Here is a 55,446-nt window from a genome sequence, read left to right on the forward strand (position 1 = left end):
GGATTTCGAACCCGACCGCAAACCCGAAACCGCCCAGTCGCTGTCACCACGCGAGATTGACGCGATCACTTTACTCGCGATGGGCTACAGCCGTGCGCAGGTCGCCGAGACGCTGAACATCTCGGAACATACGCTTCGGGTCTATATCGAATCCGCACGTTTCAAACTGGGGGCCATGAACACCGTGCACGCCGTCGCCCGCGCTCTCAGCCGCGGCCTGATCGTGATCTGATCCCCCGGCCGAACACTCAAAAACCTGCATAACAGAATCGGTAGCCCGACAGGGCCTGCCGGTTTTCAGTTGCCCGAAAGTGTTAACGTATCGCCCGCCCGTCGGATCAGCCGTTAACCAGCTCCCCCCATCTTTGGTGTCGAAAACCAGAAAAGGGGAAGCTCATGCTACGCTACATCTACGGAAACGACCTGCACAAACATCCGCTCCTGTCCGAGACCATGTTCAAGGATCGCGCGGATCAGTTCAAAACCCGGCTGGGTTGGGAGGTCAGCGTGGATGAGAGCGGCTCCGAGCGCGACGAATATGACAGTCTGAACCCGCTCTACGTGATCTGGGAAAACGAAGACGGCACCCACGGCGGGTCGATGCGCCTGCTGCCGACGACCGGCCCCACCATGGTGAACGATCATTTCAACCATATCAACGATGGCGGACATATCGTCAGCCCTCTGATCTGGGAATGCACCCGGTTTTGCCTGTCGCGCGGCGCAAGTTCTCAGGTTGCCGCTGCCCTGATGCTGGCGGGCGGAGAGATCATGCACAACTTTGCCATCAAGCATTACGTCGGCGTTTTTGATGCACGCATGGTGCGGATTTATCGTGCCATCGGCTCCTCGCCCGAGATTGTGGGCGCGCAAGGCGAAGGCCGTGACCGGATCAGTGTTGGCCTTTGGGAATTCACCGATGAGGCGCGGGCAAAGGTCGCGAAACGTGCAGGCATCACGCCCGAGATGTCGGAAGAATGGTTCCAGGCCAGCTTTGGCCCCAATGCCCCGGGTCATCCCTATCGCCAAATGGCGCACGCCCTGGTGACACCGACGATGCCCCTGGGCCGTGCAACCGCCTGATCTTCTTTTCTAGCTCTGGCCTCTGACAAGGCGCGACTGTAGGGTCGCGTCATGTCTCATTCCACCCTCACATTTTCCCATGATCAGGCCGATGCCCATGACCGCATCACCGAGGCACTGCGCAGTGCCGGCATTGATCTGGACGAGGGGCTTTTGACCCCACCACGGGACGGCAAGGACAGCGTCATGGCGGTGGTTGGCAAGGCCGGATCGGGCAAAACCCTTTTGCTGGCCGCGCTTTACCGGGCCTTGGAAGAAACCGGCGTTGACGTGGTTTCCGGCGATTACGAAGGCCGCCGCCGCAAGGACCGCCGCACCCTGGCAATCCTTGCCCCCACCAACAAAGCCGCCAGTGTGCTCAGGATGCGCGGTGTGCCCGCCACCACCATCCACCGCATCCTCTACACGCCCGTCTATGACCCGGAATACGAAAAGATCGCTGAATGGCTGGCAGGCCAGGGCGACCGTCCTGAAATCGATGGTTTGACCGATCTGGCGCTTGACCGGGCGCATGCGTTTTTCCAGACGAACAAATCCATCCCCGGTGCCCTGGCGGCCGCCGGTCTGCGTGGGTCGGATTTCATCACCGGTTGGAAACGCCGCGAAGAGCCGCTGGATGTGGGCTTTGTCGATGAGGCCTCGATGCTGGATGACAAGCAGTTCGAAGATCTCCAGGAAATCTTCCCCACACTCCTGCTTTTTGGCGACCCGGCACAACTGGCCCCGGTGAACCAGTCCGGCTCGATGGTCTTTGACGCCCTGCCTGACACGTCCAAGCTGATCCTCCACCGCGTCCACCGTCAGGATGCCGACAACCCCATTCTCGATCTGGCCCATGCTCTGGCCGATCCGGATGTCGATTTTAACGCCTTTGAGCGCCTGATCGAAGATGCCGCACGCCGCGATGACCGAGTGGTTCTGGCCCAGCGGGTCGAGGTTGACCTGATGGCACGCAGCCCCGTGCTGGTCTGGCGCAACGTCACGCGCATACGCCTGATCAACGCCTTCCGCGCGGTTTATGGCGCGCCAGAGACCGAGCTTCTGGAAGGCGAGCCACTGATTTGCGACGGCATCGAACTGCCCCTGAAGCACCGCAAGAAACGGCTCGACCTCGAAGCCCGCGGGCTGATCAAGGGCGCGCAGGTGATCTATCTCGGCCCCGGTCGCAAACCCGGATTCTCACGCCTGCACGTCATCGGCGCCGAAGATCCGCAGGTCAGCGCTGCCAGCATCGTCAAGATCGAGAAGCCGGATGAGGAAGAACCCTTCATCCCCTTCGCCGCCCGCATGGGCGCCACCTTCCTTCACGGTGCCGCCGTGACCATCCACAAAGCGCAGGGCAGCCAGTGGAAGGATGTACAGGTGTTCGCCCCCGATCTTTACGCCGCCTCACGTATGGGCCGCACAGAAGCCGGACAGCCGCTATGGAAACGTCTTGCCTATGTCGCCATCACCCGCGCCGAAGAGCGATTGCATTGGGTTGTGCGCAACCGCCTGTCGAAACCCAGTCAGGAGCTACGCATTGACGATCTGCGCGTGGCACCGGCACCTTTGGAACTGGAGGCTGAAATATGAAATCCATCCTGATCACCGGGGCAAGCTCTGGCATCGGCGCTGCAACGGCGGCAAAATTCATCGAAGACGGGTGGCTGGTGGGCCTGCTGGCGCGCCGCTCAGATAAACTGAAGGCGTTGACGGAAGGGCATGAAAACGCCATTCCGCTGGTGGCGGATGTGACAGATGCCGATGCGATGCAGGCCGCATTCAATGGCTTCGCTCAGCAAACCGGGCGCCTTGACGTGCTTTTCAACAACGCCGGCATGTTCGGCCCCTCCGGTCCCATCGACGAAATCCCGGTCGACGCGTTTGACGAGGTCATGAACATCAATATCCGCGGGATGTTCATCGCCGCACGCTTCGCTTTTGCGCAGATGCGCGGCCAATCTCCCCAGGGCGGCAGGATCATCAATAACGGGTCACTTTCGGCCCATAATCCCCGCCCCGGATCGGTCTGCTACACCACGTCGAAACACGCCATTACCGGTCTGACCCGTACGCTGTCACTTGATGGCCGCGCCTATGACATCGCCTGCGGCCAGATCGACATCGGCAATGCCCGGACCGAATTGGTAGACGATCTGAACAAACGCGCGCAAGCCGCCAATCCGGATCAACCGCTGATGCCAATGATGAATGTCGATGATGCAGCGCGTTCGGTTCTGCACATGGCCCAGATGCCCGCAAGCGCCAATGTGCAATTCATGACCGTCATGGCAACCAAGATGCCCTATATCGGGCGCGGCTGATCACAACGCCAGCGGTGCATGTCACATCGGCGGCAAGCACCCCGAGAAGGACGGCGAAGCCGGACGACGAGAGATCGGGCGTGCGCGCCAGCGCACTCAATTTGACAACAGAAGACTATCCGCGCCGCAGCATCTGGAAGGCCGCAGCCGCACCCCAGCCCGCGGCGATGGCAATCGCCAGCGACATCAGCCCGTAGATCATCGGCTGTTCGCGCGAAAGATTATACAACCAGCGTTCCAGACCCACCTTGCGCACGTCGATCTTGGTCTCGAATTCCGACACGACATACCCATTGCGCGTCAGGAAAATCCGCGTGGCATAATCCCCCTCGGTCAGGTTTGACGGAAGCTGGATAGAGGTGCGGAAAAGCGTCTGCTGATCCAGCGCCACAGCGCCTTCCAGCAATTGGTAAGACCTGTTTTTCTTGCGTATCCGGATCACCGCCTGGGAAAAGCTCTGAGGGTTCGACACATTGGGCGACGCGCCCACAAGACGGATCGCCTTGGGGATGGAAATCCGGTGCCTCAGATCTTCGATCTGCGCCAGCACCTCTTTCAGCGGTCCGGTGGTGGCCACCGCATAGAAACTGGGGGCCTCTTTCACCTCGACGGAATCGGTATTGACCCAGATGCCCAGCTTCTTTTCCTTGCGGCGCACGGTCAGGGGCGCCGATGGCCCGGCAATGGTCACAATCACCTCAAGAGGTTCATCCAGGATCGGCCCCTCGCGCTTGACCGCCCCAAAAACCAGCAGTTCCGAGCCATCGAAATTGGCGGTGATGGCAACCTCATCCGCGCTCAGTCCCAGCACCACCTCTTCCGCGCGAAGGGGCAGCGCCGCAAGACAGAGAAGGATCAGAAGCCGCAGCATCAATGCCCCCCGCCTGCGCCAATGGAATACAGTTCGGACGGCATGATCAGCAGATCAAGCGCCAGCTTGAAGCAGACCACCAGCACCATCAGGGCCAGCAGGATGCGCAACTGTTCCGCCGGCAGCTTGGTGCCGATCCGCGTGCCCACCTGCGCGCCGATGACACCACCAATCAGCAACAGCACCGCAAGCGCCACGTCGACCGTGTAGTTGGTGGTCGCGTGCAGCATGGTTGTGAAACCGGTCACGAAAATGATCTGGAACAGCGATGTGCCGACAACAACCTTGGTGGGCATGCCCAGAAGATAGATCATCGCGGGCACCATGATGAACCCGCCACCAACCCCCATGATCGCCGCCAGAACACCAACGCAAACACCAACGACCAGCGGCGGTATCACACTGATATAAAGCCCCGATGTCCGGAACCGCATCTTCAGGGGCAGCCCGTGTATCCAGTTGTGCTTCTTGCGCTTGGGGGCTTTGCCGGACCGGGTGTTGCGAATGGCGTTCAGACTTTCAATGAACATCATCCCGCCGATGATGCCCAGAAAGACCACGTAACACAGCTTGACCAGCAGATCGACCTGGCCCAGCGACTTCAGATAGTTGAAGACAACCACCCCCATCGCCGCGCCGATCAGACCCCCGATCAGCAGCACCGTGCCCATCCTCAGGTCCACCGTCTTTCGCCTCAGATGCGCCAGCACGCCGGAAAAGGACGAGGCGACGATCTGGTTCGCCTCGGTCGCCACCGCCACCGCGGGCGGAATACCGATGAAAAACAACAGCGGCGTCATCAGAAAGCCGCCACCAACCCCAAACATGCCCGATAAAACACCGACCAGCCCGCCAAGTCCAAGCAGCAGGAACGCGTTGACCGAAACTTCGGCTATGGGGAGGTAGATTTGCATGGGCTGTCCTAGCGCCATGTGTGCCTTGAATGCAAGATGCCAGACCCGGTGATTCACCGCAGGCCTGATCAATTTTCCGAAACTGGACTTATTTGCGGGTCGATCTGGACCGCAACCATCTCAACCAGCGAGACATCAGATTTTTTCCGTTGCCAGTTTGAACGCAGCAAAGGTGAAAAATACCCCCAGCCCGGCCTCGATCCAGCGGCGCCCAGCGGCATAAGCTCGGCGCACAGGGGCTGCTGACAGGGCCAGGGCCCATGCCCCATGACAGAGGAATGAGATCGCCGCCGCACCAACAACGAACAACGCGATGATGCCCACCCCTGCCCCCTCGACCGCCCCGATCGAAGCAATTGCCAGCCAGAACGCGATCGCCTTGGGATTGCTGACTTGCAACAGGTATCCACGCAGGAAATGGCGCAGTCCCGACCGGCGCTCGGTGATGACCTCCTGAAACGCGGGCGGGTTCAAGGCCCGGCGGAACGCGCCGTAAGCCAGGTAAAGCAGGTAAAGCGCCCCGATCAGCCGCATCAGGCTCATCGCCCAGGCCGCCTGTGACAGGATCAGACCGACCCCCAACATGGTCAGCAGGTTGATCGTCATGCTGCCGACCGCGATCCCCAACGTTGCCATCAGCGCGGGCGCACGCCCCTGTGAGGTGGCAACGCCGATCAGCATCGCGACCGATGGCCCGGGCGAGGATGCTCCGACCAGAAGGATAGCATAGGCGGCGATGAAACCGGGCAGGTACGGGGCAAGATCGACCATGAAAATCTCCGAAACATTCAGCGCCACGGGCGCATTGGGGGCCACCTTAGCGAAACCTGCTGACAAAATGCTTCGGTATCGGTCGAACTATCAAAGAAAGCCGTCACAACGGTGTCTTCTGCAAGATCAGGGCATCTACCTGCCCGCCATCCGGCCTGCGATAGTAACACGCGCGACAGGCGACCTCGGCATAGCCTTCAGCCAGGTAGAGCGCCCGTGCGGCGGCATTGTCGCGCGCCACTTCCAGAAAAGACATGTTGGCACCTTGCGCGCCCGCCGCCGTTTCATACGCCCGCAAACAGGCGCGTCCCAACCCCTGCCGCCGCAGGTCCGGATCGGTGGCAAGGGTCAACAGCTCGACCTCGTCCGCGATCACACGACCCAGCGCAAAGGCGCGCGCATCGCCCACGGTAAAAACGCGGCTGCTGCTCATCAAGTCGGTGAATTCCCGTGCGGACCACGCCCGCCCCTGCCCCTCAAAAGCACGCGCATGCAGGCTGGCCATTTCGTCAGGCGTTATCATTCAGGAAGGATTACCGGGGCCATGTCCCGCGCAGGCGCGGCATCTGCGGGCTTCAGATACATCGGCGCGGGGGGTGTCGTGCTCTGCTGCCACCGTGTTGCCGCCAATCGTGCCACCGCTGATCCAGGCGCATAGCGCGCAGGTGCCGTGTCCGCGTCCAGATGGCTCGCGACCGCCTCGGCGGCAGATCCGACGCAGGTCAGGCCCGGTTGCCGCCAGTCGGCGGGGATCTCGGCGATTTCGGTCAGATGCGGGGTAATGTCGGCCTTGGTCGACCAGCCCTGCACATAGGATTGCTCGCGCGGCGCCGCAAGGCAGCTCAGCACCGGTCCATCCGTGCCCAGTGCGACGGCCTCCAAAAGGCTCACGCCGACCGCCGGGATCTCCAGCGCCAGCGCCAGGCCCCGCACGGCCGAGACAGAAATACGAATGCCGGTGAAATTACCGGGGCCGATGCCCACCCCGATTGCGTCCAGATCGCGCCATGTGGCGCCACCACGCTCCAACATGCTTTCCAAAAGGGGAAACAGGGCCTCGCCCTGCCCACGCGCCATTTCCTCGTAGACATCGGCCAGCACCGTGTCGCCCTGCAACAGCACAGCGCTGATATAGGGGCCCGACGTATCGAACCCCGCAATCAGGGGGGACGTGCCCATTGGTCAGACGCCGACGGGGCGCACTTCGGTGACTTCGGGGATGTAGTGCCGCAGCAGGTTTTCGATCCCCATCTTCAGCGTGATGGTGGATGACGGGCAGCCAGCGCACGCGCCCTGCATATGCAGGTAGACCACGCCGCGCTCGAAGCCGTGAAAGGTGATGTCGCCACCATCCTGCGCAACGGCAGGGCGCACGCGGGTATCCAGCAGTTCTTTGATCTGGCCCACGATCTCGGCATCCTCACCGGTATGCTCGGCATGGCCTGACGGTGCCGCGCTGGCCCCGATCATGATCGGCTTGCCCGATTGGAAGTGCTCCATGATCGCGCCAAGGATGGCGGGTTTGACATGGTCCCACTCGGTTTCGTCCGATTTGGTCACGGTCACGAAGTCATTGCCGAAAAACACGCCGGTCACGCCCTGCACCTTGAAGATGCGCGCCGCCAGCGGCGATTGCTCGGCCCCGTCAGCGGTGGGGAAATCGGCAGTACCTGTTTCCAGCACGGTCTGGCCGGGCAGGAATTTTAGCGTCGCCGGGTTGGGCGTGGATTCGGTTTGAATAAACATGGGGCAGCACCTTTCGCGTCTGCAACCGATATGCGCCTGCGCGGGGCGCAAGTCAAGGTTTGGAACGATTCTAAACTGACAGGAGTTGTCAGGTGATGGCTTCCAGCCGTTCCTTGCTCAGGTCACCGGGCACGATGGTGATCGGAATGGTCAAAGAGCCGGAGTTGCGCGACAATTGCGTCACCAGCGGGCCGGGGCCTTTTTTGTCGGTGCCCGCACCCAGCACCAGAACACCGATTTCGCCGTCTTGCTGCACCTGCGACATGATCTCGGTCACGGGTTCACCCTCGCGGATCACCAGCTCGGGGTCGACGCCCTGCTTGTCACGCATCCACTTGGCAAAGACCTCGAAATGCACCTCGATGCGTTCGCGGGCCTCTTCGCGCATGATGTCTCCGACACCGATCCAGTGGTTGAATTCCTCGGGCGGGATCACCGCCAGCACCGCAACACCACCCCCGGTATGGGCAGCCCGCATCGCGGCAAAACGCATCGCGTTCAGGCATTCACGGCTGTCGTCAAGAACAACTAGAAACTTGCGCATGGTCTGGCCCTCCTACTCAGCGTGCCACTATGACGGGTATTGAGACAGGGGGCAAGATGGCTCAGCGCTATTCCACCTGCACACCGGCCGCCGCCATGCCGTCCATCGCCGCGGCCAGCGATCCATCCAGATCAATCGCCCGGCACAGCCCGTCGCGGACGGTGACCGCATAGCCCAGCCTTGCCGCATCCACGGCCGAGAAATTGACACAGAAATCCGTCGCCAGCCCAACCATCGTCAGCCGATCAATCCCCCGCGTCTGCAAATACCCGTGCAGGCCCGTGGGCGTTTCATGGTCATTCTCGAAAAACGCCGAATAGCTGTCGATCTGCGGATTATAGCCCTTGCGCACGATCATATCCGCCCGGTCGGTGTTGAGCCCGTCGTGAAATGCCGCCCCGGCGCTGCCCTGAATGCAATGGTCGGGCCACAGAACCTGCGTGCCATAGGGCATCTCCACCGTCCCGAAAGGGTCCAGCCCCGCATGCGAGGACGCGAAGGAGGAATGCCCCGCCGGGTGCCAGTCCTGGGTCAGGATCACCGCGTCAAAATCGCCCATCAGCGCATTGATCCCGGGCACGATCTCATCCCCGCCCGCCACCGCCAGCGCCCCACCGGGGCAGAAATCATTTTGCACATCTATCACGATCAACGCATGGGTCATGGGCAGCTCTCCTTTGGCCTCCATGCCTACCTGCGCGCCCCGGCCTGCGTCAATCTCTCCCTCTTGCCGGGGGCAGGTGAAAGGCGTAAATCGCGGCCCCATGTATACCATCGCCGCGCTATATCACTTCACCCGCTTTGACGACCCCGCCAGCCTGCAGGGACCATTGCTGGATCTGTGCAAGGCCGAGGATATCCGCGGCATCCTCCTGATCGCGTCCGAAGGCGTCAACGGCACTATCGCCGGGTCACGCAAGGGCATCGACAAGGTTCTGGCCCATCTGCGCGCCCTGCCCGGCTGCACCGATCTCGAGCACAAGGAAAGCACCGCGGACACGCAACCTTTTGGCCGCCTGCGCGTGCGCCTGAAGAAAGAGATCGTGACCATGGGCCAGCCCGATGTCGATCCGCAGGCAAAGGTCGGCCATTATGTCGACCCCACCGACTGGAACGAACTGATCACCAGCCCCGATGTCGCCGTCATCGACACGCGCAACGATTACGAGGTCGCCATCGGCACGTTCCAGGGCGCCATCGACCCCGAAACCGCCAGCTTTCGCGACTTCCCCGCCTGGTGGGAAGAGAACAAGCACCGCTTCCACAACAAGCGCATCGCCATGTTCTGCACCGGCGGCATCCGGTGTGAGAAATCCACCAACTACCTGCTGGGTCAGGGGGTCGAGGATGTTTATCACCTCAAGGGCGGCATCCTGAAATATCTCGAAGAGGTGCCCGAGGCGCAAAGCACCTGGCAAGGCGATTGCTTTGTTTTCGACGGGCGCGTCTCGGTCGGGCATGGGCTGAAGGAAGGCCCGCACCAGCTCTGCTATGCCTGTCGCCGACCCGTCCTGCCCGCCGACATGACCCGCCCGGAATACGAACACGGCGTCTCATGCCACCACTGCGCGGATGAGACCAGCGAAGACGACAAAAACCGCTTTCGCGAACGCCAGAAACAGATCGCCCTCTCCGAGGCGCGCGGTGAAAAGCACATGCAAAACCTGCCGGGCAACTGACCTTTTTCCCGATCAGGCCGGTGCGGCGACCCGGGTTCTTGTGCGCATCAATATCACCAGCATGATCGCGATATTGAGGACATTCCACAAAATCCCGTTGATGAAGGCCATGCCGTAATCCCCGGTCAGGTCATAGATCCACCCGGACATCCAGCCGCCGATCGCCATACCCAGAATGGTCATCATCAGCACGAAGCCCACGCGCCGCCCGGCCTCTTCGCTGGGCATGTATTCACGCACCACGACCGCATAGCTGGGCACGATACCGCCCTGCGCCAGCCCGAAGATCGCACTGACCAGATAGAGCGAGACCAGCCCCCCCGCCGGCAGGTAGAGAAACAGAGCCAGACATTGCAGCGCCGATCCGATCAGCACCGTCTTCACCCCGCCCAGCCAGTCGGCCAGAAACCCCGAGGCCAGCCGGGAAATCACACCGCAGATCAGCATCAGCGACAGCATTTGTCCGCCAATGCCCGCCGAATACCCCAGATCGACGCAGAAACTGACGATATGGACCTGCGGCATGGACATCGCCACGCAACAGCCGATCCCGGCAAGGCCCAGCAGGATCATCAGCGCGCCGGGCCGAATGCCCGCCGCCCGTGCCCGCGACTGTGAAATCTCATCCGATCTTGCCGCCGCCGCCAGCGGCAGTTTGCGTTTCAGGACCAATGCCAACGGGATCATGCCCAGCACTGTCACCGCCGCCAGCACCCAGTAGACACCGCGCCAGCCGTAATCCTCCAGCACGCCGGATAGGATCAGCGGCCAGATCGCACCTGACAGGTAATTCCCGCTGGCCGTGATCGCCACCGCGATGCCGCGCCGGCGTAAAAACCATTGCGACACATCCGCCATCAGCGGCCCGAATCCCGCTGCCGCGCCAAACCCGATGATCATCTGCATCAGCGACAAGACCCAGACCGACCCGCTATTTGCCGCCAGCACGAACCCGGTGCACAGCACCACGCCCGCACCGATAATCGCCTTGGTCGCGCCCACCGCATCGACCATCCGCCCGATGCCCATATTGCCCAGCGCAAAGCCGATCATTGTCAGCGTGTAGGGCAGGGATACATCGCCCCGGCTCACGCCGAACTCGGCCTGCACCGCAGGCATGATCAACACGATCACCCAGATGCCCGCACTGCATATCACCGCGATCAGCAGCGACACGGTCATGCGCGCCCAGGCATATTGGCTGTCAAGAATATCCGCGCCGTCGGTCATGGACGCGACGTTAGGGGCGAACCGCACGGCTGTACACGCCCATTCGTCAGCCAGGCTATTTCCGTGAAACGCCGCGCCGCCCCAGCACGCGGTTCAGCAACCGCCCGTCGGTGATCATCAAGCCCAGGGCGATCAACCCAAATCCATATACCGCCTCACTGCCCAGCCGCTCGTCAAGAAACGCATAGCCCAGGCCAACCGCAATCGGTGGGATCAACAGGGTCACCAGCATCAGGTTGGCCGATCCCGCCCGGACAAGAATTTCAAAATAAAGCAGATAGGCCACGGCGGTCGATAGAATGGCCACGGCAAACAGGCTGGCCCAGATCTCCGGCGACAAGTTGAAAGATGGCGCGCCGTCCACAACAAAGGCCACCGGCAACATCAGGATGGTGCTGCCGATCAACATCCCGCAGGCATTCATGATCGGCGGATATCCCGACAGGAAACGTTTCCCCCAGACACCTGCGAATGAATAGGACAGCGCCGCCCCCAATATAGCGAGCTGACCAAGATTTCTGGGGTCGAAATTTGTAAGCGCCTCAAGCCCCATGATGACAGCGACGCCCAGCACACCGAACAAGGCCCCGATGATCTTGCGCGCCGTCAGCGGTTCATCGACCAGCAGAATGCCCGCAACAACCGCCCCAAAGACCGCGGTGGTACCATTCAGGATGGATGCCAGACCGCTCCCGATCGTCGTTTGACCCCAAAAGATCAACGAGAACGGGATCGCATTGTTCAGCGCACCCATGACCAGATAGCAGGCCCAGGCGCTGGCAGAGGTCGGGATCTTGATGCCTTTCCACCAGACGACCAGCAAAAGTGCCGGAACCGCCCAGAATACGCGGTGCAGCGTAATCGTAAGCGGCGGCACCTCGCGCAACGCGATCTCTGCAAAAAAGAAGGACCCGCCCCACACCGTTGCCAATCCAAGCAAAAGCGCGCCAGAGGTCAGATCAATCGATGGGGTTTCAACCTGTTTCATTCAGGCGTCGTCGCACAGTCGGCTCAACATCGCGACCCGTTTCTTGCGCAAGATGAGCATCCCTGGACATTTTCGAAGCGATCCTCTCCCACCCGTCACAGGCCAGAAGCGGCGTTCCGGCGCGCGGTCTGTTAATCCGGCAAAACACCGATTTTCATACCGACGTAATACCGACAAAATACCGACGTTATACCGACAAGGGTTTTTGAGGAATTTCAGCGCGTTAACCTGATTCTCCGCACGATTGAAATACGGCCGCGCCGTGGCGGTTAAAACCCCGCCGGTTCTTGCGTCGATTTTCGATCTGGAGGACACCCTTCCGGGGTCACTCCGATCGGTTTACGAACCCCGCCCGCCCGATGCTCTCATAGGCCTCGAAACCTGCCCGTTTGGCATCCTTGGGTGAATAGATATTGCGCAGATCGGCCAGCCGCGGCGCGTTCATCTTTTTCGCGATCCGCTTCAGATCAAGCGCCCGGAACTCGTTCCATTCGGTCAAAATCACCAATAAATCTGCATTATTAGCGCATTTATACGGGTCTTCCTGCCAACTGACACCGGGCAGCAGCGCCTCACCTTCGTGCTTGCCCTGCGGGTCGGTCACCCGCACCCGGGCACCGCCCCCCACAAGCGCCGGAATGATCGTCAGGCTGGGGGCATCGCGCATGTCGTCGGTGTTGGGCTTGAACGTCACGCCCAGCACCCCGATCAGCTTGCCATTGAAGGATCCGTCGCAGAGATCCAGCAACTTGTCGATCATTCGACGCTTGATCTCTTCATTGACGCCGATCACCGTTTCAGTGATCTGCATCGGCAGGCCATGCTCTTGCCCGATCCGGGCCAAAGCCTTGGTATCCTTGGGAAAACAGCTCCCGCCATATCCCGGCCCGGCATGCAGGAATTTGTTGCCGATGCGTCCATCCAACCCCATGCCATGGCTCACCTGCTTCACATCCGCGCCGGTGCGCTCGCACAAAGCGGCGATCTCATTGATGAACGTAATCTTGGTCGCCAGATAGGCATTGGCCGCATATTTGATCATCTCGGCACTTTCCAGACCCGTGGTGATGATCGGAAAATCCCGCAGGTAAAGCGGTCGGTAAATCTCGGCCATCACCTCTGCCGCGCGATCGGTCTGCACTCCCACAACCACCCGGTCGGGCTTCATGAAGTCGTCGATCGCAGCCCCTTCGCGCAGGAATTCAGGGTTGCTGGCCACATCAAAATCCAGGTCCGGATTGGCCTTCTTGATTGCCTGTTTCACCTGCCGGTTGGTCCCCACCGGTACCGTCGACTTCGTAACGATGACAACATAACCTTTTGCGATTACAGCGATTTCTTCGGCAGCGGCCATCACGTATGTCAGATCCGCATGCCCGTCCCCGCGCCGCGTGGGCGTTCCCACAGCGATGAAAACCGCCTCGGCCCCATCAATGGCGCTCACCAAATCGGTGGTGAATGTCAGCCGCCCCGCCTCGACATTCTTGGCCATCAACGCTTCCAGACCCGGCTCATAGATCGGCACCTCGCCGCGCTCCAGCATCTCGATCTTGCTTGGGTCCTTGTCGACACAGGTCACATCGTGCCCGAAATCCGAAAAGCACACGCCCGAAACAAGCCCGACATACCCGGTCCCAATCATCGCGATTTTCATCAGCCGCCCTTATTCCTGCCCCGTCTCTGCTCGGTCGAAGTTGTGCGGCACACCCGGTTTCAAGTCAATCTGCCAGGGCCCAAACGGGCGTTTTCCGGACACCAGCGTCACCCACACATCACGCTAAGGGCTTGGCGGCGCCCGGCGCGCAGGCTATCACCCCCGCGTCACACATGCCGCCGGAGCCCCGAATGACTGCGCCCAAAACCCCGACCCAGATCGCCTATGACGTGCTCAGCATCGAAGGCGACGCGCTGCAGAAAATGCGCGACAGCCTGCCCGATACCTTCGACGCGGTGATCGAAACACTGTTGCAGGTGCGCGGCAGGGTGATCGTATCGGGGATGGGCAAGTCAGGCCATATCGCCGCCAAGATCGCGGCTACCATGGCCAGCACAGGCACGCCCGCGCAGACCGTGCATCCGGGTGAAGCCAGCCACGGTGACCTTGGCATGATCACCTCGGACGATGCGGTCATCCTGATTTCGAACTCTGGCGAAACCCGCGAATTGGCCGACATTATCGCGCATACCCGCCGCTACGCTATCCCCTTGATTGCCATCACGAAAAAAGCTTCCAGCACGCTTGGCACCCAGGCCGATTTCCTGCTGCAGCTCCCCGATGCACCCGAGGCCTGCGGCATTGGCATGGCGCCAACAACATCAACCACTTGTACCATTGCATTGGGCGACGCCCTTGCCGTGGCATTGATGAAACTGCGGGGGTTCGAACGGGAAAACTTCCTGGCTTTCCACCCCGGCGGCACGCTTGGCGCGCAACTTCTCAAGGTCAGCGCCGTCATGCACACCGGGGAAAAATTACCCATCGTGCATGAAGCAACACCGATGAGTGACACCCTGATCGAGATGACGGCCAAGGGCTTCGGCGTCGCCGCCGTCGTGGAAAACGCGCGCCTCACCGGCGTGATCACCGATGGCGACCTTCGGCGCAACATGAGCGGACTGATGGCGCAAACCGCCGGCGAGGTCGCCACGCGCTCCCCCCTTGTCACGACACCTGATGCGTTGCTCGTCGAAGCACTGGGCGTAATGAACGCCAACAAGCGCACCACGCTGCTTGTCACCGACGATGACCATCACCTCGTCGGCCTTGTCCATATCCATGATGCGCTCCGTGCTGGCGTGGCCTAACCTCCAGCACGCGCACCCATCCGAGGAAGCAGCGCGCAGCGCGAATGACGAGATATAAAGCGTGCGCGTCAGCGCACTCATTCAGGTCAACATTCTTTACCGCGCAACTTTATCCAAGGCGGCGCGCAACAATTCCCATTTATCCTCAAGCGGATAGTGATGGTTGCCAATAAACAAACCGTTCCGGTCTATATCGTCCGCATGATGCAATTCGCCGTGGATCACGTGATCCATATGCCGCTTCACCACCTCGTTCTTGGCGAAATTCCCGGCCACGACCGGGCGGCATTCCACCCCACTCTCAGCCAGTGCCCGGATTAACGCCGCGCGGTCAAACCCCGCATCCGGCTCTACCACCATCGAAAACCCGAACCAGCTGCTTTCACCCAGTTCCTGCTGAATGCGGATCTGCGGATAGCCCTGCATCAGCGCCCGGAACCCTTCGGCATTTCGGCGCCGTTCCGACACGATCATGGGCAGTTTCGCAATCTGTTCCTGTCCGATGGCCCCGCTCATCTCAACCGGTCTAAGATTATAACCCGGCAGCACGAACCTGAAGGATTCCTCGAACGGATCATCGCTTTTTTCGCCGGTTACATGGTTGAATTTCGGCAGGTGCCGGGTCCAGCCATGTGATCTGACGCTAAGCATGATGTGGTGTAACTCTTCGTCATCGGTCACCACCAATCCGCCCTCCATCGTGGCGATGTGATGCGAAAAGAACGAAGAATAGCTGCCCGCAATCCCGAATGTCCCAGCCTGACGCCCCTGATACGTGGCCCCAAGGGATTCACAATTATCTTCGATCACCAGAATATCGCGGTCACCGATGATCGTATCAATCCGGTCAAACGCATTGGGATTACCCAAGAGATTCACCACCATGATCGCCCGGGTCTCGGGACCAATCGCTTCAGCCAGCGCATCAAGATCATAGTTCAGCGTGCCCGGGTCGATATCGACAAATTTCATCCGCAACCCGTATTGGTGCAGCGGGTAATAGGTGGTTGACCAGCTCACCGCCGGAACGATGACCTCAGCACCTTCCGGCAGGCCGTGTTTGGAATGATACCGAAGAGCGGCGATGATGATCAGGTTTGCTGACGACCCGGAATTGACCATAACGCAATGTTTGCTGCCCATCGCAGTCGCGAATTGCTCCTCGAAACGAGACACTTCCGGACCCATCGAGAACATGCCCGATTTCACCACCCGATCGATGGCGGCATATTCCTTTTCGTCCCAACTGGTCGTCGCCAGCGGAAACCCCTGCTCACTCATGCACTTGCTCCCTCAAGCTCCAGGAAATGCGCATATGTCTGCGCAATACCGTCCTGCAACGTCGTTGTGGGTGACCAGCCGATGGCCTTCTGACGATCCACCGCCAACAGTTTTTGCTTCATACCGGTCGGGCGGTTTAGGTCATGGGTGAATTTACCGTCCCAGCCAATCACCTTCGCCACTTCGGCATAGTAGTCATTGATCGAATAGTCATGACCCAAGCCGACATTCATGCAACTTGGCAAAGCTTCGAATTGATCAACTGCATGCCAGACTGCCGCCGCCAGATCGCCCGAAAACATGAACTCTCGCCGTGCTGTCCCATCGCCCCAGATCTCCACCGACGCGGCCCCTGATTGCTTGGCCTCATGAACCTTTCGGATGATTGCCGGTAATAAGTGTGAAACCTGTGGGTCGAACTTGTCATGCAGCCCAAAAAGATTGCAGGGGATCAACGTCTTGTAAGAAAAACCCTCGCTGCGAGATACAAAATCGCACAGGCGCGCCACCGCCAGTTTCGCCATCCCGTAACCTTCATTGGTCGGCTCTAGCTCTCCCTTGCCAAGGCTTTCCTCATGCAAAGGGTTTGGGGCGTCATAGGGGTACATGCAACTGGATCCGAGGTTCAGCAACCGGCCAACACCAGCAGTCTGCGCAGCCCTCACCACGTTGAAACCCATATCCATGTTATCGGCCAGAAAAGCTGCCGGATCGGCCATATTGGCCTGAATGCCGCCAACACGACCCGCCGCATGTATTACCATGTCGGGTTTTTCCGTTGCCAGCATCGACATGACCGCCGGGCGGTCAATCAGATTCAACTCGCCGCTCGTGGGCGCCACGATCTTGTGCGCCGACGCGCGCCCGTGTTCCTGAATGGCGCGACCCACCATGCCACGCCCACCGGTCAGGAAAATTTTCATGTCGTCTCGGCGCGTTGTTGCGCCTGTGCCTCGGCCAGATCGGATGTCACCATTTCCTGCACCAGATCGTCAAAGCTGGTTTCCGGTTCCCATCCCAGTTGCTGCCGCGCCTTGCTGGCGTCGCCCAGCAAGGTTTCCACCTCAGCGGGCCGGAAATACTGTGGATCGACCTTCACCACCACGCGGCCCTCTGCATCGCGGGCAATCTCATCCATGCCTTCACCCTCGAATGTGAGGTTCATTTCCAGTGCGTCGGCCGCGCGCGAAACGAAATCGCGCACCGAATATTGCTGCCCCGTGGCGATCACGTAATCCTCGGGCCTGTCCTGTTGCAGCATCAGCCACATCATCTGTACGTAATCGCGGGCGTGGCCCCAATCGCGTTTGGCATCCATATTGCCCAGCAGCAATTCATCCTGCATGCCCAGCTTGATTCGCGCCAATGCCCGGGTGATCTTGCGGGTTACGAATGTTTCACCACGAATGGGGCTTTCGTGGTTAAAAAGAATGCCGTTACAGGCATACATGCCGTATGCCTCGCGATAATTCACCGTGATCCAATAGGCGTACAGCTTGGCCACCGCATAGGGCGAACGCGGATAGAACGGCGTGGTTTCGCGCTGTGGGGTTTCCTGAACAAGGCCGTAAAGCTCTGAAGTCGACGCTTGATAGAAACGTGTGGTTTCACCCATGCCTAGAAACCGGATCGCCTCCAGCAAACGCAACGCACCCATCGCATCAGAGTTGGCGGTATATTCCGGCTCTTCGAAGCTCACCGCGACATGGCTTTGAGCCGCAAGGTTATAGACCTCATCCGGTTTGGTTTTCTGCAGGATATGCGTCAGCGACGAACTATCGGTCATATCCCCGTGATGCAGTTGAAACTGCCCGGTCTTTCCCGGCTCGCCTTCGAACAGGTGGTCGATACGCGCCGTATTGAACAAAGATGTCCGGCGCTTGATGCCATGCACGCGATAGCCCTTTTCCAGCAGGAATTCCGCCAGATAGGCACCGTCCTGTCCGGTCACGCCCGTAATGAGTGCGGTTTTCGCCATCTTTGCCTCGTCGCTGTCTGTGCTTTCGCACTCGGATAATGGTTTCGCGCGCCGATGAACAGGGGTCAGATGCAGCGCCCGCCATCAACTTCAAGGCAGGCACCGGTGATCATGCTGGCCTCGTCGCTGCACAGGAAGGCAGCGGCATTACCCATATCTTCGGGTGTAGAAAACCGACCCAGGGGAATGGTGCTGAGAAATTTTGCCCTGATCTCAGGTGTGTCTTCGCCCATGAAACTGGTCAGAAGCGGTGTTTCACCAGCAACCGGATTCAACGCATTGACGCGGATACCGACCGGCGCAAGTTCCACCGCCATTGCTTTGGTCGCGGTGATCATCCAACCCTTGGACGCATTATACCAGTTCAGCTTTGGCCGGGGACTGACACCCGCTGTTGAGGCCACGTTTAGGATCGCACCACTGCCCCGAGCCTTCATCTCTGGCACAAAGGTCTGGGCCGTTAAGTAGACCGATTTGCAATTCACTGCGAGGACACGGTCAAAATCCGCTTCCGTCACCTCTTCCAACAGGCTCGGAAGATGAGTGACACCGGCATTGTTGACGATGATATCCGGCAATCCGAAAGTGTGTTGTGCTGCAAGTTTCAGCCCGACAACGCTTGCTCTGTCCGACACATCCACCAGACAGGCTGCGCATCCAAGTTCCTCCGCCAGAGTGGACGCCGCATCGCCATTCACGTCGGCGATCATGACTTGCGCCCCCTCAGCCAGGAAGTTGCGCACGATACCTGCGCCAAAGCCGCTGGCACCCCCTGTTACAATCGCGGTTTTTCCTTCAAGCCTCAAAATCGATCCCTTTGTTTTTCGTCATGTTATCGCCTGATCCTGCGCGCGCATATCCCATGAAACATCTTCGATACCGACAAAGCGCGCAAATCGTGAAAGTTCAGCGCCAAGCTTTTCAAATCGCGCCTCTCCCCATTTAACACGTGGTTCGGGCCAAAATCCCGTGACACGCATCCAGCCCTTTGCCCGGTCGGCCTTTAGCTCCAGACGCCCGACAAACCGATCCCCTTCCAAAAGCGGGTACACATAATACCCCCATTTACGCTGCGCAGCCGGTACGAACATCTCATTGCGATATTCAAATCCGAACAGTCGCTCCAAGCGCATACGGTCTCGTATGGTTGGATCGAAAGGATTTAAGATACGTAAGCGTATGGTTGGCGCAGAAACCTTGTTCAACCTTTCTTCGATATTCGGAGCGGCCCAAGACAATGAAAACGTACCGTCAGCACCTTGAACCTCAACCGGAACCAGATCAGAACGACCCGTACACCATGCCCGCACCTCAGATGCGCCCATCGCGCCCCAAAACCTTTGAACTTCGCCACTTGTTCCGAATGTCAATCGATCAAGAGCTTGATTACAAAGCCATTCAATCTGTTCATTGTCACCAGGACTGTCCCGAAGTTGTGCCGGAAATACGCGTTCGCTCAAGTTATAAAACTTGACGAAATTCTTGCGAAAACAGGTCGCAAGTTCACCCGCATACCACATCTGATCCAACGCTTTCTTGTGTGGCGGTCGCGCCCACATCTCCCGTTTACCTTCGATCTTGGTATCAAACGCATGCGTTGAAAGCGCGCCTTCCGCCTCAATACGCTTACGTATGTTTTTGATTTCCTGTTGCCCTAAACCGGATTGATACCAGTCGGCATTTGCGGCCTTCTGACCCAAGCGGCGAAACTGCCTTTGCCAGTAGGGAAGGTATTCCATCGGGATCAACGACGCGTCATGTGTGAAATGTTCGAAAATCGCACGATCGCGCCCCAGTAACGGCCAAAGCATTTTTTCCCGGTAATTCTGGTTACGTGTCCAAAGGATATGATGATGCGCGCGCGTCACGTTGCGGATCGTATCGATCTGGACGAAACCCAGTTGCCGGATCAAAGCAATCAGATCAAGCTTTCCGACCGGTGCGCCAGACAGCCCGGTGGTCCATAACCATAAGCGTCTTGCATCCCTGTTGAAAATCTTCAAAGCCGCCAAAGAAACCTCCTAAGGCGTGCTCAACAGGATCAGGGCATGATGCAAATCGCGCCCCTCCATCGACAACACCGCATCCATGAAGACCCGTCCCGCGATGCAGGCACGGCGATTGCTGACCCGCCTCAGATCTTCGTAGGCCCGCATCAACGCCTTGGCATCATCCCGATCTGCCAATGTTCTGCCAAGGGCCTCGTTGATCTTGACGATGATCCGCGCCTCATCCCGCATACTCAACCTGGCGACATCCCGCGTGGCACCAAGCTGCGCCGCCCTGAACTGAATGCGGTAATATTCTCTCAAAGCGGGCGTGTTCAAGCGGGCAGCAATGCTGCCGGTTGCCTTTGCCAATCGCTCGGCGGGCAACCTTTCCTTGACCGTCAGCCCGCAAAGCCGGTGCGGCAAAGCCTTCAGCATCGTTTGTTCGACAAGGTAAAAATAGCGAATATCGCGTGCTGTCAGATGCCCCAGCCCCCGGTCCACCAACGGCCAGAACAAACCACCGGATTCTACGGACTGGACCGATGGGTCCCGGGCTGCAATCACGCGATCGGCAATGTTGTTGGCAATCACGGGATCCCTTAGCATCCGCGTGATCTGATCCACCGCCATTTCAAGCTTTTCACCACGAAAACCAAGGGCTTCCATATCCTCACGTATCGGGGATAAATTGGGTAGCTCCCCCAAAAGACGTACAACATCCGACTTTCGAACGGTCGTCTCCTGCGCCTGAGCGGTGCCAAGCGCGATAATGGCGATCAGACAGAATGCTGAAATAATTGGGAAGATCCGCACGCTTTTTCCTTCTTGATCCGCCCCAGCGGGCAAAACAGAATTGCCCTACAGCTTTATGTGTAGTGTTTTTGACCTGGATGAAAAGCCTGTTACTGCCGACTTTGCAGGCAAGCATGAAACGGCAAGCCTCTTCGCCTTACAGCCTGAACCGCTTATTCTTTCCAATAGACCCCTGTCAGGTCGGTAGCCTGCGTCGGCGCATTGGTCCAAAGCCCTTTCAGACGGGCGTCGGCGACCGTCACCGTGGCCAGCTGGAAGAGATAGGCGTTGACGTAATCCTCGGACAATAACTGCTGCGCTGCGCGCAGCCATTCGATCCGGCGGGCAGGATTCGTTTCGGTGTTCAGTTCCGCCATAACTGCCCGAAATGCTACGCCATCATACTGAAAATAGTAGTCTGCGCGCGCATATATCCCGATATCGAAAGGCTCGGGGTGATTGACGATGGTCAGATCGAAAACCTTGCCGTTAAACACTTCTTCTAACCACTCGGCCCAATCCAAAGGGATGATCTCAACTTCGATTCCGACGGCGCGCAGCTGGTCGGCGATGATTTCCCCCCCCTGCCGTGCGTAAACCGGCGGTGGCAGTTTCAAAGTCGTAGAAAACCCCTCCTCGAAGCCCGCCTCTGTCAAAAGCTGGATCGCCAAGGCTGGGTCATATGTCGAATTTCCTGTCAGATCGACATAGGCCGGATGATGTGGCGCAAAATGAGAACCGATGGGTATTCCGAGGCCTGCCATTGCACCGTCAATCAACGCCTGGCGATCAATCGCGTGGGCCACTGCACGTCGAACCCGGATATCATCAAACGGTTCCGCCTTGTTGTTGATCGACAGGATCGTTTCACCTTCGGTGCTGCCCACCAGAACCTGAAAGCGCTGATCCGCCTCGAACGGCGACAGGTCGTTCTGCTCGGGATAGGCCGGGAACACATCCACATCCTGCGCCATCAGCGCTGTCTGCGCCGCAAATGGATCTCTGACGAACTTGAACACCGCCTGGTCCAAGTTGGCCGGCACCCCCCAGTAGTCAGAATAGCGCTCCAACAAAATCTGCTCACCTTGCATCCAGTCACTGAACTTGAATGCACCGGTACCAACCGGTTTCTGTTTGATCTCGCCGATACTTTCCGGGGCTACGATCACTGCATCGCCCCAGGCCATTTTAAACAGAAAGCTGCCATCAGCTTCTTTCAGCGTCACCTTGACCAGTGATGGGCCGATAACATCAACGGCCTCGATACCCTCAAAAATATCCTTATTGGCGTTCTGGCTGGTCTCGTCTCGCGCCCTGTCGAGGGAAAATTTGACATCCTTGGCATCCATCTCGGTGCCATCATGGAAGGTCACGCCTTCCTGAAGCTTGAAAATATACTGCGTCCCACTGGCCGAGATTGTCCATGTTTCCGCCAGTCCAGGAACCACAGACCCATCTTGTGCGAACCGGGTGAGGCCCTCAAACACGTTCGCATAAAGAACCTGATCAATCGCACCAGAGGCCGCACTTGTCGGATCAAGATGCGGCGGCTCGACCTGCATACCCACGACAATACCCTCATTTGCCTGCGCAAAGGCGGCATTCAACCCGAATATTCCGGTAAATGCGCATGCGCAAAGCAATTTCATCGCATGTCTCCGTATCCAGCCGGGTGAGCTTCCGGCCATATTTGCAACTCTTCCCCGAAACTCTCTCGCAATCAAGAACTCTAAGGTCAACAGAACAGTGGAATTTCCCACACAGACTTGATAGGATTTGCTGCAACGCAGCATAAACTGGACATAAAAATGAGCGCCACAGCCCAGAAATCCGCCCCATTGCCCGATGACATCAGGGCCATGAAGGGTGGGACGCCGATTGTCAGCCTCACCGCCTATACAACACCAATGGCGCGGATGATGGACGCGCATTGCGATTTCGTTCTGGTCGGCGACAGTGTCGGCATGGTGCTACACGGGCTGCCCTCGACCCTCGGCGTGACGATGGAAATGATGATCCTGCACGGACAGGCCGTCGCGCGGGGTCTTGAACGCGCCATGCTGGTCATCGACATGCCATTTGGCAGTTACGAGGAAAGCCCTGAACAGGCTTTTGCCAATGCCGCCACGCTGATGCGCGAAACCGGTGCCGTCGCTGTCAAGCTTGAGGGCGGGAGGCATATGGCCGAAACCATCGCATTTCTGGTCGCCCGCGGCGTTCCGGTGATGGCTCATATCGGGCTGACGCCCCAATCAATCAACACGTTGGGCGGCTACAAGGTACAAGGCCGCGACGATGCGGCCGATTCCTTGCTGGCAGATGCCAAAGCCATCAGTGACGCAGGCGCGTTTTCCGTTGTGTTAGAGAAAGTGCCTGCCAATTTGGCCGACAGGATCACCAGCGAAATTCCCATTCCTACGATCGGAATCGGCGCATCCGCCGGATGTGACGGTCAAATTCTGGTAGTGGACGATATGCTGGGTCTCTTCACCGCCTTCAAACCGAAATTTGTAAAACGCTACGGCAAATTGGGCGAGGCTGGAGAACAGGCAATCGCGGCCTTTGCCGCCGAGGTGCGTGATCGCAGCTTTCCTGCACCGGAGCATACCTTTGCCGATCAAGCCCCCAGCAAGGCCAGCCGGAAATGACCGCCCCAATCTTGCGCACACTTGGCGAATTGCGGGCCGAGACAGCAAAATGGCAGGCTGCCGGAGAACGCATCGGCGTTGTGCCCACCATGGGCGCGCTTCATGACGGGCACCTGTCGCTGGTCGACGCGGCAAAGAAAGACTGTGATCGGGTAATTGTCACGATCTTCGTCAACCCGATGCAATTCAACAACCCGGATGATCTAGAAAACTACCCACGCACGGAACATGACGATGCCCGGAAACTTGAACGCTTCAACATCGACATACTCTACGTCCCAGATGGCCCAGAAATGTACCCAGATGGATTCGCCAGTACGGTTACCGTCTCTGGCCTGACCGATGTGCTTTGCGGTACACACCGCCCGGGCCATTTCGACGGCGTCGCCACTGTGGTGGCCAAGCTTTTCCTGCAGACCTCGGCGAATGATGCTTATTTCGGTGAAAAGGATTTTCAACAATTGCAGATCGTGCGCCGGATGGCCCGAGATCTGGACATCCCGATCACAGTGCATGGCTGCACGACGATCCGCGAAATCGACGGCTTGGCCATGTCCTCACGTAACCTGCTTCTGTCGGACCGCGCACGTGTCAAAGCCCCGGCGCTGAACGAAGAGATGGAGCGTATTGCCGAAGAAATTGCGAAAGGAACACCCTTTTCAGAGCTTCAGGATGCCGCCATCAGACGCATCGAGAATGCGGGCTTTACCAAGGTCGAATATCTGGAAGTGCGGGCGAATGACGATCTTGAACTGCTCGACACACCCACGCGCCCTGCCCGTCTTCTGGCGGCCGCTTGGTTGGCCGGGGTTCGACTGATCGACAACATTTCGGTCAGGGATTAAACGGCACCCGCCGCAACGCAAAACAATCAGTTTTGCCACCACATCGGCCCCGCACGGCCCGCGGCGAGCGCGCAAACTGCGGGCGCCGAAAGATCAAGCGCGCATGCAACGCGCTCAATTTAACAGCGTTTCAGTGAGCTGCCTGACCTGGAAGACTGCACAGCGGTGCGCCCCGCAAGACCGAGGTGACAAAGCGCCCCTCTTCAGTATCCAGAATCGCATAGCCATACCCCCGCAGGCGATGTTTCCACTCGCGTTCGGATATCGCCATATCGCGTTCACGCATCACCAGATTGCGAATTTTCGCCTTGGCTTCCCGGTTCAGAATTTCCATTTCAGCAGCCTTTCAACAGACATCAATTGCAACAGGGGTAATTAACCCCAATGGCAATAATCGTCTCAGAAAAGGGCGCGCTTGGGAAAAATTCGAGGCATTTGCCTTAATTCAGATATGATCCATTGGGCAGCATTTTCCGGCAAGATAGCGGGTAAACTGCCACAGGTTGCGTTCGATCGGATGCAGCGTGCCCTTGGGTAACAGTGTTGACGACGTGCCCTTGAAAAGCGCCTCAACCAGCAACTTGTCCTCGTCATTCGCAACATTCATGTAGTCACGCAGGTCATTCAGCCAGCGGTCGTATTCTTCTGGCACGACATCCTCCAACACCTCGGGCGGGATCGCCACGCCCCAGGTTGCCGTGAACCGACCGACCCCATCCGGCTGGACCGAGATGTACCATAGGAAATCCGGCATCACCGTCACCAGGTGGCAGGGGAAGATGCAGAAATCCACCATCATTCGCCGCCATTCCCCATCCAACCGGCTATTCTTAGGGTGGGCCGCGCCTTTGCCGGTTTCTGCCTGTTGCGAGGCCCGGTGGTAGCCGTAATGCAGGCTGTCCTCGCCGCAGATATACTCCTCCAACGGCTTCTTGTGCTTGGCGAAAGTCTTCTTGTGCGCCATTGGCACATGATAGCTTTCGGTGAAATTCTCGATCAGGTTTTTCCAGTTCGCGTCCCAGACCATCGTCTCGCGCATCACCGTGCGATAGCAGCTCATGTCATAGCGCCCGACCACATTGGCCCGAAACGGCTCCAAAACCTCGTGCAAATCCTTGGGATGTGTGGCCAGGCTGACATAGACGAACCCCTCCCAGACCTCCGTATGGATTCGGCGCAAACGATGATCCGAAACGTCGAACCCCTCTTTCATCTCCATGTAAGGCGCGCGGATCAGCGCCCCGGACAGATCATAGGTCCAGGCGTGATAGGGGCAGACAAAGCGTCTGGCATTGCCTTTTCTCTCGGACACGACGCAGGCAAAACGATGGGCGCAGGCGTTGACGAAACTTTCCAGACTATTGTCATTCTGACGCACGATCAGCACCGGAACACCCGCAACCTGATGTGTCAGATAATCACCCGGTGCCGCCATCTCATCAGCGCGTCCGATACATATCCAGTCGTCAAGGAATACTCTCTCACGCTCATGGGCGTGGAATGCCATTGAATGGTTTACCGCCGCCGGAATCGGGTGCGCCGTCTCAAAATCTTCCGCACCTGACGCCTTGAGCGCCGCCAGAACCTCGGACAACGGCACATCAGTGTGGCCGCACACATGTTCTCTCTTGGTCATGCCCTCAGGCTACCGGCGATTCCCACCTGGTCTCGCCCAAATGCGACATGGTCTCAAGCGCGGGTTTCGGCCTCGATCTGCGCCCGGGTTTTGCGGGCCCGTTCAGTCGCAGATTTCAACTGTCCGCAGGCCGCCATGATGTCCTCGCCACGCGGCGTACGGATCGGGCTGGCATACCCGGCCTTATAGATGATATCGGCGAATTTCTCGATCCGTTCCCAGTCGCTGCGCTCATGCGGGGCGCCGGGCCATTCGTTGAACGGTATCAGGTTGATCTTGGCCGGAATACCCTTGATCAGCCGCACCAGACGGCGCGCATCTTCGTCGCTGTCATTCACGTCTTTCAGCATCACATATTCAAAGGTAATGCGCTCGGAATTCGACAGGCGCGGGTAGTCGCGAAGCGCACCCAGCAGCGTTTCGATATTCCACTTCTTGTTGATTGGCACCAGCTTATCGCGCACGGCGTCGGTGGTGGCGTGAAAACTCACCGCCAGCAAACAGCCGATTTCATTGGCAGTCTTCGCAATCTCCGGCACCACACCCGAGGTGCTGAGCGTGATCCGCCGACGGCTCAGCGAAATGCCCTCACCATCCATCGCGATCTTCATCGCGTCACGCACGTTTTCGAAGTTATACAGCGGCTCGCCCATACCCATCAGCACGATGTTCGACAAAAGCCGTGTTTCGTCCTTGCGCGTCCCGGGTTCTGGCCATTCGTCCAAATCGTCGCGCGCCATCATGATCTGCCCGACGATTTCACCCGCCGTCAGGTTGCGCACAAGTTTCTGCGTGCCGGTATGGCAAAACGAACAGGTCAGCGTGCACCCGACCTGCGAGGAGATACACAAAGTCCCGCGACTTTCCTCCGGGATATAGACAACCTCAACCTCATGCCCGCCAGCGATCCGCACCAGATATTTGCGCGTGCCATCGGTACTGACCTGCTTGTCGACCATCTCGGGGATTTCGATCACGAACTTTTCGGCAAGCTCGGCGCGATAGACCTTGGACAGGTTGGTCATCTCGTGAAAATCGCGCACGCCCCATTGATAGATCCATTGCCAGATCTGCCCAACACGCATTTTCGCCTGCCTCTCCGGCGTACCGTTTTCGATCAGCAGGTCACGCAATGCGTCGCGGGTCAGGCCCACAAGGTTGATCGACCCCTCGGGCAGTTTCCGGGGGATCGTCAGCACGTCTTGCGTGATCGGGGCGATGTTATCAGTCATGGCATTGCAGCTTCTTGGGTGTCAGATGCGCCTCCATATAGGAATTATCTGACGATGCCAAAGGATTCGGGGCTATTTATCGTTCAGCAAGACCGCCTCAACGCGTCGGTTGGCCTCGCGACCCTCACGCGTGGTGTTTGGCGCGATGGGCGACAGATAACCCACCCCGTTGGCTTCCAGTTGCACGCGCCGGACACCGTGGTCAGCCACCAACCGGTCCATGACCGACGTCGCTCGCCTGCGCGACAGAGCGACGTTACTTTCAAGCGATCCCATGCGATCGGTATGCCCCACCAGCGCGATACGCCGTTTCCCATCTGCCAGAAGATATTCGGCCAATGCCACGAGCGAGGCGTGCGGCCCCGGCCCCAAAGTCGACGATCCGGTCGCAAAATCCAGATCTTCCAAAATGACATGGCCCTGTTCGGTCAGTGACCTGATCACGGGCACAGGATCATTCTCTGTCTTTATGGGGGCCGGATCATCCACTCTGACCGCGGGCGTAGCCGCACCGGGTTCGGCCGTAACCTGGATAATCTGCACATATCCGGCATCATCTGCCTGACTGCAAATGACCGATACGACGTTTTTCATGTCGCTTGCACCTGATCCCGGCATACGTGCCGACAGAAACCGGAAATCGAAAAGATCGACATACATTTCCGGCGCGGGCGACACGCGGGTGTTGAAGCGGAAATCGAACCCCCCGCATTGCTGTCCGCCACAATCCAGAATGATCTCATATCCGGCCTGAACAAGCTGATCGCGCAGCGGGCGGATCATCTGCAACGTCGTCAGGCCGGTTTGCGCGATACGCCACGTCTGTTGCGACACACGACCTTCGACCTCGATCACCGGCACATTACCGTTTTCAAACGGGGCCACTGGCAGCAGATAACTGTCGGGATCGCGCACAGCTTCACCGGTCTGGATCGCGTTGCCGGGTAATTGAAGCTCAAGCGCGTGCGCCTGCCCCATCACCGCAAGGCACATCGCCAATGCTATCGGCAACAGCCGCCTCACGCTCAACGCGCCTGTGCGTGGTAATCCGCGTTGGGCACCATTCCCGTGGCACTGGCGACGCGGTTCGACATGTTAAAAAAGCCGGTCACGTTGGCAATGTCCCAGATATCGCGATCGTTGAAACCAACCGCACGCAGGGCGGCACGATCCGCTTCTTCGACGGCAGCGCTTTCCTTTGTCACCTTGGCGGCAAAATCCAGCATCGCCCGCTGACGCGCATCCAATGGGGCCACGCGGTAGTTCATCACCATCGCCTCACCCAAGGCCGGATCGCCCGAGAGCTGCCGCACCGCCGCGCCATGTGCCACCAGACAATACCAGCAGCGATTGATCGAGCTAACCACGACAGCGATCATCTCGCGCTCCAACTTGCTGAGGCCGCTATCGGCCAGCATCAGATCGTTATAAAGTGCGGTGAAAGCACTCAGCTTGTCGACGTCAAACGCATGCGCCTTCAGCACATTGGGCACCATGCCCAGCTTTTCCTGACAGATATCGAAATATTTTTGCGTGGCGTCGGGCAGCGGATCTACCATCGGCAGGTCAAGGGCGGTGGGTTGGTCGGAATGGCTCATCGAAATTATCCTTTGTGGCGATAATGATACTGTCCCACAAGCGTCAGCCCGAGGGAAGAATAGAGAGCATTGGCCGAGGTATTTGCCTGCGTGCAAATCACCGACATATGCGTGGCCCCCTGATCGGCAGCCCAGAAAGCGGCCTCGCGCATCATGTGGCGCCCCATGCCCTCGCGGCGATGTCGCTCCAGCACTTCAAGTGCATGTACCATCGCGATCCGGTCATGGATGGCGACAAAACCAGCAGCGGCGGGGCGGTTGTTCGAACGCCCGAAAAGACCAGTCTTTGGTCCATTGGCACGCGTCATCACATTGACCCGGCCGGGCCCAATACCACCTTTGGTCCAGATATCCCGCATGATCTCCAGCGGCTCCCAGATGGCAAAGGTGGTGACGCGGGGCGGGCGTTCGGTTGTGAGTTCGGCCAGCGGGGATACGTAGATATTGACCGGATCGACAATGGGATAGCCCGCCGCCTCCAACACCGCATCGACCTCGGCATCGCCATCCCGGATCATGAACAATTGCGGCTGGCTCAACCTGCGCATCGCGGTTTCAGCCTCGGGCAGATCATGCAGCGACACCGATGTGTTGGCCGTCGCTGCCGAAACTCTTTGACCACCGCCCTGCCCATCACGGATCGTCCACGGGCCGACCTCACGCTTGTCAGCCGGTGGCCAGGTACCCTCGATCACCGAATAGAGATGTTGCACGCCGGGCATCATACTGGAAATGCCGCCTGCAACTCTGCAATCGCGGCACCGACCCGCGCGCTATCACTGCCCCGGATCACGATGTTGGCCCCGAACATCCCATCGCGCTGAAACGGGTAAGAGCCGATGGACAGCTCCGGATACCGCCCCGCCAGCTCCGCCAATGGCCCGGCGATATCGCCTTCGCCCCGGCGGATTTCAAGCGTCTCGGACACCAGCGGCTGCCCCCCGGTCAGGGTCGGTAACACGCTGGCCACCATCGCCTCGAACACCGCCGGAACACCTGCCATCACATGCACGTTTTCGATGGTAAACCCCGGGGCTATGCTGACCGGATTATCAATTAGCGTGGCCCCGTCGGGTATGCGCGCCATGCGCAGCCGTGCGGCGTTCAGCTCGTGCCCGACGCGCGCGTAATGCGCCGCCAACAGGGCGCGAGCATCATCGCGCACGTCGATATGCACACCAAAGGCACGGGCCACGTTATCGGCGGTGATATCGTCATGGGTGGGCCCGATCCCGCCCGAGGTGAACACCGTGTCATAGGCCCTGCTCAGCGCTTGCACCGCCGCCACGATGGCGTCACCGTCATCGCTGATCATGCGCACCTCCCGCAGGTCGATCCCCGCCCCGGTCAGCCGCTGCGCCAAATGGTGCATATTGGCATCGCGGGTCCGGCCCGACAGGATTTCGTCACCGATCACAAGCATCGCGGCAGTAGGATTTGGCATGAAAGGCTTCCTTGAATGGGTCGTGTCCCCGGTATAGGCCTGCATTCATGCGCTTTCAAACACCTCTTGTGCCCGCCCGCCTGATCCGCCGCTACAAACGCTTTCTGGCCGACATCCGACTTGAGGATGGGCACGAGGTAACGGCCCATTGCGCCAACCCCGGGTCGATGATGGGGCTGAAAGAGCCCGGCATCAAGATCTGGGTCGAACCCAATGACGACCCCAAGAAGAAACTGAAATACGGCTGGCGGCTGGTCGATCATGAAAACGGCCATTTCACCGGAGTCGACACCTCACTGCCCAATCGTGCGCTCAGGGCCACGATCATGGCGCGCGCTGTTCCGGAACTTGCGCAGTACGAAACCGTGAGGCCGGAACAGAAATACGGAACCAACAGCCGCATCGACTTTCTTTTGCAGCAACCGGGCCTGCCCGACGCCTATGTCGAGGTCAAATCCGTCACCCTGTCACGCCAATCGGGCTTGGCCGAGTTCCCCGACAGCGTGACTGCGCGGGGCACCAAGCATGTCGGGGAGCTGGCCGAGATGACCCGTCAGGGCCATCGCGCCATCCTGTTCTATCTGGTCCAGCGCACCGATTGCTCATCGGTCAGCATCGCGGCGGATATTGATCCTGTCTATGCCGCCGCGTTCAAAAAGGCACAGGCGGCGGGCGTGGAGTGCATCGCCTATGACACCTCGATCACTCCGGCTGGCATCGCGCTCCGCCAGCCATTGCCGCTGACGTAGATATCACGCCTCGCCAAAACCCTTCGGGATTGGGGGCACAGGCAGGCTGGCAGCCCGTTTCATCAGGTTGCGGCCAATGACCACGCGACTGATCTCGGTCGTACCATCGACGATACGCAACATTTGGCTGAGGCGCGACAGACGGTCCATGCCATAAGGCTTCAACAACCCCATGCCACCCAACACCTGCGTGCAGGTATTCGCAGCCTTTACCGCTGCATCCGGCACAAATCGCTTGGCATGCGCTGCCATCAGGGGGCCTTGATCCGTGCCCAGAGCATTGGCTGCGGCGCGATAGAGCAACCGGGACGCCTCCAGTTCGGTAGCCACATCTCCAAGCATCCACTGGATACCGTCCAGGTCAATATTCTTGCCCCCGAACATCTTGCGATTGGCCGAATAGGCCAGTGCTGTATCCAACGCGGCCTGCATCAGACCGCAACAACCCGATGCGATCGACACCCGCGCGATATCAATCGCCATCAACGAGCCTTGAAGTCCCTGGCCAACAGGCAAGATGATATTGTCTTCACTGACGACGACATCGTTCATGTACATCTCGCCAAGCGGCAGGAAGCTGTAGGAAGGTGTCTGATAGCGCGGCCCAAAGCTCAGCCCGTCGGCATCCGCCGGAATGGCAATCATGGCCATGTCTTTATGGCCGGGTTGATCGCTGGTTTTCACCACCGTGAAATAGATGTCCGCTTCGCCCGCCAGACTGACCCAGGCCTTTGCGCCGTTGATCGTCCACGTACCGTCGCCATTGATCACCGCGCGGCTGTACATATTGGTGGCATCGGATCCCGACTGCGGCTCCGTCAGGGCGAAATTCGCCAGTTTACGGCCCGAGGTTAGCTCGCGCGCCCATTTTTCCTTGAATGGCTCGGTACCATAACCGCACCCGGCAAACGTGCAGATATTATGCATCGATAGCGCAAAGGCATAGGCGCCATCGCCCTTTCCCAGTTCTTCGTAGACACGAATACCCTCTCCCAACGGCAGGCCCTGCCCGCTAAATTCTTTGGGCGCATAAAGCCCCGTAAGGCCCAGATCCGCGGCTTTGTCGGATGCGGATCGGGGCCAGATACCCGCTTCGTTCCACGCCTCAACGTTCGGGGTGATCTCTTCAACGCAATGCTGTCGAGCATGTGCTAGAATGGCATCAATTTCGCTGGTCATGGACGCTCTCCGCTCTAATTTTAAATGTCAGACAATTAAATGTCAGACGTTTGAAGCTTGCGCAATATTCAAATTTGTGAATGTACAAAATGTCGCGCTTCAGGCGTTACCCACGACGTTGCGGCGAACGATCAGCCCCTCTGGCCCTTTCCCGAAAACTTGCCTAAATAGGCTGGAAACATGACGACGAAGGGCAAACCCGTGAAAGATAAACACCGGGGGAAAACGACACGCGACGGTATCCGCATCCACGAGGCTGCGGATTTTGCCGGTATGCACAAGGCCGGGGAACTCGCGGCACGCATTCTCGATGAGGTTGCCGATCATGTTTTCGTTGGCCAGACCACCGGCGAGCTGGACAGTCTGATCGAAAACAAGGTCAATGCCGCCGGGGCGACGTCGGCCACGATTGGCTACAAAGGCTACCAGCATGCCAGCTGTATCAGTGTGAACCACGTGGTCTGCCACGGCATCCCGAGCGACAAGAAACTCAAGGATGGCGACATCCTGAATATCGACGTAACCGTCGTTGTTGATGGTTGGTTCGGCGATACCTCGCGGATGTATGTCGCCGGCAAACTCAGCCGCAAGGCAGAACGTCTGATTCAGGTCACGCATGATTCGCTCTTCAAAGGAATCGAGGCGGTCAAACCCGGCAACACCTTTGGCGATATCGGCAACGCGATTCAGACCTATGTCGAGGCGCAGCGCATGTCGGTCGTACGCGATTTCTGTGGTCACGGTCTGGGACGGGTCTTTCACTCGCCGCCCAACGTGCTCCATTACGGGCGCGCTGGCACCGGTCCGGTCCTCGAAGAGGGCATGTTCTTTACAATCGAACCGATGGTCAATCTGGGCCGCCCCGAAACCAAGGTGCTGGCCGATGACTGGACAGCGGTGACCCGTGACAAATCACTGTCGGCACAATTTGAACACTCGATTGGCGTCACATCGGACGGCTGCGAGCTTTTCACCCTCTCACCCGCAGGTCGCTTCCATCCGACATGGCGCTGACCGGCCATGCCAAATGCCCGATCATCGGCATTACGACCTATGGGCGGGCGGACAAGCGCGTCGACAACCCGCTCTTTGATACGCACTACGCCTCGCCCACTCCTTATGCCGAAGCGGTCCGCCGCGCGGGTGGCATTCCGGTGCTGCTGCCCCCCGGTGAAAATGCAATCGCTGATCTGATCGAGAGGCTGGATGGGTTCGTCTTTTCCGGCGGCGCAGATATCGACCCGACGCGATACGGCGGCACCCCCGATCACCCTGATCTGTTGCCCTTCTCGCCTGATCGGGACGCCTATGAATTCGCACTTGTTCGGGCGCTCAGCACCCAAGGCGAAACTCCCTGCCTCTTCATCTGTCGCGGCATGCAGGTTCTGAACGTGGCTCTTGGCGGCACCCTTCATCCGCATATCCCCGACATCCGCGACCAGGACATCCACCGCGGGCCCGGTGGCGGCTGGACCGAACAGCCGGTTGCCATCAAACCGGACACCCGCCTGCACACAGCGATGCAAACCGACCAGGCAAGCCCTTTCTCAGGTCACCATCAAGCCGTGAACGAGGTTGCGCCAGGGCTGCGGGTGTCAGCCACCGCACCCGACAGCATTATCGAGGCGCTTGAACGGCCCGACCATTCTTTCTTTCTGGGTGTTCAGTGGCACCCCGAGGTGTCCGCAGCGACAGACGAAACGCAGCAGCGAATCTTCGATGCTCTGATACGTGCCGCTCGGACATAGACAGGCGCCCATGTTGGCCGCAGTTGTTACAGACAACACGCGCACATGATCCAAGACCACAAAGCTGGCAGAGGCAGGTTTCCCGAGAGAGACTGTTTGCTCAGATTTCCATTACCGATTTACACCGGAAACGCCAAAGTCACCTGCCACCCCGAAGGTCACAGATGGTAAAACGTCCGATGTCTATTGGCAGCGCTTGTCAGCCTCTTCCACTGCAGCGGTAAAGCCCGACAATGAAAACGTATCCTTGGTGATCGTGCCGCGCCCTGAACGCGCCGTCAGAACCGCCGACGCACCCCGTTTGAGTGCCGCGATGATCTTGGCATCGTCCGCCGTGCTGGCAGGCCATGCCCACTCGCCCTCGGTAAACATCTCAAACTCGTTGCCACCAATATTCACGTTCACAGTTGACCCACCGGCAAAGGGATAGCCCCCCGTAAACGTCACCTGCCCTCTGACCCCGGCATCGGGTCGGAAAAAGGTCATCAACAGGATGTCACCCCGGCGTACGGCCACCACGCGACCATCCTTGGTGTTCACCGTCTCGGTTGGGGCGGAAACAGCCCAGCATTCGCGTGGATCTTTATCTTCAAAAACGCTCCATGCGGTCTTGGCTGCTACCTGATTGGTGCTTTCCTCTTGCGCCCAAACATCGGTTGCAACCAGCGCAAGAACTGCGCATCCCATGCCGCGAAGTAATCGTGATACCATTTGTCCAGCCTCCAAGCTGACCTTTGCCTCAATTTCGTGGGCCGTGTGCATCCCTCGTCGGATTTCTTATTGTGAACGGCCTGATCTTACTCGACATTGCAACAATAGCCTGAAACAGGCGAGATATGAAAGACGCAATTGGCGGAAATTTGCACGTCTCCGCCGCAGTACCGGAGCGCGCCATGTCCAACCCCGCCCCCCTGACCGAAATCTGGCGCGGCCCCTTCGAGGAATGCATCCATACCGGCCACGCGGTGATCTGCGACGACACTGGCCAGATCGTCGACGCCTGGGGCGATCCGGATGCCATCGTCATGCCGCGCAGTTCGGCCAAGATGATCCAGGCCCTGCCCCTGATCGAAAGTGGCGCGGCCGAGGCTTTCGGCCTCACCGACATCCAGCTTGCTCTGGCCTGTGCGTCCCATAACGGGGCCGCGATCCACACAGACCCAGTCACGGCCTGGCTGGGCAATCTGGGCCTTGGCGACGACGATTTCCGCTGCGGACCGCAGATGCCCAAGGACAGACCCGCCTTCAACCACCTGATCCGGACGGACACCAAACCCTGTCAGATGCACAATAACTGCTCGGGCAAACATGCGGGCTTCCTGACCCTCTCGAAACATCTTGGCGGCGGGCCGGAATATATTGATCCCGATCACCCGGTGCAAAAGGCCTGCCTTGAAGCCTTCGAAGACACCACCCGGGAAAACAGCGCCGGTTTCGGCATCGACGGTTGCTCGGCCCCAAACCACGCCTGCACGATGCACGGCATGGCCCGCGCAATGGCCGGGTTCGCCGCCGCCGCAAACGGTACGGACCTGCGTCACCGCGCGGCGACACGCCTGTGGCAGGCAATGGTGGACCATCCCGATCTCGTGGCCGGTGAACGGCGCGCCTGCACCGAACTGATGCGCGCCACGACCGAGCCTGTCGCCCTGAAGACCGGCGCCGAAGGTTATTTCACCGCCATCCTGCCCAACCGCAAACTGGGCATCGCGCTCAAGATCACCGATGGCGCCACACGTGCCGCCAATTGCACAATTGCCGCCCTTCTGGTGCGTTTGGGTGTGCTGGAGGCCGACCATCCCGCCGCGCGCCGCTTCATGAATGCCCCGATTCTGAACCGTCGGGGAATCAATACGGGCGTCATCAAACCAGCCGAGTCACTGCTCTGAGGGTCCGGCGACCCTTCGCATATCAACCTAAGCGGGTATTTTAGGCTAAATTCCGCCAAAATGGCCACCCGTCATGCGCACCGTCCCGCCGATCAGAAATTAACCACGTCATGTGGCAGCGTTGCGCCTAGGTAACGGCACCGTTTCGGCCTGTTTCTGCACGGTTTTTCCCGGCCCTCTCAGCAGGTCGGGACATTCCCCGTCACACTGCCCATGTTCAATTCCGAGGGCAGCTAAGCCCCTCATGAACATGACACCAAAAAAGGGAATGAATTCATGTTGAAAGAACTTACAGCCGCAACCTTCGCGATTGCCCTGACACTGCCTGCTGCCGCACTGGCATCGGATGCCATGGACGCAGACGGTGATGGCCTCGTCTCCGCCGAAGAATTCGCCGCAGCCAATCCCGACGCTGCTGAAGGCACGTTCGAGCAGATCGACACCAACGCCGATGGTGCCCTCGCAGATGACGAGATCTCAGCTGCGCGCGATGCAGGCGTTCTGCCCGACGCCTCGTAAACCGGGTTGAACAGCCTTGCCCGGGGGCGCCTTGCGCGCCCCCGGGTTTTCGCCGTTTTCAAGCGCCCTTCTGACGCATTGGCCGCTTGTGCATGCGCGACTTTTCCGCAAAATGACAATTGTTCTCAGGGCGGGGTGAAATTCCCCACCGGCGGTAACGGGGCGTGTCCCCGAAGCCCGCGAGCGGCCTTGGCTTTCGGTCAGGGTGACAAGCAGATCTGGTGCGAATCCAGAGCCGACGGTCACAGTCCGGATGAAAGAGAGCGAAGGCAAGCGGGCCCCGGCCCGTCCTCCTTTCGTTTGATGCTCTGGGTGAACGTGTCAAAAGGAAAAGGAGACTGCGAAATGACACTTCCCCGCTACGCCTTCATCAAGGCCAACTGGCATTCAGAGATCGTTGATCGTGCACTGGACGGCTTTGCCGAGCTGATTCCAATGGCCCAAATCGACGTGTTCGACGTCCCGGGCGCGTTTGAGATGCCGCTACTGGCGCGCGATCTCGCGCAAACCGGTCGCTATGCCGCCATTGCGGCGGCCGCGTTCGTGGTCGATGGCGGCATCTACCGGCATGACTTCGTGGCGCAGGCCGTGGTCGACGGGCTGATGCGCGCCAGCCTTGATGCCGACGTGCCGGTCCTGTCAGTCTCGCTCACCCCGCATCACTATCAGGAAACCGACCATCACACCGCGATCTTCCGCACGCATTTCGTCGAGAAGGGCCGCGAGGCCGCCCGCGCAGCACTGATGATCGGCAAGACCCGGACGCAGCTTGCCGCCTGAACGGCCTGCCAGAAAACGCAACACCATTGGCTCCGGGTAGACTCGCCAAATGCTCCCTCCTCCCCCATGGGAGGAGGGCAGGAGGAGGGGTCAGGTAAGCTCTTGCACCCGGTACGGGTGCTCACATCTCCATGATCGGCGCGACCTCAACCGTGCCCGCGCCCCCGTCAAGGATCGGGCAGCCCTTAGCCATGGCCACCGCGGCATCGATATCTGCGGCTTCGACAATCGTATAGCCCGACAGCGGGTTCGATCCGCCATCATCTGCCACGCCTTCGGCGCTAACGGTTTTCGACAGGCCGACGGGCGCGCCCATATCGACGCAGCCATCACCCATGCAACCCAACCAGGCCTGCCAGGCGGCCATCACCTTGGCGCCTTCCTCTTCGGTTTCGGGCTTGCCGCCCCCGTGATATGCAAAGACAAATTTCGGCATTTTCTTTCTCCCTTCTGGTTAAATTCTTCAACCCGCCAGATAGCGTTCCAGCCGCGGCAGCGGACCGCTTGTCCAGCCGGTCTCATGGCGCCCGGCCACATCGTCACCCGGCAATTCACGATGGTCCACGATCAGGCGCGCACCCTGTTCCGTCGCCTCGACGGTAAAGGTCACATGGCTTTCCGCCCCGCGCTGATCCTCGGCATCGTGCCAGCCCCAGGTAAACCCGACCGAACTGGGCGGCGTCACATGCGTCACCTGTCCCGACAGCTTGTAACGCGTCCCGTCCTTGCCGATCATCTCGGAAAACCACGGACCCAGGCGCGTGAAATCCAGCGTGCGCGCCGGGATCGTCATCCCGTCATGCCCCCACCAGTTCAGGATTTCCGCCTGTTCGGTCACCGCCCGGAACAGCCGCTCGGGGCTGACCTGAAACTCGCGCGTGATCTGAATATCGGCCATGTTTATTCCTTTTCCTCCAGCGCCAGATGCGCCTCAAGCCGGTCCAGCCCCGCCTGCCAGAAGGCGCGGTGGTCCAGCGTCCAGTCCGCAATCGCCTTCAGCGCATCAGGCCGCACCGAATAAAGCCGTCGCGTCCCGTCGATGCGCCGCTCGACCAGCCCGGCCTGCCGCAGCAGCTTCAGATGCCGCGACATCGCCGGCGCCGACATCTCGGACGCCGCGACCAGATCACCCGCCGACAGCTCGCCCTCGGCCATCAGCCGTTCGACAACGCCCAACCGTGTGGAATCGGACAGGGCAGCGAAACTTTGCAGCAGATCTTTCATATACATTATTTAACAAATTTGTTAATTAACTGAAAGCGAAATCTTTACCCTTCTGGCATTCCCTCAGCCCCGGCGCGACCCGATTGCCAAAAGCCCGGCCAGAACAATCGCGCCGATACCGATCACTGAATAGATATCCGGCACTTCGTGAAACAGGATCACGCCCCACAGCACGGCAAACCCCACATAGGCAAAATCGAAGATGCCAATGACCGCGGGCGGGCCATTCTGATAGGCGATCGCCGCCCCAATGCTGCCCACCAGAATGGATAGCGTCAGCAGTCCGATGACCTGCCAGCCGTCCATGCTCATGACTGCCCAGGGCCGGATCAGAAACCCGCCCTGCGGGTCGGCGATCGACAGAAAAAGCACCAGGCTCGCGACGCCACCCGTCAGAATGAACCCGACATTCAGATGCAACGCCAGCACAAGGGCATGTTCCTCGCGGCATTTCGTATGGGTCAGGATCATCGCAAGCGCATACAGCACCGCAGACAACAACGGCAGCATCACGTAAAGGGTAACCCCTTCGGTGCCGGGCCGCAGGATGATCAGCACCCCGGCAAAGCCAAGCGCCACCGCCGCCCAGCCCTGCACACCTATCCGGTCTCCCAGCAGGATCGCGGAAAACAGCGTCATAAAGATCGGCAAGGTGTAATAGGCCGCCGCCGCCACCGACAATTGCAGATGCGGCAGAGAGGCATAATAAGCCACCCACATGCCGACCAGAAGCGCAACACGCAGCGCAACCCAAAGCGGGGCTTTCGGCCAAAGGCTTTGACCCCGCGCAAAAACCGCGACCAGCAGGGCAAAGACTGGCAGCGCCAGCAGGGACCGCAACAGGAAAATCTGCCACAACCCGAATTGCGCCGCCTGCCCCTTGATCGCGGCATCACCCAGCGACAGCGCCAGCGTCGTAAAAAGGATGGTGGCAATGGCCAGTCCCAGCCTGTTGCCATCCCGGGCAGTTGCGTGCATTGGGCCGCCTGTTCCGCTGTGATCAAGAAAGTGTCAGCACACACCCTGTCTGACGCCCCGGGGCATGGTCAAGCCGAGACATGCCGTAATTCGGCACGCGGCACAGGCTGGTGCCAGGTGCTGTCAGCAGTTGGCAAACTCATCCCGTCCGTAACCTTGCAAATACAAAAGCGCGGTCAGATCGCCGAAATTCACCCGCATATCGCATTTGGTCGCGACCGAAGGCTTGGCATGCAGCGCCACCCCCATCCCGGCCCGGCCCAGCATGCCCAGATCATTGGCACCGTCACCCACGGCGACCACGTCAGCCTCAGACAGCCCCAGCCGGGTGGTGATTTCCTCCAGCGCCTCGATCTTGGCCTGCCGCCCCAGAATGGGCCGCGCCACGTCGCCGGTCAGCGTGCCGCCACTGGTCAGCAGCGTATTGGCGCGGTTTTCGTCAAACCCCAGATGCGCCGCCACGCTGGCGGTAAAGGCCGTGAACCCGCCCGATACCAGCGCCGCATAGGCGCCCTGCGCCCGCATCGTCGCCACCATAATGTCACCGCCCGGCATATAGGTGATGCGCTCGTCAATCACCTGATCGATCACGGCCTCATCCAGCCCTTGCAACAGTTTCACCCGCTCGATCAGCGCGCCTTCGAAATCCAGCTCGCCATTCATCGCCCGTGCGGTGATGTCCTTGACATGCGCGCCCACGCCCGCCTCTTCGGCCAGCTCATCAATGCATTCCTGCTGGATCATCGTGCTGTCCATATCCGCCAGCAGCATCTTCTTGCGCCGCCCATCGACGGGCTGCACCACCAGATCGACCTGCATCGCCTGCAAGGTCTCCCACACCTCCCAGCGATTGGCGGGCATCTGGTCAACCGCAAATTCCGCCGCCTCGTCCGGTGACAGCCAGACCGCTTCACCTCCGCCCCAGGCATTGCGCAGGTTCTCCACCAGCGACGGGTCCAGCATGCCCGCAGGCGCAATCATGGAAGTGACAAACATCTAAAGAAGTTTCCGATCGTAGTCGCGAAGGTCGCATTTAATCATTCAAGCGGCGCTATAGCCCCATTTCTGCACTTGCGAAAGGCCCTGCACAGGAATATCCCGATCCGTGGGACACCCCTCCCCAACGAGGGGCGCTTATCTGGAAGGATAGCAGCAATGGCTATTAACGAACCGGCAGCGCGGCCGGATAACGCGCGTTTTTCCTCTGGCCCCTGTGCCAAACCCCCCACATTCGATGTCACGCAACTCAGCGATGCGCCACTGGGCCGCAGCCACCGTGCCGCCGTCGGCAAATCCCGCCTGAAAGCGGCGATCGACGGGACGCGCGAGGTGCTGGGCATTCCCGCCGGCTACCGCGTCGGCATCGTCCCCGCCTCGGATACCGGCGCGGTTGAAATGGCGATATGGAACTTGCTGGGCGCCCGCAAGGTCGAGATGCTGGCCTGGGAAAGCTTCGGCGCGGGCTGGGTGACGGATGTGGTCAAACAGTTGAAACTCGACGCCGAGGTCAAGACCGCCGATTATGGCGAGATCGTCGACCTGGCCACCGTAGATACCGACAATGATGTCGTCTTTACCTGGAACGGCACCACCTCGGGCGTGCGCGTGCCGAATGGCGACTGGATCAAACCGGACCGTGCGGGCCTGACCATCTGCGATGCCACCTCGGCGGCCTTTGCGCAGGACCTGCCCTGGGACAAGCTGGATGTCACCACTTTCAGCTGGCAGAAAGTGCTGGGTGGCGAGGCCGCGCATGGCATGATCGTCCTCAGCCCCCGCGCGGTTGAGCGGCTGGAAAGCTACACCCCCGACTGGCCCCTGCCCAAGATTTTCCGCCTGACCAAGGGTGGCAATCTGATCGAGGGGATCTTCGAGGGCGCCACCATCAACACGCCCTCGATGCTGGCGGTCGAGGATTATCTGCTGGCGCTTGACTGGGCGCGCTCGGTCGGCGGGTTGCAGGGCCTGATGGGTCGCGCCAATACCAACACCAAGGCAGTGGCGGATTTTGTCGAGATGCATGACTGGGTCGATTTCCTGGCCCATGATCCGGCGACGCTGTCGAACACATCTGTGTGCCTGAAATTCACCGACGCCCGGATCAAGGACGGGGCGGCATTCGCCAAGGCCATCGCCAAGCGGTTGGAGGCCGAAGGTGTCGCCTATGACATCGGCGCCTACCGCGATGCGCCTCCGGGTCTGCGCATCTGGTGCGGCGGCACTGTGGAAACCGCGGATGTGGCTGCCCTGATGCCCTGGATCGAATGGGCGTTCGAGGCTGAGATCGCGCAGACCACCGAGGCTGCATAATCCACCGACGTTATACCGACAAAATACCGACGTTATACCGACATCAGAAATGGAGCCCAAAATGGCCCCCAAAGTACTCGTTTCCGACAAACTCTCCGAAACCGCCGTGCAGATCTTCCGTGACCGCGGCATCGACGTGGATTTCCAGCCTGACCTTGGCAAGGACAAGGAAAAACTGGCCGCCGTTATCGGGAAATATGACGGTCTCGCCATCCGTTCGGCCACCAAGGTGACCGAAAAGATTCTGGCGGCCGCCGATAACCTCAAGGTTATCGCCCGCGCCGGCATCGGCACCGACAATATCGACAAGGATGCCGCGTCGAAAAAAGGCGTGATCGTGATGAACACGCCTTTCGGCAACATGATCACCACCGCCGAACATGCGATCGCGATGATGTTCGCCGTGGCCCGGCAACTGCCCGAGGCCAGCGTCAGCACTCATGCGGGCAAATGGGAGAAATCCAAGTTCATGGGGGTCGAACTGACTTCGAAAACCCTGGGCGTGATCGGTGCGGGCAATATCGGCGGCATCGTCTGTGACCGGGCGCGCGGCCTGAAGATGAAAGTCATTGCCTATGACCCGTTCCTGAGTGAGGAAAAGGCGAACAAGATGGGTGTGGAAAAGGTTGATCTGGACGAATTGCTGACGCGCGCCGATTTCATCACCCTACATGTGCCCCTGACCGACCAGACCCGCAACATCCTGAGCCGCGAAAACCTTGAGAAGACCAAGAAAGGCGTGCGCATCATCAACTGTGCCCGGGGCGGTCTGGTAGACGAAGTGGCTCTGGCCGATCTGTTGAAATCCGGCCATGTCGCCGGGGCGGCCTTTGATGTTTTCAGCGTCGAACCCGCGACCGAGAATCCGCTTTTCAACCTGCCAAACGTGGTCTGCACGCCGCATCTGGGCGCGGCCACCACCGAAGCGCAGGAAAACGTCGCCCTGCAAGTAGCCGAACAGATGTCGGATTACCTTCTGACCGGTGCCGTGACCAACGCGCTCAACATGCCGTCAGTGACAGCAGAAGAGGCCAAGGTGATGGGGCCGTGGATCAAGCTGGCCGACCATCTGGGCGCCTTCATTGGCCAGATGACGGACGAGCCGATCAAGGCGATCAACATCCTTTATGACGGTGTCGTGAGTGAGATGAACCTTGGCGCGCTGACCTCTGCCGCGGTGGCGGGTATCATGAAATCGGTGAACCCCGAAGTGAACATGGTCTCCGCCCCGGTCATCGCCAAGGAACGCGGTGTCAAGATCAGCACCACCAAGCAGGACAAGTCCGGCGCGTTCGAGGGCTACATCAAGCTGACCGTGGTGACGGATCAGCGAGAGCGGTCCATCGGCGGGACCGTTTTCAGTGATGGCAAACCACGGTTTATTCAGATCAAGGGCATCAATATCGACGCTGAAATCGGGCGTCACATGCTCTACACCACGAATGAGGACGTGCCCGGCATCATCGGCACGCTCGGACAGACAATGGGTGAAAACGGCGTCAACATCGCCAACTTCACCTTGGGCCGTGCTGCCGCCGGAGGCGAGGCGATTGCCCTGCTTTATGTCGACGACAATGTGCCGGACGATGTAATTGCCAAGCTTGATGCAACCGGCATGTTCCAGCAGATCCGCCATCTGGAATTCGACGTCGCCTGAGTATTTACAGCCCAAAATAATTCAATGGAGCCGCCCTCCTGAGAGAGGGCGGTTCTGTTTTTAGGGATAACTTATGCGTTCAACAATGCGCTGTCTGGCACAGCTCAGCATCACAGCTATTCCTGAAAATCGACGCGAGCGTTATGTCTGCAAAAGGTTCGAAGAATCCTGAGTCCTGCCTAGTTTTTCAACCTAATCTGAACGGGCAGCGCCGAGTTTTGACCTGAGTATCTCAGTCTCGGCAATGTTCAATTCGCCTGCTGCCGTCACGACCACGCCAAAGAAATCTCGCGCTTGGTCGGACGTATATCTCTCCAGGGCCACATCGTGCGCCACTGCTTCAGGGACTCGGGTGAAAGGATCGCCATAGCCGCCGCCGCCTGGAGTTTTAACCCGCACCCGATCTCCGGGGGACAAAGGAATGTCCTGCTCTTTCGAGAGATGCTCAGGTGTGTAGGGTTGGTCACTGTGCCAGACAGTTACCTCATTTGGCGCGCCGTCAGCCCCGCCCAAGGCCCCTTGCGGGCCAAACCGGCCATGATCCATGACAAAACTGGCTTGCGCCCGTCCGCGCCGCAGCTCGACCTCATACTCCAGCCCAAAGCCGCCGCGCATCGCACCGGCCCCACCGGACCCTTCGCGCAGGGCATATCGGCGGTAGAGCACCGGAAAGGCCTGCTCCATGATCTCGACCGGGGGCGCCTTGGAGATGCCGATGGTGGAGCAGCCATTGCTCAGCCCGTCGCCATCCGCCGAACCGCCATAGCCCCCGCCCGAAAGCTGATACATGACGAAATCGCGACCCCGTTCCGGATCATGCCCACCCAGGGCAAAATTGCCGCTGGTGCCCGCGGGTGCCGCCGTGACGCGATCTGGCAGGGCTCCGACCAGCGCGGCAAAGACCGCTTCGGCAATGCGCTGGCTCACCTCTGCGGCACAGCCCGATACCGGGCGAGGGTATTGCGCGTCCAGAAACGTGCCCTCGATCCCGATCACGTGCAGCGGCTCGAACGCACCGGCGCTGATCGGCACTTCGGGAAAGATATGCCGCATCGCCAGATAGACCGAGCTGAGCGTCGTTGCCCGCACCGAATTCATCGGCCCCTTGCAGGGCGGCGACGTTCCGGTGAAGTCGAAGACCAAATCGCCGCCGTCATGTGTCACCTGCAATCGGATCGCAAGCGGCTCGTTGACCACGCCGTCACTGTCGACCCAGGCGGTTGCATTATGCGGCCCGGCGGGGATGTCCCCGATAAAGCTGCGCATCTGCTGCGCCGCGCGGCGTTTCAATTCGGCGATGGCCGCGCGTACGGTATTGTCGCCGTAGCGATCCAGCAGCAGATCCAGCCGCTCCGCGCCCAGCTCCAACGCCGCCGCCTGCGCCTTGACATCGCCGATGCGCTGATCGGCCACGCGGATATTGGAACAGATGATGCTGTAGATCTCGGTGTCCAACACGCCCTCTTTGAACAGGCGTACCGGCGGCAGGCGTAGCCCCTCTTGCTCCACGGCCGTGGCCGAAGCGGAAAAACCACCCGGCACCGCGCCACCCGTATCCGGCCAGTGCCCGGTATTGCTGAGCCAGCACCAGAGGGCGCCATTGCGGTAATAGGGCCGTGCAAAGCGCACATCCATCAGATGCGTACCGCCCAGATAGGGATCGTTGACGATATAGATATCGCCCGGCTGGGGCGCCGCCACCTGTCCGCTGCTAATCATCCCGATCAATGTGCGGGTGGAATATTGCATCGTGCCCACGAACACCGGCAAGCCGCCCGCGCCCTGCGCGATAAGCGCGCCGTCAGCGGCATCATATATGCCGTCCGAGCGGTCATTCGCCTCGGCGATCACTGGCGAAAACGCCGTGCGGGAAAAGGCCAGATCCATCTCGTCACAGACCTGTTGCAGCCCCGCCTGAATGACAGAAAGCGTGATCGGATCAAGGCTCATGCCGCGCCTCCGATGGTGATGACGATATTGCCATGTGCATCACCAGTCGCGCTGTCATCCGGTTCGATCAGCACTGTTGAATCCATCTGTTCGATGATCGCGGGACCGTTGAGCGTGAAGGTAAGGGGCAAGTGATCGCGCCAATAGATCGGAGTATCGAAAGTACCACTTTCAAACCGCACCTCGCGAGTGCCGGTCTGCGCCGCGCGTAGGGTATCCTTGCGCCCTGCCGGGTCGATCAGCGCCGACAGGTCGAGCGCCTCCCGCACGCCGATGACCGAACAGTTTGCGTTGACCACATTGGCCCTGATCTCAGGCAGTTCGACCCGGAAACGTTTGTAATACGCAGCTTCGAACAGCTGTTGCAGGGTGGCCATGTCAACCTCGGGGCCTTCCAGATCGACCCGCAAGATATGTGTTTGCCCGGTAAACTGCATGTCCACGCTGTAGAGCTTGCGCAGCTCGTTGATGGCCACAGGTTCTGCTGATATCAGGCGCTCACCCTCCTTCGCCTGCTGCGCAAACACATCTTGTAGGGCGCTGTTTTCGAGCACGTCCAAGGGTGTGTTGATCGTGTTGACGAAGTCATGGCGCAGGTCGGCCACAACACAGCCAATCGCATTGGTGATACCGGGGCGTGCCGGCACTAACACATGCGGCACACCCAATTCTCGCGCCAGCGCCGCCGCATGCAGTGGCCCCGCCCCGCCAAAGGCAAACAGCGCAAAATCGCGCGGGTCGGCCCCCAGCGAAAGCGATACCATGCGGATCGCGCCCGCCATTTTCGTGTTCGCGATGCGGATCACCGCCTCGGCAGCCTCGACCGCACTCAACCCCAGAGGCGTGCCAAGCGTGTCAAGAAACACCTGCTCGACATCCACCATTGCTACGCCACCTTTCACCGCCAGCTTGCAGGGATCAAGCCGTCCCAACAAAAGGTTGGCATCGGAAATCGTGGGCCGAGTCCCCCCGCGCCCATAGCAAATCGGCCCAGGGTCAGCGCCCGCACTTTCAGGACCAACCTCCAGCAGTCCCGCTGCATTCACCCGCGCGATCGACCCACCGCCAGCGCCAACCGTACGAACATCGACCATCGGCACGTGAATCGGCATGGCATATTCGATTTCGATCTCGTTCGACACAGCGGGTTCCGCACCCCGGATCAATGCCACATCGGTCGACGTGCCGCCCATGTCATAGGTGATCAGCTCTGGCATCCCAGCCAATCGCCCGGTATAGACAGCCGCCATCACACCCGAGGCCGGGCCGGACATCACCGTCTTGGCGGCCTCCGCGGTGACCTTGCGTGCAGATACCATGCCGCCATTACCGTTCATCACCAACACGTCGCGACCATAGCCATCTTTGGCCAGCTCTGCGCTCAACCGCCGCAGATACCGCGCCAAAATAGGCTGCACACTGGCATTCACCGCTGCCGTCACGCCGCGCTCGAATTCGCGGCTTTCCGACAGAATCGCATGGCCAAGAGTGATATGGTCGTTGGGCCAGATACGTGACAATAGCTCGCCCGCGCGGCGCTCATGGCCGGGATTGGCATAGGCATGCAGGAAATGCACGACCACGGCCTCGCATCCCGCCTCAATCAGCGCCTGCCCGGCGGCCAGCACGGCCGCTTCATCAAGCGGCACGACCACCACGCCACTGGCATCGATCCGTTCCGGCACCTCGAGGCGCAGGTTACGCGGAATGATCGGTGTGAATTGACCGGTCATGCCGTAGGGCTGCGGCCGCGTCCGGCGGCCCAATTCCAGCACGTCGCGAAACCCTTGCGTGGTAATCAGCCCTGTGCGGCTCAGCTTGCGCTCCAGCACCGCGTTGGTGGTGGTTGTGGTTCCGTGCACGATCAAGTCCAACGCCGCCAGATCACACTCGGCCATGTTTAGCGCATCAAGTACACCATAAGCCTGATTGTCAGGAGTGCTGGGCACTTTCGACATCCGCACAGTGCCCTCGGACTGATCCAACTCGACCAGATCGGTAAAGGTGCCGCCAACATCAATTCCCGCCACCATACCAGACTGATTATCAGCCATCCGCTCCCCTTTCAAAGTCTCGCGAAGAGTTGGCGAGCAAACTCCAAAAGTCAACGCATCGCCACATGCTCAATTTCCGCGTTCCGGCGCAAAGCGCTCAACCCAACTCATCTGCAAAGAAATTCTCACCTGCACGATGAACGCGGTGATCTCCTTGCGATTATCGCACCCACTGCGCGCAAATGTCTCTTTCCCCGCGACACCAGCCGGGTAATCTCGGCCACAAAGGGGCGACATGCGAACACTTATCCTGATATCAATGCTGATGGCGCCAAGTATGGCGCTGGCGCATGCCTCGGAACAAGGTTTCGTGTTGCTCCTGCCCACGGATGTTTACATCACTGCTGGCGTGGCCTGCGTGGCACTGACGGTTGTCTTACTTGTGTTGACGCCTGCGCGCCTGGCAAAGGGCATTTTTCACCCAATACCGCTTCTGCCCCGCCCTCAACTGCCGTTACATCACCTCTCCAGCTGCGCCGCTGCACTCTTGCTGGCCATCCTGGTCTGGATCGGGTTCACAGGTTCGCGTGACCCGCTGGTAAATCCTCTTCCGCTCTTTATCTGGACCGTGTGGTGGGTCGGTTTGGTCAGCCTTCAGGGGTTGCTCGGCAATCTCTGGCGCTGGATCAATCCGTGGACAGGTCCGGCCGCGTTGCTGAGCCGACTAACTGGACTGCGCGCACCCTATCGCTATCCACGCTTTCTGGGATTTGCACCTGCCATCGTGATCTTTTTGGCCTTTGCCATCCTGCTCTTGGCCGACCCGGCCCCAGCTGACCCGGCGCGACTGGCTCTCTTTGCTGGCGGGTACTGGTACGCCACTTTGTTGGGGCTGGTCCTGTTCGGTCCACGCTGGTTAATCCGGGCTGAAGCATTGACCATCCTGATGCGCACCTATGCCCGCGTCAGCCTGTTGGGCCGCAAAGGTCCGGGCCTCGCTCTCGGCCTTTCTGGTTGGAAGATCATAGCCCGGCCACGGGTGCCTCTGGGCTTGGCAATTTTCATTCTGATTCTGCTGGGCACGGGCAGTTTTGACGGTCTGAACGAGACTTTTTGGTGGTTCGGCCAATTGGGTCTTAACCCGCTGGAGTTTCCCGGTCGCAGCGCGGTTGTCACTCAGACCATTCTCGGGCTGATTGCCGCAAATACGCTCCTGATCGCGGCCTTTTGCCTCTCTATCTGGCTGGGCCTCAGAATTTCACATGCCGATATGAGCTTGACGCAAGCGTTTTGCCTCTTTGCACCGTCGATCCTACCGATTGCGTTTGGCTATCATGTCGCCCATTACCTCACCAGTTTTATGGTCGACAGCCAATATGCTCTGAAGGCTGTCAACGATCCGCTGAACACCGGTGCGAACCTGCTGGGATTGGGGCAGTTCTACGTCACCACCGGATTTTTCAACACGCCCGGCACCGTACGCACCATCTGGCTGACACAGGCGGGGGCCGTCGTGATCGGGCATGTCATTGCGATTTTACTGGCGCATGCGCTGGCATTGCACGCCTTTGGCACCCGTCGTCGTGCAGCGCTGTCACAGGCACCGCTGGCCCTCTTCATGGTGTTCTACACCTTCTTCGGGCTTTGGCTTCTGGCGTCGCCCCGGGGGCTTTAAGATTTGTTTCGGCTGGACAAATCCGGCCCCACTTCGCAAAATCAGCTCTGACGCGGGCCCCGGATGGGCCTGCCCACTCAGACATGGGAGACTGAGGACATGACCAATGCCACCACGCGCCGCGGTGCACTGAAAACGCTTGCCGCCGGTGCGACAGCCGCCAGCCTGCCGCTCTGGGCGCGCTACACCAACGCCCAGACAGCCGCGCCGATCAAGATCGGTTTTCAGGTGCACCGTACCGGTATCGGTGCCGCCTATGGCCGCTGGTATGGCCGCACCACCGAGGCCGCCGTCAAGCTGATCAATGAAGGTGGCGGCATCAATGGCCGCATGGTCGAAATCGTTGCCGAGGATGACGGTACCGACCCCAAGCGTGGTGCCGAAGTGGTCGAAAAATTCGCCACCCAGCATAATTGCGATGTGGGCTTTGGCACACTTTTCAGCCATGTCGTGATCGGTTCCTCGCCCCGCGCCGGAGAGTTGAAACTGCCTTATTTCGTGGTCTCTGAAGGTCACCATGTGGCCAGCGGCATGCTCAATCGCTATACGCTTCAACCCGGCATTACCGACGTGAAAAGCCAGGTACAGGCGATGGCGCCCTATGTGGCTGAGAACCTGGGCAAGAAGGTCACGATGATCTTTCCCGATTTCGCCTTTGGCCATGATCACCGCGATTTCTTTACCGCCGCAATCGAGGCGCAGGGTGGCGAAGTTCTGGAACATATCGCGATCCCACCCTCCGAGACATCCTTCACCAAATACTTCCCGAAGATTCCACGAGAGACTGAGGTGCTCTATCACGTGATGGTCGGCCCGGCCGTGCTGACTTTCGTCAAGGAACTTGGCGAATTCTTTGGCCCGCAGCGGCCCGAAATGTTCGGTTTCATCGACAGTCTGGAAGCGGTCGATATTTCCAGCCCCGGCCTCGAATACCTCGAGGGAACCTATTTTTGGGAGGGCAATCCCCGCAACGCACAGGCAGATCAATCCGAACATGACAAGTTTTACCGTGCTGCAGTCGGCGTCGATGACAATGGCGCGTCAATCAGCGACCCGACGGATGTATCAACCTATGCCCACATGTTCGGCTGTTGGGAAACGCTGCACGTCATCAAGGCGGGCATGGAAGCGGCGGGTTATCAGGGGCCGGATGACCGCACTGCCCTGATCGAAGCGGTCGAAGCGATGAGCGATATGCCCCATAGTCAGGCGCATCCGCAGGGTGCCAAGATCTTCAATGGCAAGACACACCAGGTTTTTGGACATCAGTACATTTCGCGGGTCGAGGGTGGCAAACTGATCAAGGTGCACACCACCTCGATCGAAGACACGCTTTATCCCGATGAGGTCGACTACACCACGCAGGCCTTCTGAAATCTGCGTAGTTTGACAAACAAACCAGAGCACGCAACGGGTCACCCGGTATAGATGGACGTTTCCTGTGCCGGGTGTCCCACAACTCTGTCGAAGAATATCTTTCCCTTTCAACCGTTTGGCGTCGCCGATACCCCGGCGGTTTCACACTGGCAACTGTGTCCGCGGCGATCCGTAAAAAAACATTTCATAGGTAGAAATGCCGTCGGCTCGATGAATTCGGCAACGTTCGGGTATCGCGCGATAAAAACCATGCCAGAGTATACACAAACCCCAAAATGCTACTTCGAAAGAACCAATTTAGCGCGCATTCAGGTGGGCAGTTGGGGCATACACATATTGCAGCGGCTGGAAATGCATTCAGTCCAGAGCCCGCGCCTCGTCAATCAGCATGACGGGAATACCGCTGCGGATGGGAAAGGCCAGACCCGCCGCGCGACTAATCAATTCCTGCGCTTTGACATCATATTCAAGCCTGCTTTGGGTCTGTGGACAAATCAAGGCCTCAAGCATACGACGATCAAATGCTGGTTGGGACGTTTCATCGGTCATTGCATCAATTCCTCATCGTCGCCACCACGGAGGGCAAATTCTATCAGCGTGACCAATGTTTCGCGTCGCGTCGACAGCGATGGTGCTTCAAGCAACGCTTGTTTATCCTCGGGCTCGAATCCCAGAAGCATCGACAGCGAATTGATCAACAATTCATCATCCGCCTCTTTCAAAGACTCCCAATCAGTTTGCAACTCGCGTGCCTGAAAATAGCGCCCTAAAAGATCAAGAAACGGTCCGCGCTGGAAATGCACGTCAACATCCGTGGGACCCAGATCGCGTTCAAAGCCGGCCCAAGAAACCCGTGCCCGCCGATAAGGGGTAAATCCATCGATCTCTTCAACCACACGGTATCGGGACAGACCTGAAAGCGTGATCATGTATCGCCCATCTTCGGTTTCGGAAAACTGGGTGATACGACCCGCGCATCCGATCGAATAGAGCGCATCATCGCAGCCGTTTGGCACTCGATTTGGCTGGATCATTGCAACCATGCGTTCCGGCGTCTTCAGTGCATCATCCAGCATCGCCAGATATCGAGGCTCGAAGAGGTGCAGCGGCAGTCGTGATCGCGGCAGCAATAGCGCCCCCGGCAAGGGAAAGATCGGAACGACATCCGGCAGATCAGCGGGGTTCTTCATGACCCTAACCTAGCGCAGGAAGCGGCTCAGGCAAATATCATCGAACTCAGTTTTCGGCGGCCGTTTAGAACCACGGGATCGTTAGGTTTGAGCGCCTCAAAAATGGTGAAGAGCTGTTGTTTTGCAGCGCCTTCATTCCATTCCTGATCGCGCCGGAAAAGCTCCAGTAGTTGATCGACCGCCTCTTGCGTTTGACCATTGGCGTTAAGCGCCTGCGCCAGATCAAATCGTGCCTGATGATCTTCGGGGTTGGCGTCGACGGCAGCGCTCAACTCGCCGACAGGTCCGGCATCTGCGGCCTGACGTGCCAATTCCAATTGGGCATGTGCGGCCTCGATCTCGGGTGTCTGGCTGATCTCGGCAGGGGCGCCATTCAGGATCGCTTCGGCCTGGTCCAGATCATCCATAGCAATATGCGCCCGAGCGAGCCCGGCATAGGCGCGGGCATTGACCGGATCTTCCTGCAGAATGGCGGCATAGGTCTGTGCCGCGTCGGTTGCAGCGCCTTCCTCCAGCATCTCGTCGGCGGCATCAACCGCCTCATCCAAACCGCCGCTTGCATCACCGCCAGCCGCGGCCACAGCGCGGTTTACGAACTCGTCAATCTCAGATGGTGGAACCGCGCCCTGAAATCCGTCAATCGGCTGGCCTTGCCAAAACGCATAGACCGTCGGGATCGACTGCACCCGCAACTGGCCAGCAATCGCCTGATTTTCATCGACATTGACCTTGGCCATTTTGACCGCACCCTTGGCCTTGGTGACGGCTGCTTCCAAAGCCGGGCCAAGCGTCTTGCATGGGCCACACCAGGGCGCCCAGAAATCGACGATCACCGGAACGGTCTTGGACGCCTCGATCACGTCGGCCATGAAATCGGCCTCGGTCACGTCCTGGATCAGGTCATCTGCGGGGGGTTGGCTGCCAAGCTCAATCATGTCGCGCCACTCCATTAGCATGCTGCGTTGGGTTGTGCGTTACATGGCGCAGGTGCGGCCATGTTGCAAGGCCTAGCGCGACGGTAACGGCAGACACCCCGGCAGGCCCGCGGGCAGCACAAGCCGCCCACCGGCCCGGTAGAGCGCTTGCCCCAGCCCTGGCGCATCCGACCGGATGGCAACCCAACCGGCACCGCCACCAATCACGGCAGAGCCATCGGGCAGGTTTGCAATAAAGCTCTCGGACGGTAAAATTACGATCGCCCCAGGGGCAGCATCGCTGAGGATCATCACTGCCGCCAATATGGCGACCCAGCCAATGAAGACACAACTAAGCGCCAGCAACCAGTGCCTAATAGTCATGGATATGTTCAAGTGTCAGCGGACCGGTCTGCATCTCACGCAACCGCTGCGCCAGATCAGTCACTTTCAGCAGGATCAGGTGCCGAAAGTCGTCATATCCCTGCCGTGGAAAGCTATAGAGCGCACTGTTGACCCGGCCACCGGGCGCCGTGGCCGTCAGCAAAATATCGTCATTGCCTGCAATTTCGGTGAAATTCACACCGTCTTGCGCCATCCGGTTCAAAAGGTCGGTAAGTTCGCGGTAACGCGGGGTTTCAATCTCGACGCCCTCATTATTTGGTCCGATCACCGTGACGCCCTCGTAGCCTGCCAGTATCTCAGCGGTAGCGTCGTGCACAACCATGCGCAGCCGCAGTTCATCCGCGCCGACACTGACCACGGCCTGCTCGATCACACCCGCATAGATCGACTTTACACCGTATTCCAACTGAAGAGCCAACAGCCGTTCAGTATCGCGAAAACTGCCGGTATTGTTGTCCAGAAGCTCCTGCGCATCCATCGAAAAATCCCATTGGTACCAAGGCACCTGCTGCAGAAATTTAGCATAAGCCATCGCCTGGCGCGCCGACAGATCATCAAGCGGCGCGCGCTCCTTGCCGCGCATCAGTGTGGCCAGCCGACCGATGGTTTCCTCGTAAGCGGCCTTGGCCAACATCTCGGCGGTGAAGCTGACGCCGATGGTATAGACCATCTGCTTGGTCTCATCCGGGAAACCGCCATGTTCGGCCGAGGCATAGGACAGCTCGCATAGCGACGACCAGAATCCCGTGATCGCGCGCAGAAATCCGAACTGATGCGGATCGCCGTCGGAAATCACCCACGCGTAATCGTCGTAGGCATGCACGATATGCCATTCCGGATAGGTCAGCAGCGTGCGCGATTCCGCCCGGTGATGTTCCACCGGCAACAGCGCTGCGTAATTCGCCTCGACCGGCTTGCGGATACAGCTGAGTTCCACATAACCCACCGGCAACAGCAAAATGCCCGCCAGCAGGACCAGCACCAAACCCAGCCGAAACAGCCATTTGAGTAGGCGGCGCATTAGGCGCGCTCCAGCCTAAGGCCGGCCCAGAGGGCGAAGCCCCCAAGTGCCACATGCGGCAGGTTGGCAAGGACCCGCGCCAGCGTGAAGGACAGCCCAGCGGACGGGTTGGTAAAAATGCCCATATCCAGATAGCCGTACCCAGTGAAAAACCCGAACACCCCGTCGCCCAGATAAAGCGCGCCGAAGATCACCAGGAATATCTTGGCCGCCCGGTGGCTGGTCAGCGCTGCCGCCAGTGCCCAGATAGCCGAAGCCACGTGCAGCGCGTCGTCAAACAGATCCAGCGCAAAGATCCCAAATGCCAGCCCCTGATCATCGGTCAGCCCCGGAATATAGTTGAGCGAGGCGGCGATCATCAGCGCCACGAAATACCCCAGTGAAATTTTCTGCAAAATGCTCATATCGCGCCCAGATACGTGTCCCAAAGATTGTTGCGGAAGGTCAGGCTCGGGTCCAGCGCGCGTTTCGCGGCGGCGAACTCGGGCGCGCGCGGATAGGCGCGGATCAGTTGCTCGGTCGTCGCATGGGGCCTGTATGGCAGGTAATAAGTGCCGCCGATATCGGTGATCCCGTCGATCAGTTCGCGGGTCATGCGGGCCATGTCGACCTCGGCCCGGACGGTCATTTCCTGACTGAACGACATAACCGCTGCGATCCGCGGCACCGACGCATAGGCCAGCCAACTGTCGGGGTCGGCGGCGATGAACCGCAAGGTGACATTCAGGAATTCCTGATAGGACGCAGGTATAACCCGCTGGCAAACATCGATGAAATCGGCAAAGCGGTCGGCGGCAACGAAATACTCGTGCAGGATATCCGTGCGTTGCGGGTCGCGGTCATCCAGCGTGATCACCGGCTCGTTGATCAGCGAATTGCGTGTTGCCGCGCCCCCGGCCAGTCGCGGCCCGACATCGGTTTCCGTCCACCAGCGCAGCCGCTTGATCCGTTCGTTGCCCAGCTGCGCCCGGTAGACATACCTTGCCATTTTCGAAGCAAACCCCGAGCCGCTGGCGGCTGGCAGATCATCCTGATCTTCGGTTGCACGGTAGGTGATCATCAGCGCATGCTTAAAGAAATTCGCGCGGTCCACATTCAGCCTGCCATAGGCCATTGTCACGGACCCATCGGCCAGCGTATCCATGAACCGCGTGCCGAATTCAGCGGCAGGCATCTCTTCGAAATCAGGTTTCAGCCTTGTGTTCGGGGCCATCTCGACCACCATCGAAGTGATCGCCCCGGTTAGCCCGTACCCGCCCATCGTCATGCCGAACAGTTCGGTATTTTCAGTCCGTGAACAGGTCACCAGATCGCCCGAAGGCAGCACCATCTCAAAGCTACGCACCGTGGCACCCATCGGCCCCAGCCGGACCGGCCAGCCATGGGCGTTAACACAGAAGGTCGCCGCCACGCCAAAATCATTGTTTGATTGCATAACCTTAGGCCCAAATCCCAGCGGATCAAGCGCCGCGAGAACCTGGCTCCAGCGGGCGCCGGCATGCACC

At 59.3% G+C, this 55,446-nt stretch carries 59 protein-coding genes and 1 riboswitch (2 of these 60 running past the window's edge); of the genes, 18 read left to right on the top strand and 41 right to left on the bottom strand.

Annotated elements, in window-relative coordinates:
- The 4 genes from Q1B27_RS10115 to Q1B27_RS10130 form a co-directional block, all read left to right on the top strand.
- Window positions 1–232 carry the 3' end of a LuxR family transcriptional regulator gene (locus Q1B27_RS10115; RefSeq protein ID WP_299847094.1) on the top strand. 494 nt of this gene lie to the left of the window's left edge, so the window shows 232 of its 726 coding nt (coding positions 495–726); its start codon lies beyond the left edge, outside the window; it ends in the stop codon at window positions 230–232.
- A 164-nt stretch (window positions 233–396) separates the two neighbouring features.
- Window positions 397–1,083 carry an acyl-homoserine-lactone synthase gene (locus Q1B27_RS10120; protein WP_299847096.1) on the top strand — a complete coding sequence of 229 codons (687 nt, stop codon included), beginning with the start codon at window positions 397–399 and terminating at the stop codon, window positions 1,081–1,083.
- Between the two features lie 51 nt (window positions 1,084–1,134).
- Complete coding sequence (locus Q1B27_RS10125; protein WP_299847098.1) at window positions 1,135–2,658, top strand: AAA family ATPase; 1,524 nt, start codon at window positions 1,135–1,137, stop codon at window positions 2,656–2,658.
- A complete protein-coding gene (locus Q1B27_RS10130; protein ID WP_299847099.1) occupies window positions 2,655–3,389 on the top strand; it encodes an SDR family oxidoreductase in 735 nt (244 codons plus the stop codon). Before Q1B27_RS10125 ends, Q1B27_RS10130 begins: the two co-directional genes overlap by 4 nt.
- Before the next feature lie 115 nt (window positions 3,390–3,504).
- Here Q1B27_RS10130 and Q1B27_RS10135 read toward each other — a convergent pair whose 3' ends face one another.
- From Q1B27_RS10135 to pncA, 8 genes are all read right to left on the bottom strand, one after another.
- Complete coding sequence (locus tag Q1B27_RS10135; protein WP_299847101.1) at window positions 3,505–4,260, bottom strand: TIGR02186 family protein; 756 nt, start codon at window positions 4,258–4,260, stop codon at window positions 3,505–3,507.
- On the bottom strand, window positions 4,260–5,174 hold the full coding sequence (locus tag Q1B27_RS10140; protein WP_299847103.1) for a sulfite exporter TauE/SafE family protein: 915 nt from the start codon (window positions 5,172–5,174) through the stop codon (window positions 4,260–4,262). The genes Q1B27_RS10135 and Q1B27_RS10140 overlap by 1 nt, the downstream gene beginning before the upstream one ends.
- 135 nt (window positions 5,175–5,309) lie before the next feature.
- Complete coding sequence (locus Q1B27_RS10145) at window positions 5,310–5,945, bottom strand: LysE family translocator (protein WP_299847105.1); 636 nt, start codon at window positions 5,943–5,945, stop codon at window positions 5,310–5,312.
- Window positions 5,946–6,048: 103 nt separating this feature from the next.
- Window positions 6,049–6,468 (bottom strand): GNAT family N-acetyltransferase, encoded by a 420-nt coding sequence (locus tag Q1B27_RS10150; protein WP_367181348.1) that lies wholly within the window; start codon window positions 6,466–6,468, stop codon window positions 6,049–6,051.
- Window positions 6,465–7,124, bottom strand: a complete 660-nt coding sequence (gene tsaB, locus Q1B27_RS10155; RefSeq protein WP_299847107.1) for a tRNA (adenosine(37)-N6)-threonylcarbamoyltransferase complex dimerization subunit type 1 TsaB — start codon at window positions 7,122–7,124, stop codon at window positions 6,465–6,467. The genes Q1B27_RS10150 and tsaB overlap by 4 nt, the downstream gene beginning before the upstream one ends.
- 3 nt (window positions 7,125–7,127) lie before the next feature.
- A complete protein-coding gene (locus Q1B27_RS10160) occupies window positions 7,128–7,691 on the bottom strand; it encodes a NifU family protein (RefSeq protein ID WP_299847109.1) in 564 nt (187 codons plus the stop codon).
- Between the two features lie 88 nt (window positions 7,692–7,779).
- Entirely contained in the window at window positions 7,780–8,235 is a 456-nt protein-coding gene (locus Q1B27_RS10165) for a universal stress protein (protein WP_299847111.1), read from the bottom strand.
- Window positions 8,236–8,302: 67 nt separating this feature from the next.
- The gene (pncA, locus tag Q1B27_RS10170; protein ID WP_299847666.1) at window positions 8,303–8,899 is read right to left on the bottom strand and encodes a bifunctional nicotinamidase/pyrazinamidase; all 597 of its coding nucleotides are present in this window, start codon (window positions 8,897–8,899) and stop codon (window positions 8,303–8,305) included.
- Between the two features lie 100 nt (window positions 8,900–8,999).
- Between pncA and Q1B27_RS10175 the strand changes: the two genes are divergently transcribed.
- Entirely contained in the window at window positions 9,000–9,914 is a 915-nt protein-coding gene (locus Q1B27_RS10175) for a rhodanese-related sulfurtransferase (protein ID WP_299847113.1), read from the top strand.
- Window positions 9,915–9,926: 12 nt separating this feature from the next.
- Here the strand turns inward: Q1B27_RS10175 and Q1B27_RS10180 are convergent, their stop codons facing one another.
- From Q1B27_RS10180 to Q1B27_RS10190, 3 genes are all read right to left on the bottom strand, one after another.
- Window positions 9,927–11,144: a CynX/NimT family MFS transporter gene (locus Q1B27_RS10180; RefSeq protein ID WP_299847115.1), complete on the bottom strand. Its 1,218-nt coding sequence runs from the start codon at window positions 11,142–11,144 to the stop codon at window positions 9,927–9,929.
- A 55-nt stretch (window positions 11,145–11,199) separates the two neighbouring features.
- On the bottom strand, window positions 11,200–12,132 hold the full coding sequence (locus Q1B27_RS10185; RefSeq protein WP_299847117.1) for a DMT family transporter: 933 nt from the start codon (window positions 12,130–12,132) through the stop codon (window positions 11,200–11,202).
- A 325-nt stretch (window positions 12,133–12,457) separates the two neighbouring features.
- Entirely contained in the window at window positions 12,458–13,786 is a 1,329-nt protein-coding gene (locus Q1B27_RS10190) for a UDP-glucose/GDP-mannose dehydrogenase family protein (protein WP_299847119.1), read from the bottom strand.
- Window positions 13,787–13,977: 191 nt separating this feature from the next.
- Between Q1B27_RS10190 and Q1B27_RS10195 the strand changes: the two genes are divergently transcribed.
- Window positions 13,978–14,937 carry a KpsF/GutQ family sugar-phosphate isomerase gene (locus tag Q1B27_RS10195; RefSeq protein ID WP_299847121.1) on the top strand — a complete coding sequence of 320 codons (960 nt, stop codon included), beginning with the start codon at window positions 13,978–13,980 and terminating at the stop codon, window positions 14,935–14,937.
- A 96-nt stretch (window positions 14,938–15,033) separates the two neighbouring features.
- On the opposite strand, the gene Q1B27_RS10200 is transcribed toward Q1B27_RS10195, so the two are convergent.
- From Q1B27_RS10200 to Q1B27_RS10230, 7 genes are all read right to left on the bottom strand, one after another.
- A complete protein-coding gene (locus tag Q1B27_RS10200) occupies window positions 15,034–16,218 on the bottom strand; it encodes a DegT/DnrJ/EryC1/StrS aminotransferase family protein (protein WP_299847123.1) in 1,185 nt (394 codons plus the stop codon).
- Complete coding sequence (locus Q1B27_RS10205; protein ID WP_299847125.1) at window positions 16,215–17,141, bottom strand: GDP-L-fucose synthase; 927 nt, start codon at window positions 17,139–17,141, stop codon at window positions 16,215–16,217. The genes Q1B27_RS10200 and Q1B27_RS10205 overlap by 4 nt, the downstream gene beginning before the upstream one ends.
- Complete coding sequence (gene gmd, locus Q1B27_RS10210) at window positions 17,138–18,196, bottom strand: GDP-mannose 4,6-dehydratase (RefSeq protein ID WP_299847127.1); 1,059 nt, start codon at window positions 18,194–18,196, stop codon at window positions 17,138–17,140. Before gmd ends, Q1B27_RS10205 begins: the two co-directional genes overlap by 4 nt.
- Before the next feature lie 65 nt (window positions 18,197–18,261).
- Window positions 18,262–19,002 carry an SDR family oxidoreductase gene (locus Q1B27_RS10215; RefSeq protein ID WP_299847129.1) on the bottom strand — a complete coding sequence of 247 codons (741 nt, stop codon included), beginning with the start codon at window positions 19,000–19,002 and terminating at the stop codon, window positions 18,262–18,264.
- A gap of 21 nt (window positions 19,003–19,023) precedes the next feature.
- Window positions 19,024–20,208 (bottom strand): crosslink repair DNA glycosylase YcaQ family protein, encoded by a 1,185-nt coding sequence (locus Q1B27_RS10220; RefSeq protein ID WP_299847131.1) that lies wholly within the window; start codon window positions 20,206–20,208, stop codon window positions 19,024–19,026.
- Between the two features lie 9 nt (window positions 20,209–20,217).
- Complete coding sequence (locus Q1B27_RS10225; RefSeq protein ID WP_299847133.1) at window positions 20,218–21,000, bottom strand: hypothetical protein; 783 nt, start codon at window positions 20,998–21,000, stop codon at window positions 20,218–20,220.
- A 152-nt stretch (window positions 21,001–21,152) separates the two neighbouring features.
- On the bottom strand, window positions 21,153–22,628 hold the full coding sequence (locus tag Q1B27_RS10230; RefSeq protein WP_299847135.1) for an ABC transporter substrate-binding protein: 1,476 nt from the start codon (window positions 22,626–22,628) through the stop codon (window positions 21,153–21,155).
- 159 nt (window positions 22,629–22,787) lie between these two features.
- Here Q1B27_RS10230 and panB point away from each other — a divergent pair, with 159 nt between their 5' ends.
- Together panB and panC are read left to right on the top strand one after the other, a co-directional pair.
- A complete protein-coding gene (gene panB, locus Q1B27_RS10235; protein ID WP_299847137.1) occupies window positions 22,788–23,627 on the top strand; it encodes a 3-methyl-2-oxobutanoate hydroxymethyltransferase in 840 nt (279 codons plus the stop codon).
- Window positions 23,624–24,472 (top strand): pantoate--beta-alanine ligase, encoded by an 849-nt coding sequence (gene panC / locus Q1B27_RS10240; protein ID WP_299847139.1) that lies wholly within the window; start codon window positions 23,624–23,626, stop codon window positions 24,470–24,472. Before panB ends, panC begins: the two co-directional genes overlap by 4 nt.
- Before the next feature lie 130 nt (window positions 24,473–24,602).
- Here the strand turns inward: panC and Q1B27_RS10245 are convergent, their stop codons facing one another.
- The 7 genes from Q1B27_RS10245 to Q1B27_RS10275 form a co-directional block, all read right to left on the bottom strand.
- Window positions 24,603–24,806, bottom strand: a complete 204-nt coding sequence (locus tag Q1B27_RS10245) for a hypothetical protein (protein ID WP_299847140.1) — start codon at window positions 24,804–24,806, stop codon at window positions 24,603–24,605.
- Between the two features lie 111 nt (window positions 24,807–24,917).
- Window positions 24,918–26,108 carry an SRPBCC family protein gene (locus tag Q1B27_RS10250; protein WP_299847142.1) on the bottom strand — a complete coding sequence of 397 codons (1,191 nt, stop codon included), beginning with the start codon at window positions 26,106–26,108 and terminating at the stop codon, window positions 24,918–24,920.
- 53 nt (window positions 26,109–26,161) lie between these two features.
- Window positions 26,162–27,340: a 23S rRNA (adenine(2503)-C(2))-methyltransferase RlmN gene (gene rlmN, locus Q1B27_RS10255; RefSeq protein ID WP_299847144.1), complete on the bottom strand. Its 1,179-nt coding sequence runs from the start codon at window positions 27,338–27,340 to the stop codon at window positions 26,162–26,164.
- 72 nt (window positions 27,341–27,412) lie between these two features.
- Window positions 27,413–28,351 carry an OmpA family protein gene (locus Q1B27_RS10260; RefSeq protein WP_299847146.1) on the bottom strand — a complete coding sequence of 313 codons (939 nt, stop codon included), beginning with the start codon at window positions 28,349–28,351 and terminating at the stop codon, window positions 27,413–27,415.
- 14 nt (window positions 28,352–28,365) lie between these two features.
- Entirely contained in the window at window positions 28,366–28,938 is a 573-nt protein-coding gene (locus tag Q1B27_RS10265; protein WP_299847148.1) for a peroxidase-related enzyme, read from the bottom strand.
- Window positions 28,939–28,943: 5 nt separating this feature from the next.
- Window positions 28,944–29,660, bottom strand: a complete 717-nt coding sequence (locus tag Q1B27_RS10270; RefSeq protein ID WP_299847668.1) for an N-acetyltransferase — start codon at window positions 29,658–29,660, stop codon at window positions 28,944–28,946.
- Window positions 29,660–30,382: a molybdopterin-binding protein gene (locus Q1B27_RS10275; protein WP_299847150.1), complete on the bottom strand. Its 723-nt coding sequence runs from the start codon at window positions 30,380–30,382 to the stop codon at window positions 29,660–29,662. Before Q1B27_RS10275 ends, Q1B27_RS10270 begins: the two co-directional genes overlap by 1 nt.
- Window positions 30,383–30,429: 47 nt before the next feature.
- On the opposite strand from Q1B27_RS10275, the gene sfsA reads away from it, so the two are divergent.
- Window positions 30,430–31,131, top strand: coding sequence for a DNA/RNA nuclease SfsA (gene sfsA, locus Q1B27_RS10280; protein ID WP_299847152.1), 702 nt, complete (start codon window positions 30,430–30,432; stop codon window positions 31,129–31,131).
- Window positions 31,132–31,134: 3 nt separating this feature from the next.
- Here the strand turns inward: sfsA and Q1B27_RS10285 are convergent, their stop codons facing one another.
- Window positions 31,135–32,310 carry an acyl-CoA dehydrogenase family protein gene (locus Q1B27_RS10285; protein WP_299847153.1) on the bottom strand — a complete coding sequence of 392 codons (1,176 nt, stop codon included), beginning with the start codon at window positions 32,308–32,310 and terminating at the stop codon, window positions 31,135–31,137.
- Window positions 32,311–32,511: 201 nt separating this feature from the next.
- On the opposite strand from Q1B27_RS10285, the gene map reads away from it, so the two are divergent.
- Together map and Q1B27_RS10295 are read left to right on the top strand one after the other, a co-directional pair.
- Window positions 32,512–33,324 carry a type I methionyl aminopeptidase gene (gene map, locus Q1B27_RS10290; protein ID WP_299847154.1) on the top strand — a complete coding sequence of 271 codons (813 nt, stop codon included), beginning with the start codon at window positions 32,512–32,514 and terminating at the stop codon, window positions 33,322–33,324.
- Window positions 33,315–34,058 (top strand): gamma-glutamyl-gamma-aminobutyrate hydrolase family protein, encoded by a 744-nt coding sequence (locus Q1B27_RS10295; RefSeq protein WP_299847155.1) that lies wholly within the window; start codon window positions 33,315–33,317, stop codon window positions 34,056–34,058. The genes map and Q1B27_RS10295 overlap by 10 nt, the downstream gene beginning before the upstream one ends.
- 183 nt (window positions 34,059–34,241) lie before the next feature.
- Here the strand turns inward: Q1B27_RS10295 and Q1B27_RS10300 are convergent, their stop codons facing one another.
- Window positions 34,242–34,745: an invasion associated locus B family protein gene (locus Q1B27_RS10300; RefSeq protein ID WP_299847670.1), complete on the bottom strand. Its 504-nt coding sequence runs from the start codon at window positions 34,743–34,745 to the stop codon at window positions 34,242–34,244.
- Between the two features lie 206 nt (window positions 34,746–34,951).
- On the opposite strand from Q1B27_RS10300, the gene Q1B27_RS10305 reads away from it, so the two are divergent.
- The 3 genes from Q1B27_RS10305 (at window position 34,952) to Q1B27_RS10315 (ending at window position 37,246) form a co-directional block, all read left to right on the top strand.
- A complete protein-coding gene (locus Q1B27_RS10305; protein ID WP_299847156.1) occupies window positions 34,952–35,947 on the top strand; it encodes an asparaginase in 996 nt (331 codons plus the stop codon).
- Window positions 35,948–36,223: 276 nt separating this feature from the next.
- Window positions 36,224–36,466 carry an EF-hand domain-containing protein gene (locus Q1B27_RS10310; RefSeq protein WP_299847158.1) on the top strand — a complete coding sequence of 81 codons (243 nt, stop codon included), beginning with the start codon at window positions 36,224–36,226 and terminating at the stop codon, window positions 36,464–36,466.
- 117 nt (window positions 36,467–36,583) lie between these two features.
- Window positions 36,584–36,735, top strand: a riboswitch (FMN riboswitch).
- Window positions 36,736–36,811: 76 nt separating this feature from the next.
- Window positions 36,812–37,246 carry a 6,7-dimethyl-8-ribityllumazine synthase gene (locus tag Q1B27_RS10315; RefSeq protein WP_299847160.1) on the top strand — a complete coding sequence of 145 codons (435 nt, stop codon included), beginning with the start codon at window positions 36,812–36,814 and terminating at the stop codon, window positions 37,244–37,246.
- Window positions 37,247–37,367: 121 nt separating this feature from the next.
- Here Q1B27_RS10315 and Q1B27_RS10320 read toward each other — a convergent pair whose 3' ends face one another.
- The 5 genes from Q1B27_RS10320 to serB all read right to left on the bottom strand — a co-directional run bounded on the left by Q1B27_RS10320 (window position 37,368) and on the right by serB (window position 40,444).
- Complete coding sequence (locus Q1B27_RS10320; RefSeq protein ID WP_299847162.1) at window positions 37,368–37,682, bottom strand: YciI family protein; 315 nt, start codon at window positions 37,680–37,682, stop codon at window positions 37,368–37,370.
- A gap of 27 nt (window positions 37,683–37,709) precedes the next feature.
- A complete protein-coding gene (locus Q1B27_RS10325) occupies window positions 37,710–38,144 on the bottom strand; it encodes an SRPBCC domain-containing protein (RefSeq protein ID WP_299847164.1) in 435 nt (144 codons plus the stop codon).
- Window positions 38,145–38,146: 2 nt separating this feature from the next.
- On the bottom strand, window positions 38,147–38,470 hold the full coding sequence (locus Q1B27_RS10330; protein WP_299847166.1) for a helix-turn-helix transcriptional regulator: 324 nt from the start codon (window positions 38,468–38,470) through the stop codon (window positions 38,147–38,149).
- Window positions 38,471–38,533: 63 nt separating this feature from the next.
- Window positions 38,534–39,448, bottom strand: a complete 915-nt coding sequence (locus Q1B27_RS10335; RefSeq protein ID WP_299847168.1) for a DMT family transporter — start codon at window positions 39,446–39,448, stop codon at window positions 38,534–38,536.
- 123 nt (window positions 39,449–39,571) lie between these two features.
- A complete protein-coding gene (serB, locus tag Q1B27_RS10340; RefSeq protein WP_299847170.1) occupies window positions 39,572–40,444 on the bottom strand; it encodes a phosphoserine phosphatase SerB in 873 nt (290 codons plus the stop codon).
- A 159-nt stretch (window positions 40,445–40,603) separates the two neighbouring features.
- On the opposite strand from serB, the gene Q1B27_RS10345 reads away from it, so the two are divergent.
- Both Q1B27_RS10345 and serA read left to right on the top strand, forming a co-directional pair.
- Entirely contained in the window at window positions 40,604–41,758 is a 1,155-nt protein-coding gene (locus Q1B27_RS10345; RefSeq protein ID WP_299847172.1) for a phosphoserine transaminase, read from the top strand.
- Window positions 41,759–41,819: 61 nt separating this feature from the next.
- Window positions 41,820–43,415 carry a phosphoglycerate dehydrogenase gene (gene serA, locus Q1B27_RS10350; protein WP_299847174.1) on the top strand — a complete coding sequence of 532 codons (1,596 nt, stop codon included), beginning with the start codon at window positions 41,820–41,822 and terminating at the stop codon, window positions 43,413–43,415.
- A gap of 192 nt (window positions 43,416–43,607) precedes the next feature.
- Here serA and Q1B27_RS10355 read toward each other — a convergent pair whose 3' ends face one another.
- On the bottom strand, window positions 43,608–45,365 hold the full coding sequence (locus Q1B27_RS10355; RefSeq protein ID WP_299847176.1) for a hydantoinase B/oxoprolinase family protein: 1,758 nt from the start codon (window positions 45,363–45,365) through the stop codon (window positions 43,608–43,610).
- A complete protein-coding gene (locus tag Q1B27_RS10360; protein ID WP_299847178.1) occupies window positions 45,362–47,419 on the bottom strand; it encodes a hydantoinase/oxoprolinase family protein in 2,058 nt (685 codons plus the stop codon). The genes Q1B27_RS10355 and Q1B27_RS10360 overlap by 4 nt, the downstream gene beginning before the upstream one ends.
- 235 nt (window positions 47,420–47,654) lie before the next feature.
- Between Q1B27_RS10360 and Q1B27_RS10365 the strand changes: the two genes are divergently transcribed.
- The gene (locus tag Q1B27_RS10365; RefSeq protein ID WP_299847180.1) at window positions 47,655–49,034 is read left to right on the top strand and encodes a hypothetical protein; all 1,380 of its coding nucleotides are present in this window, start codon (window positions 47,655–47,657) and stop codon (window positions 49,032–49,034) included.
- Window positions 49,035–49,133: 99 nt separating this feature from the next.
- The gene (locus Q1B27_RS10370) at window positions 49,134–50,408 is read left to right on the top strand and encodes an ABC transporter substrate-binding protein (protein ID WP_299847182.1); all 1,275 of its coding nucleotides are present in this window, start codon (window positions 49,134–49,136) and stop codon (window positions 50,406–50,408) included.
- Window positions 50,409–50,768: 360 nt separating this feature from the next.
- Here Q1B27_RS10370 and Q1B27_RS10375 read toward each other — a convergent pair whose 3' ends face one another.
- The 7 genes from Q1B27_RS10375 to Q1B27_RS10405 all read right to left on the bottom strand — a co-directional run.
- Window positions 50,769–50,960: a Trm112 family protein gene (locus Q1B27_RS10375; RefSeq protein WP_299847183.1), complete on the bottom strand. Its 192-nt coding sequence runs from the start codon at window positions 50,958–50,960 to the stop codon at window positions 50,769–50,771.
- Window positions 50,957–51,601, bottom strand: a complete 645-nt coding sequence (locus Q1B27_RS10380) for an LON peptidase substrate-binding domain-containing protein (RefSeq protein WP_299847185.1) — start codon at window positions 51,599–51,601, stop codon at window positions 50,957–50,959. The genes Q1B27_RS10375 and Q1B27_RS10380 overlap by 4 nt, the downstream gene beginning before the upstream one ends.
- Window positions 51,602–51,627: 26 nt before the next feature.
- Window positions 51,628–52,536 carry a thioredoxin gene (gene trxA / locus Q1B27_RS10385; protein WP_299847186.1) on the bottom strand — a complete coding sequence of 303 codons (909 nt, stop codon included), beginning with the start codon at window positions 52,534–52,536 and terminating at the stop codon, window positions 51,628–51,630.
- 72 nt (window positions 52,537–52,608) lie between these two features.
- Window positions 52,609–52,899 carry a hypothetical protein gene (locus tag Q1B27_RS10390; RefSeq protein WP_299847188.1) on the bottom strand — a complete coding sequence of 97 codons (291 nt, stop codon included), beginning with the start codon at window positions 52,897–52,899 and terminating at the stop codon, window positions 52,609–52,611.
- Window positions 52,889–53,941, bottom strand: a complete 1,053-nt coding sequence (locus Q1B27_RS10395; protein WP_299847190.1) for a hypothetical protein — start codon at window positions 53,939–53,941, stop codon at window positions 52,889–52,891. Before Q1B27_RS10395 ends, Q1B27_RS10390 begins: the two co-directional genes overlap by 11 nt.
- Complete coding sequence (locus Q1B27_RS10400) at window positions 53,941–54,345, bottom strand: DUF4383 domain-containing protein (protein ID WP_299847191.1); 405 nt, start codon at window positions 54,343–54,345, stop codon at window positions 53,941–53,943. The genes Q1B27_RS10395 and Q1B27_RS10400 overlap by 1 nt, the downstream gene beginning before the upstream one ends.
- Window positions 54,342–55,446: the 3' portion of an FAD-dependent oxidoreductase gene (locus tag Q1B27_RS10405; protein ID WP_367181349.1), read on the bottom strand. 386 nt of this gene lie beyond the right edge of the window; only the last 1,105 of its 1,491 coding nucleotides appear in the window; its start codon lies off the right edge, out of view; it ends in the stop codon at window positions 54,342–54,344. The genes Q1B27_RS10400 and Q1B27_RS10405 overlap by 4 nt, the downstream gene beginning before the upstream one ends.

Origin of the sequence: uncultured Roseovarius sp., assembly GCF_947489715.1 — a bacterium.
Lineage (GTDB): Bacteria > Pseudomonadota > Alphaproteobacteria > Rhodobacterales > Rhodobacteraceae > Roseovarius.

Excerpts from the sequence above, each read along its gene's own strand:
- Q1B27_RS10120 (WP_299847096.1), top strand. The coding sequence starts at position 397 with ATGCTACGCTACATCTACGGAAACGACCTGCACAAACATCCGCTCCTG.
- Q1B27_RS10125 (WP_299847098.1), top strand. The coding sequence starts at position 1,135 with ATGTCTCATTCCACCCTCACATTTTCCCATGATCAGGCCGATGCCCAT.
- Q1B27_RS10130 (WP_299847099.1), top strand. The coding sequence starts at position 2,655 with ATGAAATCCATCCTGATCACCGGGGCAAGCTCTGGCATCGGCGCTGCA.
- Q1B27_RS10135 (WP_299847101.1), bottom strand. The coding sequence starts at position 4,260 with ATGCTGCGGCTTCTGATCCTTCTCTGTCTTGCGGCGCTGCCCCTTCGC.
- Q1B27_RS10140 (WP_299847103.1), bottom strand. The coding sequence starts at position 5,174 with ATGCAAATCTACCTCCCCATAGCCGAAGTTTCGGTCAACGCGTTCCTG.
- Q1B27_RS10145 (WP_299847105.1), bottom strand. The coding sequence starts at position 5,945 with ATGGTCGATCTTGCCCCGTACCTGCCCGGTTTCATCGCCGCCTATGCT.
- Q1B27_RS10150 (WP_367181348.1), bottom strand. The coding sequence starts at position 6,468 with ATGATAACGCCTGACGAAATGGCCAGCCTGCATGCGCGTGCTTTTGAG.
- tsaB (WP_299847107.1), bottom strand. The coding sequence starts at position 7,124 with ATGGGCACGTCCCCCCTGATTGCGGGGTTCGATACGTCGGGCCCCTAT.
- Q1B27_RS10160 (WP_299847109.1), bottom strand. The coding sequence starts at position 7,691 with ATGTTTATTCAAACCGAATCCACGCCCAACCCGGCGACGCTAAAATTC.
- Q1B27_RS10165 (WP_299847111.1), bottom strand. The coding sequence starts at position 8,235 with ATGCGCAAGTTTCTAGTTGTTCTTGACGACAGCCGTGAATGCCTGAAC.
- pncA (WP_299847666.1), bottom strand. The coding sequence starts at position 8,899 with ATGACCCATGCGTTGATCGTGATAGATGTGCAAAATGATTTCTGCCCC.
- Q1B27_RS10175 (WP_299847113.1), top strand. The coding sequence starts at position 9,000 with ATGTATACCATCGCCGCGCTATATCACTTCACCCGCTTTGACGACCCC.
- Q1B27_RS10180 (WP_299847115.1), bottom strand. The coding sequence starts at position 11,144 with ATGACCGACGGCGCGGATATTCTTGACAGCCAATATGCCTGGGCGCGC.
- Q1B27_RS10185 (WP_299847117.1), bottom strand. The coding sequence starts at position 12,132 with ATGAAACAGGTTGAAACCCCATCGATTGATCTGACCTCTGGCGCGCTT.
- Q1B27_RS10190 (WP_299847119.1), bottom strand. The coding sequence starts at position 13,786 with ATGAAAATCGCGATGATTGGGACCGGGTATGTCGGGCTTGTTTCGGGC.
- Q1B27_RS10195 (WP_299847121.1), top strand. The coding sequence starts at position 13,978 with ATGACTGCGCCCAAAACCCCGACCCAGATCGCCTATGACGTGCTCAGC.
- Q1B27_RS10200 (WP_299847123.1), bottom strand. The coding sequence starts at position 16,218 with ATGAGTGAGCAGGGGTTTCCGCTGGCGACGACCAGTTGGGACGAAAAG.
- Q1B27_RS10205 (WP_299847125.1), bottom strand. The coding sequence starts at position 17,141 with ATGAAAATTTTCCTGACCGGTGGGCGTGGCATGGTGGGTCGCGCCATT.
- gmd (WP_299847127.1), bottom strand. The coding sequence starts at position 18,196 with ATGGCGAAAACCGCACTCATTACGGGCGTGACCGGACAGGACGGTGCC.
- Q1B27_RS10230 (WP_299847135.1), bottom strand. The coding sequence starts at position 22,628 with ATGAAATTGCTTTGCGCATGCGCATTTACCGGAATATTCGGGTTGAAT.
- panB (WP_299847137.1), top strand. The coding sequence starts at position 22,788 with ATGAGCGCCACAGCCCAGAAATCCGCCCCATTGCCCGATGACATCAGG.
- panC (WP_299847139.1), top strand. The coding sequence starts at position 23,624 with ATGACCGCCCCAATCTTGCGCACACTTGGCGAATTGCGGGCCGAGACA.
- Q1B27_RS10245 (WP_299847140.1), bottom strand. The coding sequence starts at position 24,806 with ATGGAAATTCTGAACCGGGAAGCCAAGGCGAAAATTCGCAATCTGGTG.
- Q1B27_RS10250 (WP_299847142.1), bottom strand. The coding sequence starts at position 26,108 with ATGACCAAGAGAGAACATGTGTGCGGCCACACTGATGTGCCGTTGTCC.
- rlmN (WP_299847144.1), bottom strand. The coding sequence starts at position 27,340 with ATGACTGATAACATCGCCCCGATCACGCAAGACGTGCTGACGATCCCC.
- Q1B27_RS10265 (WP_299847148.1), bottom strand. The coding sequence starts at position 28,938 with ATGAGCCATTCCGACCAACCCACCGCCCTTGACCTGCCGATGGTAGAT.
- Q1B27_RS10270 (WP_299847668.1), bottom strand. The coding sequence starts at position 29,660 with ATGCCCGGCGTGCAACATCTCTATTCGGTGATCGAGGGTACCTGGCCA.
- Q1B27_RS10275 (WP_299847150.1), bottom strand. The coding sequence starts at position 30,382 with ATGCCAAATCCTACTGCCGCGATGCTTGTGATCGGTGACGAAATCCTG.
- sfsA (WP_299847152.1), top strand. The coding sequence starts at position 30,430 with ATGCGCTTTCAAACACCTCTTGTGCCCGCCCGCCTGATCCGCCGCTAC.
- Q1B27_RS10285 (WP_299847153.1), bottom strand. The coding sequence starts at position 32,310 with ATGACCAGCGAAATTGATGCCATTCTAGCACATGCTCGACAGCATTGC.
- Q1B27_RS10295 (WP_299847155.1), top strand. The coding sequence starts at position 33,315 with ATGGCGCTGACCGGCCATGCCAAATGCCCGATCATCGGCATTACGACC.
- Q1B27_RS10300 (WP_299847670.1), bottom strand. The coding sequence starts at position 34,745 with ATGGGATGCGCAGTTCTTGCGCTGGTTGCAACCGATGTTTGGGCGCAA.
- Q1B27_RS10305 (WP_299847156.1), top strand. The coding sequence starts at position 34,952 with ATGTCCAACCCCGCCCCCCTGACCGAAATCTGGCGCGGCCCCTTCGAG.
- Q1B27_RS10310 (WP_299847158.1), top strand. The coding sequence starts at position 36,224 with ATGTTGAAAGAACTTACAGCCGCAACCTTCGCGATTGCCCTGACACTG.
- Q1B27_RS10315 (WP_299847160.1), top strand. The coding sequence starts at position 36,812 with ATGACACTTCCCCGCTACGCCTTCATCAAGGCCAACTGGCATTCAGAG.
- Q1B27_RS10320 (WP_299847162.1), bottom strand. The coding sequence starts at position 37,682 with ATGCCGAAATTTGTCTTTGCATATCACGGGGGCGGCAAGCCCGAAACC.
- Q1B27_RS10325 (WP_299847164.1), bottom strand. The coding sequence starts at position 38,144 with ATGGCCGATATTCAGATCACGCGCGAGTTTCAGGTCAGCCCCGAGCGG.
- Q1B27_RS10330 (WP_299847166.1), bottom strand. The coding sequence starts at position 38,470 with ATGAAAGATCTGCTGCAAAGTTTCGCTGCCCTGTCCGATTCCACACGG.
- Q1B27_RS10335 (WP_299847168.1), bottom strand. The coding sequence starts at position 39,448 with ATGCACGCAACTGCCCGGGATGGCAACAGGCTGGGACTGGCCATTGCC.
- serB (WP_299847170.1), bottom strand. The coding sequence starts at position 40,444 with ATGTTTGTCACTTCCATGATTGCGCCTGCGGGCATGCTGGACCCGTCG.
- Q1B27_RS10345 (WP_299847172.1), top strand. The coding sequence starts at position 40,604 with ATGGCTATTAACGAACCGGCAGCGCGGCCGGATAACGCGCGTTTTTCC.
- serA (WP_299847174.1), top strand. The coding sequence starts at position 41,820 with ATGGCCCCCAAAGTACTCGTTTCCGACAAACTCTCCGAAACCGCCGTG.
- Q1B27_RS10355 (WP_299847176.1), bottom strand. The coding sequence starts at position 45,365 with ATGAGCCTTGATCCGATCACGCTTTCTGTCATTCAGGCGGGGCTGCAA.
- Q1B27_RS10360 (WP_299847178.1), bottom strand. The coding sequence starts at position 47,419 with ATGGCTGATAATCAGTCTGGTATGGTGGCGGGAATTGATGTTGGCGGC.
- Q1B27_RS10365 (WP_299847180.1), top strand. The coding sequence starts at position 47,655 with ATGCGAACACTTATCCTGATATCAATGCTGATGGCGCCAAGTATGGCG.
- Q1B27_RS10370 (WP_299847182.1), top strand. The coding sequence starts at position 49,134 with ATGACCAATGCCACCACGCGCCGCGGTGCACTGAAAACGCTTGCCGCC.
- Q1B27_RS10375 (WP_299847183.1), bottom strand. The coding sequence starts at position 50,960 with ATGACCGATGAAACGTCCCAACCAGCATTTGATCGTCGTATGCTTGAG.
- Q1B27_RS10380 (WP_299847185.1), bottom strand. The coding sequence starts at position 51,601 with ATGAAGAACCCCGCTGATCTGCCGGATGTCGTTCCGATCTTTCCCTTG.
- trxA (WP_299847186.1), bottom strand. The coding sequence starts at position 52,536 with ATGATTGAGCTTGGCAGCCAACCCCCCGCAGATGACCTGATCCAGGAC.
- Q1B27_RS10390 (WP_299847188.1), bottom strand. The coding sequence starts at position 52,899 with ATGACTATTAGGCACTGGTTGCTGGCGCTTAGTTGTGTCTTCATTGGC.
- Q1B27_RS10395 (WP_299847190.1), bottom strand. The coding sequence starts at position 53,941 with ATGCGCCGCCTACTCAAATGGCTGTTTCGGCTGGGTTTGGTGCTGGTC.
- Q1B27_RS10400 (WP_299847191.1), bottom strand. The coding sequence starts at position 54,345 with ATGAGCATTTTGCAGAAAATTTCACTGGGGTATTTCGTGGCGCTGATG.